The organism is Achromobacter dolens (genome assembly GCF_902859745.1).
Classification (GTDB): domain Bacteria; phylum Pseudomonadota; class Gammaproteobacteria; order Burkholderiales; family Burkholderiaceae_B; genus Achromobacter; species Achromobacter dolens.
In genome coordinates, this window is the sequence record NZ_CADIJW010000011.1 from 1 (window position 1) to 55384 (window position 55384).

Annotated in this window: 56 protein-coding genes, 2 tRNA genes and 1 pseudogene (1 of these 59 cut by a window edge); 29 read left to right on the top strand and 30 right to left on the bottom strand. The window is 66.3% G+C overall.

From position 1 onward, the window contains the following. Positions 1-277 (bottom strand): annotated as a pseudogene (locus tag HV783_RS29450) (hypothetical protein); the annotation flags it as partial. 203 nt (positions 278-480) lie between these two features. Between HV783_RS29450 and HV783_RS29455 the strand changes: the two are divergent. The 5 genes from HV783_RS29455 to HV783_RS10765 all read left to right on the top strand — a co-directional run bounded on the left by HV783_RS29455 (position 481) and on the right by HV783_RS10765 (position 3702). Continuing rightward, a complete protein-coding gene (locus HV783_RS29455) occupies positions 481-741 on the top strand; it encodes a hypothetical protein (protein ID WP_254603867.1) in 261 nt (86 codons plus the stop codon). Between the two features lie 3 nt (positions 742-744). Then, positions 745-1566 (top strand): tRNA pseudouridine(38-40) synthase TruA, encoded by an 822-nt coding sequence (gene truA, locus HV783_RS10750; RefSeq protein ID WP_116793099.1) that lies wholly within the window; start codon positions 745-747, stop codon positions 1564-1566. Positions 1567-1601: 35 nt separating this feature from the next. Then, a complete protein-coding gene (locus HV783_RS10755) occupies positions 1602-2696 on the top strand; it encodes a TRAP transporter substrate-binding protein (RefSeq protein ID WP_064523276.1) in 1095 nt (364 codons plus the stop codon). Between the two features lie 92 nt (positions 2697-2788). After that, positions 2789-3451: a phosphoribosylanthranilate isomerase gene (locus HV783_RS10760; protein WP_175189101.1), complete on the top strand. Its 663-nt coding sequence runs from the start codon at positions 2789-2791 to the stop codon at positions 3449-3451. Between the two features lie 174 nt (positions 3452-3625). After that, positions 3626-3702: transfer RNA gene (locus tag HV783_RS10765), tRNA-Val, on the top strand. A gap of 313 nt (positions 3703-4015) precedes the next feature. Here HV783_RS10765 and HV783_RS10770 read toward each other — a convergent pair. Then, positions 4016-4327: a TM2 domain-containing protein gene (locus tag HV783_RS10770; RefSeq protein WP_231132860.1), complete on the bottom strand. Its 312-nt coding sequence runs from the start codon at positions 4325-4327 to the stop codon at positions 4016-4018. A gap of 194 nt (positions 4328-4521) precedes the next feature. After that, the gene (locus tag HV783_RS10775) at positions 4522-5055 is read right to left on the bottom strand and encodes a phosphonate degradation HD-domain oxygenase (RefSeq protein ID WP_054503881.1); all 534 of its coding nucleotides are present in this window, start codon (positions 5053-5055) and stop codon (positions 4522-4524) included. Positions 5056-5111: 56 nt separating this feature from the next. On the opposite strand from HV783_RS10775, the gene HV783_RS10780 reads away from it, so the two are divergent. The 3 genes from HV783_RS10780 to HV783_RS10790 all read left to right on the top strand — a co-directional run bounded on the left by HV783_RS10780 (position 5112) and on the right by HV783_RS10790 (position 7472). Continuing rightward, positions 5112-5900, top strand: a complete 789-nt coding sequence (locus HV783_RS10780; RefSeq protein ID WP_254603869.1) for a tetratricopeptide repeat protein — start codon at positions 5112-5114, stop codon at positions 5898-5900. Positions 5901-5946: 46 nt separating this feature from the next. Further along, positions 5947-6366: a YbaN family protein gene (locus HV783_RS10785; protein ID WP_196767518.1), complete on the top strand. Its 420-nt coding sequence runs from the start codon at positions 5947-5949 to the stop codon at positions 6364-6366. Between the two features lie 158 nt (positions 6367-6524). Further along, positions 6525-7472: an alpha/beta hydrolase gene (locus HV783_RS10790; RefSeq protein ID WP_144655222.1), complete on the top strand. Its 948-nt coding sequence runs from the start codon at positions 6525-6527 to the stop codon at positions 7470-7472. Positions 7473-7481: 9 nt separating this feature from the next. Here HV783_RS10790 and HV783_RS10795 read toward each other — a convergent pair whose 3' ends face one another. Genes HV783_RS10795 through HV783_RS10810 form a run of 4 tightly spaced genes read right to left on the bottom strand, consistent with a single transcriptional unit; the run spans position 7482 to position 12249 of the window. Continuing rightward, positions 7482-9263, bottom strand: a complete 1782-nt coding sequence (locus HV783_RS10795; RefSeq protein ID WP_054503878.1) for an IlvD/Edd family dehydratase — start codon at positions 9261-9263, stop codon at positions 7482-7484. A 54-nt stretch (positions 9264-9317) separates the two neighbouring features. Further along, positions 9318-10334, bottom strand: a complete 1017-nt coding sequence (locus HV783_RS10800; RefSeq protein WP_116793102.1) for a TRAP transporter substrate-binding protein — start codon at positions 10332-10334, stop codon at positions 9318-9320. A 59-nt stretch (positions 10335-10393) separates the two neighbouring features. After that, positions 10394-11674 (bottom strand): TRAP transporter large permease, encoded by a 1281-nt coding sequence (locus HV783_RS10805; RefSeq protein WP_054503876.1) that lies wholly within the window; start codon positions 11672-11674, stop codon positions 10394-10396. Positions 11675-11706: 32 nt separating this feature from the next. Then, a complete protein-coding gene (locus HV783_RS10810; RefSeq protein WP_116793103.1) occupies positions 11707-12249 on the bottom strand; it encodes a TRAP transporter small permease in 543 nt (180 codons plus the stop codon). Positions 12250-12379: 130 nt separating this feature from the next. On the opposite strand from HV783_RS10810, the gene gntR reads away from it, so the two are divergent. Beyond that, on the top strand, positions 12380-13405 hold the full coding sequence (gene gntR / locus HV783_RS10815) for an HTH-type transcriptional regulator GntR (protein WP_064523292.1): 1026 nt from the start codon (positions 12380-12382) through the stop codon (positions 13403-13405). Positions 13406-13412: 7 nt separating this feature from the next. Here the strand turns inward: gntR and HV783_RS10820 are convergent, their stop codons facing one another. The 11 genes from HV783_RS10820 to HV783_RS10870 form a co-directional block, all read right to left on the bottom strand. Further along, complete coding sequence (locus tag HV783_RS10820; protein WP_054503873.1) at positions 13413-14309, bottom strand: DMT family transporter; 897 nt, start codon at positions 14307-14309, stop codon at positions 13413-13415. 8 nt (positions 14310-14317) lie between these two features. Further along, complete coding sequence (locus HV783_RS10825) at positions 14318-15376, bottom strand: histone deacetylase family protein (RefSeq protein WP_054503872.1); 1059 nt, start codon at positions 15374-15376, stop codon at positions 14318-14320. Positions 15377-15392: 16 nt separating this feature from the next. Then, positions 15393-15713, bottom strand: coding sequence for a cupin domain-containing protein (locus HV783_RS10830; protein WP_054503871.1), 321 nt, complete (start codon positions 15711-15713; stop codon positions 15393-15395). A 27-nt stretch (positions 15714-15740) separates the two neighbouring features. After that, entirely contained in the window at positions 15741-17375 is a 1635-nt protein-coding gene (locus tag HV783_RS10835) for an ABC transporter ATP-binding protein (protein ID WP_054503870.1), read from the bottom strand. A gap of 9 nt (positions 17376-17384) precedes the next feature. Continuing rightward, the gene (locus HV783_RS10840; protein WP_116793106.1) at positions 17385-18224 is read right to left on the bottom strand and encodes an ABC transporter permease; all 840 of its coding nucleotides are present in this window, start codon (positions 18222-18224) and stop codon (positions 17385-17387) included. After that, the gene (locus HV783_RS10845; RefSeq protein WP_006387978.1) at positions 18221-19228 is read right to left on the bottom strand and encodes an ABC transporter permease; all 1008 of its coding nucleotides are present in this window, start codon (positions 19226-19228) and stop codon (positions 18221-18223) included. The genes HV783_RS10840 and HV783_RS10845 overlap by 4 nt, the downstream gene beginning before the upstream one ends. Positions 19229-19321: 93 nt before the next feature. Beyond that, entirely contained in the window at positions 19322-20896 is a 1575-nt protein-coding gene (locus tag HV783_RS10850) for an ABC transporter substrate-binding protein (protein WP_054503869.1), read from the bottom strand. Positions 20897-21091: 195 nt separating this feature from the next. Next, on the bottom strand, positions 21092-22591 hold the full coding sequence (locus HV783_RS10855) for an aldehyde dehydrogenase (RefSeq protein WP_116793108.1): 1500 nt from the start codon (positions 22589-22591) through the stop codon (positions 21092-21094). Between the two features lie 15 nt (positions 22592-22606). Beyond that, positions 22607-23848, bottom strand: coding sequence for a Zn-dependent hydrolase (locus HV783_RS10860; protein WP_116793109.1), 1242 nt, complete (start codon positions 23846-23848; stop codon positions 22607-22609). A 17-nt stretch (positions 23849-23865) separates the two neighbouring features. Beyond that, positions 23866-25581, bottom strand: coding sequence for a thiamine pyrophosphate-binding protein (locus HV783_RS10865; protein WP_175142935.1), 1716 nt, complete (start codon positions 25579-25581; stop codon positions 23866-23868). 96 nt (positions 25582-25677) lie between these two features. Next, a complete protein-coding gene (locus HV783_RS10870; protein WP_175189102.1) occupies positions 25678-26415 on the bottom strand; it encodes a FadR/GntR family transcriptional regulator in 738 nt (245 codons plus the stop codon). A gap of 353 nt (positions 26416-26768) precedes the next feature. Between HV783_RS10870 and HV783_RS10875 the strand changes: the two genes are divergently transcribed. Continuing rightward, a complete protein-coding gene (locus HV783_RS10875) occupies positions 26769-28193 on the top strand; it encodes a glycosyltransferase family 39 protein (protein ID WP_054503864.1) in 1425 nt (474 codons plus the stop codon). Positions 28194-28236: 43 nt separating this feature from the next. Here the strand turns inward: HV783_RS10875 and HV783_RS10880 are convergent, their stop codons facing one another. Further along, positions 28237-28503 (bottom strand): hypothetical protein, encoded by a 267-nt coding sequence (locus HV783_RS10880; RefSeq protein WP_054503863.1) that lies wholly within the window; start codon positions 28501-28503, stop codon positions 28237-28239. A gap of 98 nt (positions 28504-28601) precedes the next feature. Here HV783_RS10880 and hemN point away from each other — a divergent pair, with 98 nt between their 5' ends. Then, entirely contained in the window at positions 28602-30029 is a 1428-nt protein-coding gene (gene hemN / locus HV783_RS10885; RefSeq protein ID WP_175189103.1) for an oxygen-independent coproporphyrinogen III oxidase, read from the top strand. A gap of 53 nt (positions 30030-30082) precedes the next feature. On the opposite strand, the gene HV783_RS10890 is transcribed toward hemN, so the two are convergent. Beyond that, on the bottom strand, positions 30083-30817 hold the full coding sequence (locus tag HV783_RS10890) for a response regulator transcription factor (protein WP_054503862.1): 735 nt from the start codon (positions 30815-30817) through the stop codon (positions 30083-30085). A 290-nt stretch (positions 30818-31107) separates the two neighbouring features. Here HV783_RS10890 and rfbD point away from each other — a divergent pair, with 290 nt between their 5' ends. The 7 genes from rfbD to ptsP all read left to right on the top strand — a co-directional run bounded on the left by rfbD (position 31108) and on the right by ptsP (position 38678). Next, positions 31108-32022, top strand: a complete 915-nt coding sequence (gene rfbD / locus HV783_RS10895; protein ID WP_054503861.1) for a dTDP-4-dehydrorhamnose reductase — start codon at positions 31108-31110, stop codon at positions 32020-32022. Between the two features lie 368 nt (positions 32023-32390). After that, positions 32391-34343 carry a threonine--tRNA ligase gene (gene thrS / locus HV783_RS10900; RefSeq protein WP_063584120.1) on the top strand — a complete coding sequence of 651 codons (1953 nt, stop codon included), beginning with the start codon at positions 32391-32393 and terminating at the stop codon, positions 34341-34343. A gap of 20 nt (positions 34344-34363) precedes the next feature. Continuing rightward, positions 34364-34915 (top strand): translation initiation factor IF-3, encoded by a 552-nt coding sequence (gene infC / locus HV783_RS10905; RefSeq protein ID WP_076410237.1) that lies wholly within the window; start codon positions 34364-34366, stop codon positions 34913-34915. Between the two features lie 164 nt (positions 34916-35079). Further along, positions 35080-36060 carry a glutathione synthase gene (gene gshB / locus HV783_RS10910; protein WP_175189104.1) on the top strand — a complete coding sequence of 327 codons (981 nt, stop codon included), beginning with the start codon at positions 35080-35082 and terminating at the stop codon, positions 36058-36060. A 17-nt stretch (positions 36061-36077) separates the two neighbouring features. Continuing rightward, positions 36078-36479, top strand: a complete 402-nt coding sequence (locus HV783_RS10915; protein ID WP_064526963.1) for a PTS sugar transporter subunit IIA — start codon at positions 36078-36080, stop codon at positions 36477-36479. Positions 36480-36589: 110 nt separating this feature from the next. Continuing rightward, positions 36590-36859, top strand: a complete 270-nt coding sequence (locus HV783_RS10920) for an HPr family phosphocarrier protein (RefSeq protein WP_006387993.1) — start codon at positions 36590-36592, stop codon at positions 36857-36859. Positions 36860-36902: 43 nt separating this feature from the next. Further along, positions 36903-38678, top strand: a complete 1776-nt coding sequence (ptsP, locus tag HV783_RS10925) for a phosphoenolpyruvate--protein phosphotransferase (RefSeq protein ID WP_258955786.1) — start codon at positions 36903-36905, stop codon at positions 38676-38678. 214 nt (positions 38679-38892) lie between these two features. On the opposite strand, the gene amt is transcribed toward ptsP, so the two are convergent. Continuing rightward, positions 38893-40131, bottom strand: coding sequence for an ammonium transporter (gene amt / locus HV783_RS10930; protein ID WP_054503856.1), 1239 nt, complete (start codon positions 40129-40131; stop codon positions 38893-38895). Positions 40132-40162: 31 nt separating this feature from the next. Further along, a complete protein-coding gene (locus HV783_RS10935) occupies positions 40163-40501 on the bottom strand; it encodes a P-II family nitrogen regulator (RefSeq protein WP_006218735.1) in 339 nt (112 codons plus the stop codon). A 546-nt stretch (positions 40502-41047) separates the two neighbouring features. Between HV783_RS10935 and HV783_RS10940 the strand changes: the two genes are divergently transcribed. The 10 genes from HV783_RS10940 (at position 41048) to HV783_RS10985 (ending at position 49051) form a co-directional block, all read left to right on the top strand. Further along, the gene (locus tag HV783_RS10940; RefSeq protein WP_064526960.1) at positions 41048-41485 is read left to right on the top strand and encodes a DUF5339 family protein; all 438 of its coding nucleotides are present in this window, start codon (positions 41048-41050) and stop codon (positions 41483-41485) included. 151 nt (positions 41486-41636) lie between these two features. Continuing rightward, positions 41637-41888 carry an accessory factor UbiK family protein gene (locus tag HV783_RS10945; protein ID WP_006394062.1) on the top strand — a complete coding sequence of 84 codons (252 nt, stop codon included), beginning with the start codon at positions 41637-41639 and terminating at the stop codon, positions 41886-41888. 86 nt (positions 41889-41974) lie between these two features. Next, a complete protein-coding gene (locus HV783_RS10950) occupies positions 41975-43513 on the top strand; it encodes a YifB family Mg chelatase-like AAA ATPase (RefSeq protein ID WP_064526958.1) in 1539 nt (512 codons plus the stop codon). Positions 43514-43859: 346 nt separating this feature from the next. After that, complete coding sequence (gene rpmI / locus HV783_RS10955; protein ID WP_006387997.1) at positions 43860-44057, top strand: 50S ribosomal protein L35; 198 nt, start codon at positions 43860-43862, stop codon at positions 44055-44057. Between the two features lie 17 nt (positions 44058-44074). After that, positions 44075-44434, top strand: a complete 360-nt coding sequence (gene rplT, locus HV783_RS10960) for a 50S ribosomal protein L20 (RefSeq protein ID WP_006387998.1) — start codon at positions 44075-44077, stop codon at positions 44432-44434. A 77-nt stretch (positions 44435-44511) separates the two neighbouring features. Next, on the top strand, positions 44512-45534 hold the full coding sequence (pheS, locus tag HV783_RS10965) for a phenylalanine--tRNA ligase subunit alpha (RefSeq protein ID WP_054503853.1): 1023 nt from the start codon (positions 44512-44514) through the stop codon (positions 45532-45534). 14 nt (positions 45535-45548) lie between these two features. Continuing rightward, positions 45549-47966 carry a phenylalanine--tRNA ligase subunit beta gene (gene pheT, locus HV783_RS10970; RefSeq protein ID WP_175189105.1) on the top strand — a complete coding sequence of 806 codons (2418 nt, stop codon included), beginning with the start codon at positions 45549-45551 and terminating at the stop codon, positions 47964-47966. Positions 47967-47969: 3 nt separating this feature from the next. Further along, positions 47970-48308 (top strand): integration host factor subunit alpha, encoded by a 339-nt coding sequence (locus HV783_RS10975; protein ID WP_006388001.1) that lies wholly within the window; start codon positions 47970-47972, stop codon positions 48306-48308. Between the two features lie 57 nt (positions 48309-48365). Continuing rightward, a complete protein-coding gene (locus HV783_RS10980; RefSeq protein ID WP_054503851.1) occupies positions 48366-48797 on the top strand; it encodes a MerR family transcriptional regulator in 432 nt (143 codons plus the stop codon). Between the two features lie 177 nt (positions 48798-48974). Beyond that, positions 48975-49051 (top strand) — tRNA-Pro (locus HV783_RS10985). A gap of 45 nt (positions 49052-49096) precedes the next feature. On the opposite strand, the gene HV783_RS10990 is transcribed toward HV783_RS10985, so the two are convergent. Then, positions 49097-50275 carry a tyrosine-type recombinase/integrase gene (locus tag HV783_RS10990; RefSeq protein ID WP_175189106.1) on the bottom strand — a complete coding sequence of 393 codons (1179 nt, stop codon included), beginning with the start codon at positions 50273-50275 and terminating at the stop codon, positions 49097-49099. A gap of 428 nt (positions 50276-50703) precedes the next feature. Here HV783_RS10990 and HV783_RS10995 point away from each other — a divergent pair, with 428 nt between their 5' ends. Then, a complete protein-coding gene (locus HV783_RS10995) occupies positions 50704-51132 on the top strand; it encodes a bleomycin resistance protein (protein WP_217484228.1) in 429 nt (142 codons plus the stop codon). A gap of 316 nt (positions 51133-51448) precedes the next feature. Here the strand turns inward: HV783_RS10995 and HV783_RS11000 are convergent, their stop codons facing one another. From HV783_RS11000 to HV783_RS11030, 7 genes are all read right to left on the bottom strand, one after another. Continuing rightward, on the bottom strand, positions 51449-51796 hold the full coding sequence (locus tag HV783_RS11000; protein ID WP_175189107.1) for a hypothetical protein: 348 nt from the start codon (positions 51794-51796) through the stop codon (positions 51449-51451). Further along, positions 51793-52584: a ParB/RepB/Spo0J family partition protein gene (locus HV783_RS11005; protein WP_175189108.1), complete on the bottom strand. Its 792-nt coding sequence runs from the start codon at positions 52582-52584 to the stop codon at positions 51793-51795. Before HV783_RS11005 ends, HV783_RS11000 begins: the two co-directional genes overlap by 4 nt. A 37-nt stretch (positions 52585-52621) precedes the next feature. Then, positions 52622-52963: a hypothetical protein gene (locus tag HV783_RS11010; RefSeq protein WP_223821371.1), complete on the bottom strand. Its 342-nt coding sequence runs from the start codon at positions 52961-52963 to the stop codon at positions 52622-52624. A gap of 117 nt (positions 52964-53080) precedes the next feature. Further along, positions 53081-54103, bottom strand: coding sequence for a recombinase RecT (locus HV783_RS11015; RefSeq protein WP_175189109.1), 1023 nt, complete (start codon positions 54101-54103; stop codon positions 53081-53083). Continuing rightward, the gene (locus HV783_RS11020) at positions 54100-55077 is read right to left on the bottom strand and encodes a YqaJ viral recombinase family nuclease (protein ID WP_175189110.1); all 978 of its coding nucleotides are present in this window, start codon (positions 55075-55077) and stop codon (positions 54100-54102) included. The genes HV783_RS11015 and HV783_RS11020 overlap by 4 nt, the downstream gene beginning before the upstream one ends. Before the next feature lie 2 nt (positions 55078-55079). Then, on the bottom strand, positions 55080-55277 hold the full coding sequence (locus tag HV783_RS11025) for a hypothetical protein (RefSeq protein ID WP_020926945.1): 198 nt from the start codon (positions 55275-55277) through the stop codon (positions 55080-55082). A 94-nt stretch (positions 55278-55371) separates the two neighbouring features. Continuing rightward, positions 55372-55384: the 3' end of a hypothetical protein gene (locus HV783_RS11030; RefSeq protein WP_175189111.1), read on the bottom strand. Its footprint extends 365 nt past the window's final position; 13 of the gene's 378 nt are visible here — the last part of the coding sequence; its start codon lies beyond the right edge, outside the window — the gene reads right to left on this strand; the stop codon is at positions 55372-55374.

A 55384-nucleotide genomic window follows, 5' to 3' on the forward strand; every position in this document is an offset into this window, starting at 1 on the left:
GGCGCTGCGGGGGCCTCGGGAGCAACGGGCGCATCGGGCGCCGCTGGAGCGACTGGCACGCCGGGCGCGACGGGTGCCGCTGGTGCGCCGGGGGCGGCAGGCGCAAGCGGCGCCGCAGGTGCTCCTGGTCCGGCCGGCGCAAGCGGAACAGCAGGCGCTTCGGGCGCGACAGGCGCAAGTGGTGCGGCAGGCGCTTCAGGTTCGGCAGGCGCGGCTGGGACCGCAGGCGCTTCGGGCGCGGCTGGCGCGACTGGCACGACAGGGACTTCGGGCGCATCGGGCGTGACAGGCGCCGCAGGGGCGGCCGGCGCCACGGGAATCGCGGGGGCCGCTGGCGCAACCGGCGCCACGGGCGCGGCAGGCACGCCTGGCGCCTCGGGTGCTCCAGGCGCCGCCGGTACCCCCGGCGCGTCGACGGCCGCCGCGCAACAAGACAAGGCGGCCGCTGATGCGGCGGCCAGCAACACCAAGGATAAGGATTTGACTTCTTCCATGCCGGCCTGGCTGGCCGACAATCTTCTCGTTATCGTCACCGCCGTCCTGGCGCTGATCGCCTTCGCCATCGCCTGGGTGCTGCGGCGCGCGGGTGCGCGGCGCGGCGACGATGACGAGGAAACCTACGCCTACAACGAGCCGGCGCTGGATACGGCGGCGTTGAACCGCAAGCTCGATTCCATCAGCCTCGACCTGGATGAGCCGCCCACGGACGAACCGCGCCCGGTCAGCGGTCCTCGGGTTTGAACGATGTCTAGAGTTGCATTGGGGCTGGCATACGACGGCTCCGCCTGGCAGGGTTGGCAGACCCAGCCGCACCGGCAGACGGTGCAGGACACATTGGAAGCCGCGTTGGCGCAGTTCTGCGGCGTGGCGGAGGCGGTACCCACCATTTGCGCCGGTCGCACCGATACGGGCGTGCATGGCGCGATGCAGGTGGTTCATCTGGACACGCCCCTGCAGCGCCGCATGGAGTCGTGGGTACGTGGCGTCAACGCGTTCCTGCCGCCGACCATTTCCGTACAATGGGCCAAGGCGGTATCGGACGATTTTCACGCTCGCTTCTCCGCCCGTGCCCGCACCTACGTCTACCTGCTCTGGCGCGGGCGCGTGCGTCCGGCGCTGTGGGCCGGCCGCGCCGGCTGGTGCCACCACCCGCTCGATGTCGAGGCGATGCGCGCGGCCGCCGGCGCCTTGCTGGGCGAGCACGATTTTTCCAGTTTCCGTTCGTCGCAGTGCCAGGCCAAGCATCCGGTGCGCGTGATGCACCGGCTCGATATCGAAGAACGCGGACCGTTCCTGGTGTTCACGCTGCGCGCCAATGCGTTCCTGCATCACATGGTGCGCAACATCATGGGCGCGCTGCTGCAGATCGGCCAGGGCCGCGAGTCGGTGGACTGGATGGCGCAGTTGCTGTCGTGGCGCGACCGCCGGCGCGGCGCGCCCACTTTTTCCCCCGATGGCCTGTATCTGTCGGCCATCGAGTATCCGGACGAATTCGGCCTGGATGACCTGGACGGCGGGGCTGTGCTGCTGGCGCCCTTCACGCAGGCGCCGGGCAGCGCGTCCTAGCCGGACGCCGCGGGCGCCCACAGGAGGACTGTCTCATGCAACGCCGTGCGTTTTTGAAGCGAACCGCCCTGGGAGCCGCGAGCGGCGTGGTGATTGCCGCGCCCGTCTACGCGCAGGAAGCGCCTGCCGTCTCGTGGCGGCTGGCCTCCAGCTTTCCGAACGAATCACCGACCCTGTTCGCTGGCGCCGAGGACGTGGCGCGCTACGTCAGCGACGTCACCGATGGCAAGTTCCGCATCGAGATTTTCCCGGCCGGCGACTTGGTCGACGCCGGCCAGGTGCTGGACGCGGTCCAGCATCGCATCGTCGACTGCGGCCACACCGCGTCGACGCGCTTTTTCGACACCGATCCTGCGCTGTGCTTCGATGCCGGCGTGCCGTTCGGCCTGAACACCCGGCAGATGAATGCCTGGATGCTCCAGGGCGAAGGGCTGGCGTTGACGCGGGTACTGTTCGACAAATACGGCATCCTGAACTTTCCCTGCGGATTCACCGGCGCGCAGATGGGAGGCTGGTTCCGGGGCGAGGTCAAGACGCTGGACGACCTGCGCGGCCTGAAGATCAAGGCAGGCGGCTTCGCCCGCCAGGTGCTGGCCCGCATGGGCGCCGAGCCCGTCGACCTGCCCATCGCGGAGACTTACGCGGCGCTGGAGCAGGGCGGCGTCGACGCCGTGGCCTGGATCGGTCCGCACGACGACGAGAGCCTGGCGCTCTACAAGGTCGCTCGGAACTACTATTTTCCCGGCTGGTGGGCGGGCACGTTGCAGTTGTCGCTCTACGTGAACCAGACCGCCCATGACGAGCTGCCCAAGGCCTACCAGGCGGCGCTCGGGTTGGCCTCGCAGATGGCCAGCGCCAACATGATCGCCAAGTACGATGCCGGCAACCCCGATGCGCTGCGCCGATTGGTGCAGCGCGGCGCGCAGCTCAAGGCCTTTCCCAAACCAATGCTGCAGGCCGCGCATGAGGCCGCGCTCAAGCTCTATCAGGAATTGAGCGCCAAGGACCCCATGTTCAAGAAGCTGTACGAGAGCATGACCGCCTTTCGTGACAAGGACATTCCCTGGTTTCGCGTGGCCGAGGGCGGATTCGATTCGCTCATGGCCAACCTGGCGCAGCCGGGAGGGTGAGGCCCGGCGGGTTGCCTTGACCCGGCAGGCGTCGGGGCGCGGGCCGGCTCGCCTTATACTGACCGCATCCGTCGCGCTGGGCGACGCAAGCGATGAACTCCATGCGCACACGCATCAAGATCTGCGGCCTGACCCGCGAAGAAGACATCGACGCTGCTGTCTCAGCCGGCGTCGATGCGATCGGTTTCGTCTTCTATCCCAAGAGCAAGCGCTATGTCACGCCGACCCGCGCCGCGCAACTGCGCCGCGCCGTGCCGGCCTTCGTCGACGTGGTGGCGCTGTTCGTGAATCCCGATCCGGCCGATGTGCAGGCCGTGCTGGACGAGGCCGGTCCGGAACTGCTGCAGTTCCACGGCGATGAGACGCCGCAGCAGTGCGCCCGCTATGGCCGCCGCTATCTGCGCGCGTTTCGCGCGGGCGCGCCGGGCCTGGCGACGCCCGAGGACCTGGCCTCCTATTGCCGCGCCTATGGCGAAGCGGCCGGCTGGTTGTTCGACAGCTACAGCGCGGGTTATGGCGGCAGCGGCCATGGCTTTGACTACAGCCTGCTCGCCGACGTGAAGGCCGATTCCGTGTCCCGTCCGCTCATCCTGTCCGGGGGGCTGAACCCCGACAACGTCGCCGCCGCGGTGCAATCCGTGCGGCCGTGGGCGGTCGATGTGAGCAGTGGCGTCGAAGTCGAGCAAGGAATAAAAAGTTCTGATAGAATCTCGTTCTTCGTTGCTGCGGTGCATGCCGCAGACGCGAAGAGATAGGAAGTTTGTAGTGCTGGCGGGTGCGTTGAAATGCGTTTTCGAGCCCGGCCATTGCGTTTGAAGATAATGCGAGTGAACGCTCGCAACGCTTATGAAACGCAATAAAAACAGCAAAAAATCTGAAAAGACGATTTGCAGAGTTTAAAAAAGCACTATATAATTCTTCTTCTTTGCAGGCGGTTAGCTCAGCTGGTTAGAGCGCCACGTTGACATCGTGGAGGTCGTTGGTTCGATTCCAATACCGCCTACCAAATTCCTGCAAAGTGAGTGCGTGATAGAGCTAGTCATGCACCACCTGAAAAGCCGCGATAGTCTGAGACTTTCGCGGCTTTTTGCTTTTTGCTTTTTGCCTGGATATTTCCCGCCTCGTCCCGCGACGGCGGCAATATCAATCACGTGATTATCGAGCCCGCTTTGTCGAGCCCGCTTTGTCGAGATTTACCGATAAAGAAGGATGGCCGCCGGTCAACAGGGATTTTTCGATGCGCACGGGTCGTGCCGCTGGCAAATGCGCTGTCGACCCAATGCGCTGCCGGCCAAATGCGCTGCCGGCCAAATGCGCTGTCATCGGGGCAACGCTCCGCTCGTGAGTTTCGCCGCAAGTTCCATGTTGATGCTGCGGATCCATCCCGGAATCAGGAAGGCATCCACGATCGCCCAGGCGCTGACGGCGAGCAGCATGATGAAACCCACGCCGAGCACGCTGAGCGCGATGCCCAGCAGTGTGAGGATGACCATGGCGCCAGCGCTGGCGGCCCTGCCGGTATAGAAGCGATGACCGCCAAAGCCGCCCAGGAAGAACCACAGCAGATAGGCCACGCCGACGCTTTTACGATTGGCGTCGTACATCATGGTTTGCAGGGCGGGATTGTTCACGTTATCTCCGGAAAGAACCTGGGCGCGTTTTGAACGGCGCGATTTGAATTGGCGTTTGGTCGGATCAACGCCGCGTCAAATGATTGGTTCTTTCTTCATGGCCTGCCATATAAGGGGACCATATTTCGGACCCGCAGACAGTCCGGGGATAACGTGCGCCAGGGTTGTCATTCAATCCGGCGCGCGTTGGCCGTTCAGCGCGTCCGCAAACAGCGCCCCGCCATTTCCATGTAGTGTCCCAGCCTCGGCGTCGATAAACCGACCACCTTGGCCTGGTCATCGTAGCGACGCAGCCGCACGGCATCCAGGGCGTGCGGCTGGGTGGCGAAGGCTTCGGCCTGGACCGGCGTGAAGACGCCGCCTTGCAGTTCGAGGCTTTGCACGGATGCTGGCGACAATGTATTCAGGTAGGCCGGCTCGATCGCGCCCAGGTAGCGCTTGGCGGCGACGTGCAGGCGCACCGGGGTGGTGACATCGTCGCCGAACAGGGGGGCCAGGGCGTCGGCGGCGATTTCCTGGTGCCGCATGTCGGCGGTGATGCTCTCGGCGAGCATGAGGTGGCCGATGTCATGCAGCAGTGCGGCGACGATCACGGCTTCGGGCTCCCCGGCCTGCTCGGCCAGTTGCGCGCATTGCAGCGCGTGCTCGGTCTGGCTGATGGCCTCGCCGCCGTAGTAAGCGGCGCCGTGGTGGGCGAACAGGTTCTCGATGATGGGCAGGGTGAGCATGGGATGCCTTCGTGGACAGGGAGCGAGCGACGATATCGCTCCCTGGTGACATCTAGATGACTAGAGCGCGCCGGGCGCAATCCAGCCGCGCCGGTTTCGGTGATAGTCTTGGGCCTCACCAGGGGGAATCAATGCGCGTCTTACCGTTCAAGCTTGCCGTCGCGAGCGCCTGCCTGTCGCTGTCGGGATGCGTGGCCACCGCGCCGGTCGCGCAGCAGCCGCGCGCGGACGAGATTCCGATGTATGGCGGTGTCGATCGTTCCGCGCCGGCGGTGAAGGCGGCGGATGACAAGCTGATCGCGGACGCGACGAGCGCCTTCGGCTCGCGCGCCAGCGCGGCGCAGGCGTGGGTGGAGCAGGGCTTCCGGTTCTACCAGGCGGACCAACTGGGCATGGCCACGCGGCGCTTCAATCAGGCCTGGCTGATGAATCCGGACAATCCCGGCGTCTACACGGGATTCGCGGCGGTGCTGCACGACCAGGACAGGTTCTGCGACGCGATGAGAATGATGGAGAAAGCGCTGGTCCTGAAGCCGCCGTCGTTCCGTGGCATCTATGCCGATGCCGGACGCATCGCCGCGCGTTGCGCGGCGCAGGATCCGACCTTGACCGGCCCGGAGCGCGCGGCCATGATCGCGCGTTCGGATGCCCTGTATCGCAATGGCGAGCGGGTGGAGCCGGACAAGGGCTATCTGTACTACTCGTGGGCCACGGCGTACTACTGGAACGGCCAGTACGCGGATGCCTGGACCATGGTCGCCAAGGCGCGGCAGGCGGGCGGGCGCGGCAATCCGCAGTTCCTGGAGATGCTGCGGGCGAAGATGCCGGAGCCCGCGCAGCACTGACGGCGTCGTGGCGCGCGCATGCAACTGCGTTATCCTGCACCTCATCATGATGAGAGCACTGTGGCTGATCCTGGGTTGCGTGATGCTGGCGCTGGGCGTGATTGGCGCGTTCCTGCCGGTGATGCCGACGACGATTTTCCTGATCCTGGCGGTGGGTTGCTTTTCGCGTTCGTCGCCGCGCCTGGAGCGTTGGCTGCTGGACAGTCCGACGTATGGGCCGTCGCTGCGCGCCTGGCGCGAACAGGGCGCGGTGTCGCGCAAGGGCAAATGCTATGCGTCGCTCGGCATGGCGGTGGGTTATGGCCTGTTCTGGTGGGGCGCGAAGCCGTCGCTTTGGCTTGCATCCGGCGTGGGGCTGTTTTTCCTTGCAAGCGCCGCTTATGTGCTGACGCGTCCCCGGCCGCAATCGCTTGATTCCGAAATGAAAACCCGCGTCGATCGGGATGGCCCGGCGGCAGGCGCCTGAGGCCTTATTGAAAGCTGGCGACGCGCGTAACGCGTCGAAACCAACCTGACTTTGCCGCCTGCCTTGGCGGGTGTCTTTCTCTGCTTAAATGGCTTGCAGCGCCGCCGGGCCGGCGGGTGTGTCGCCCGCCCGGCCCTGTGGGCGCGCGAGGAAGATCCATGCATATCAAACGACGAGAACTCCTGTTGGCCGGCCTTTCAAGCGCCGCGTTGGGCATGATGACCGAACCGGCGATGGCCATCGCCGCGCCCAGCGGCCAGCAAAGCATCGACCTGTGGCCGGACAATCGCGCACCTGGCGGACCCGGTCCGCAAGAGGCCGAGAAGGTCAGCGCCAAGGGCTCGGTCACGCGGGTGTCGCGGCCACGGCTGGTGGTGTACCGGCCGGAGCGTCCCAACGGTAGCGCGATGCTGGTGATCGCGGGCGGCGGCTATGCCCACATCGAGCGGGGCACGGAAAGCACACCCGCCAGCCTGTGGCTGCAGTCGCAGGGCGTGACCGCCTTTGAACTGGTGTACCGCCTGCCCGGCGAGCATTGGCCCGCCGTGGCGCCGCTGCAGGACGGCCAGCGCGCGATGCGCGTGATCCGCGCGTCGGCGCAGGCGTTCGGCCTGGATACCGGACATATTGGCGTGCTGGGGTTTTCCGCGGGCGGCCATCTGGCGGGCATGACCGCCGCCACCCCGGGCGTGGCGCGCTACCAGCCGGTCGACGAGGCCGACAAGCTGTCGTCGAGGCCCGACTTTGCCGGGCTGATCTATCCGGTGCTGACGTTCATGCCGCCGTTCGACCATACCCATGCGCGCCGTTCGATCGTCGGCGACCACCCCTCCGCCGAGCAGAGCGCGGCGTTCTCGGTGGACCATCTGGCGACGGCGCTGATGCCGCCGACCTTCCTGGCGCAGGCGCAGGACGATCCGATCGCGCCGGTGGACAACAGCCTGCTGATGTTCGGCGCGTTAAGGCGCCTGGGCGTGCCGGCCGAGATGCATATTTTCGCGGCCGGCAAGCACGGCTGGGGCATGGGCAAGCCGGACTCGCTGGTGCATGCGTGGCCCGCCCTGTTCACGCAATGGGCGGCGTTCAATCAGTTCTTCAAGGCTTGACGCCCGCTGTCAGTGCGAGTGGCGCGGGTCGCCGCGGGTCTCGACCACCTTGAGGTACAGCGTCGCCGGCTCCAGGCAGCCGCCGGTGGACAACTGGCCCACCAGTTGCCGGTAGAGTTCCTGCCACGGCGTCTGCGCCGCTGGCGGCTGATAGGGCGGGTCCTGCCGGCGCCGTTCCATTTCGGCCTCGTCCACCAGCGCGATCACGCTGCGCTGGTTCAGGTCGACGCGGATGCGGTCGCCAGTGCGCAGCAGGGCCAGGCCGCCGCCCACCGCGGCCTCGGGCGACATGTTCAGGATCGACGGGCTGGCCGAGGTGCCGCTCTGGCGGCCATCGCCCAGGCAGGGCAGTGAGTCGATGCCGCGCTTGATCAGGTGCGAGGGCGGCGCCATGTTGACGACTTCGGCGCTGCCGGGGTAGCCAACCGTGCCGGCGCCGCGGATGACCAGAATGCAGTGTTCGTCGATGTTCAGCGCGGGGTCCTCGATGCGCGCGTGGTAATCCTCCGGGCCCTCGAACACGATGGCGCGCGCCTCGAAGGCGTTCTCGTCGCCGGGCGCGGACAGATAGGCACGGCGGAACGCTTCGCCCACCACCGACATCTTGATGACCGCGCTGTCGAAGAAATTGCCGGAAAGCACGATGAAGCCGGCGCGATGCTTGAGGGGCGCGTCGCAGCCACGGATGACGTCCGTGTCGTGCGTCTTGGCGTTGGCCGCGATTTCGCCCATGGTCTTGCCGGACACGGTGGCGCATTCGGCGTGCAGGCGGCCGGCGACCAGCAATTCGTGCATCACGGCGGGGACGCCGCCGGCGCGGTGGAAGCCTTCGCCCAGGTGTTCGCCGGCGGGCACGCAGTTCACCAGGAGTGGCACGTCTTCGCCCAGCCGCTGCCAGTCGTCCAGGCTCAGGTCGATGCCGGCATGGCGCGCCATGGCGATCAGGTGCGGCGGACAGTTGCTGGACGCGCCCAGCGCCGAGGCCACGACAATCGCGTTTTCGAAGGCCTCGCGCGTCAGGATATGGGACGGGCGCAAGTCCTCGCGCACCATGTCGCAGATGCGCAGGCCGGTGGCGTAGGCCATCTGACCGCGTTCGCGATAGGGCGCCGGGATGCTGGCGCAGGTGGGCAGCGACATGCCCAGCGCCTCCGCCAGCGAGTTCATGGACAGCGCAGTGCCCATGGTGTTGCAGTGGCCCACCGACGGCGAAGACGCCGTGGCCAGCGTCATGAAGCCCTCGTAGTCCAGCTTGCCCGCCGCCATCAGGTTGCGGGCGTGCCAGATGACCGTGCCGGAGCCGACCCGTTGGCCGTCGTGCCAGCCGTCCAGCATGGGGCCTCCCGACAGCACGATGGCGGGAATGTCGACGGTGGCCGCCGCCATCAGGCAGGCGGGCGTGGTCTTGTCGCAGCCGGTGGTCAGCACCACGCCGTCCAGCGGATAGCCGTGCAGGATCTCGACCAGGCCCAGGTAGGCCAGGTTGCGATCCAGCGCCGCGGTCGGGCGGCGGCCCTGTTCGGCCAGCGGATGCACCGGGAACTCCATCGGGATGCCGCCGGCATCGCGGATGCCGGCCTTGACGCGCTCGGCCAGCGCCAGGTGGTGGCGGTTGCAGGGCGCCAGGTCGCTGCCGGTCTGGGCGATGCCGATGATGGGGCGGCCCGATTGCAGTTCCTGGCGCGTCAGGCCGTAGTTCAGGTAGCGCTCGACGTAGATCGCCGTCATGTCGGCGTGGGCGGGATCGTCGAACCATTTCTGGCTGCGCAGCTTGCGGGGAGTGTCGGTCATGGGTGCCTCGTGTGCTTCGGTGATGCGTGGCGCGCCGGAGGGCGCGCCGGGGACCTAATTGCGTGCCTTGCTGATCTCGGTGTTCAGTTGCCGGACCAGGTCCGGGCCGAGTTCCTGGGTGTACTTGTCGACCACGGGCTGCACCTTCTCGCGCATCCGCGCCACCTCCTCGGGCGACACGGTGTTGATCTTCATGCCCGCCTTTTCCAGCGTGCCCATCGCCTTGAGCGAATCGGCGCGGCTGTCCTTGCGTTCGAAGTCGCGCGAGGCCTCGGCGGCCTGGCGCACCAGCTTTTGTTCGTCGGGCGACAGCTTGTCCCACCATTTCTTGGATGCCATCACCACCCAGGGCGTGTAGACGTGGCGGGTGATGGTCAGATAGGGCTGCACCTCGTAGAACTTGCTGCTCTGGATGGTGGTGATGGGGTTTTCCTGGCCATCGACCGTGCGCGTTTCCAATGCCGTGAACAATTCCGAGAACGGCATCGGCACGGCATTCGCGCCCAGGGTGTTGAAGACGCCCAGCGCGATCTGGTTCTGCATCACGCGCAGTTTGATGCCTTGCATGTCCTCGGCGCGCACGATGGGGTGCTTGGAGTTGGTCATGTTGCGAAAGCCGTTTTCCCAATACACCAGCCCCACCAGGCCCTTGGCTTCCAGCTTCTTGAGCAGGTCCTGCCCAAGCTGCCCATCGAGCACCGCATCGGCTTCCTTTTCGCTGTTGAACAGGAACGGCAGGTCGAACACGCCAAATTCCTTGACCATGCCGGCCAGCGGCGCGGTGGAGCCGACCATCATTTCCTGCGCGCCGCCGACCAGCGCGCCCTGCATCTGTTCGTCCGAGCCGAGGTTGGCCGAGCCGAAGGTCTTCATCTTGAGCTTGCCGCCGCTGATCTTCTCCAGCTCCTGCGCCAGATGGCGCGCGGCGCGGCCCTGCACGCTGTCCTCGTTCAGGCCGTAGCCGAAGCGGATCAGGCGCGGCTTGACGTCGGCGGCCGCGGCGGCCCCGGCGAAGGCGCAGGACAGCGCCGTGGCCAGCACGATGAGGCGGGTCTTGAAACGGATGTTCATGGTTGTTCCTCCTTGGCTTCTTCTGAATGGCGCCGGGTCGGCGCCTCTGTGTACGGGCCTCAGTGCATCCAGCTCGCGGGGACGGTGATCAGTTCGGGGAAGATCACCAGCAGTACCAGCAGCAGCGTGTAGGCCACGACGTAGCGCCACACGCCCCTGCAGATGGTTTCCATGTTGATGCGGGCGACGCCGCAGACCACGTTGAGCACCGTGCCGACCGGCGGCGTGAGCAGGCCGACGCAGCCCACCATGACGAACATGACGCCGAAATACACCGGGTCGATGCCGGCCTGGGTGACGACCGGCATGAGCACCGGCGCCAGGATCAGGATGGTGGGCGTCAGGTCCATGACCGTGCCGACCAGTGTCAGCAGCACCAACAGCGCGAACATCAGCAGCTTGGGATGGTCCAGCACCGGTTCCAGCAGCGCGATCAGGTCCTGCGGCATGTCGGCCAGGGTGATCATGTAGGACGACACCATGGCGGCGGCCACCAGGAACATGACCACGGCGGTGGTGCGGGCGGCGTTGATGAACAGCGGCAGCAGGTGGCGCAGGCCGATCTCGCGGTAGACGAACAGGCTGATCAGCAGCGCGTAGACGGCGGCCACCACCGCCGCTTCGGTGGGGGTGAAGATGCCGCCGCGCAGGCCGCCGATGATGATGACGGGCAGCAGCAGCGCCCAGGCCGATTCGCGCAGCGCCCGCAGCCGGGCGCTCCAGGGCTGGCGCGGCGCGGGCTTGATGGCGCCGTGCTTGCGCGCCACCCAGGTCCACACCGCCACCAATGTCATGCCCATCATCAGGCCGGGGGCGATGCCGGCGAAGAACAGCTTGGTGATGGAGACGTTGGTGGCGACGCCGAAGATGATGAACGAGATCGACGGCGGGATGATCGGCGCGATGATGCCGCCTGCGGCAATCAGCCCCGAGGCCTGGCCGGCGTCGTAGCCTTTCTCGCGCAGCATCGGGATCAGCAGCGATCCGAGCGCGGCGGCGTCGGCCACGGCCGAGCCGGAAAGCGCCGCCAGCAGCACGCTGGCGAAGATCGCGACGTAGCCCAGCCCGCCCTGGATATGGCCGACGAACATGCTGGCCAGGTTGACGATGCGGCGCGAGATGCCGCCGGCGTTCATCAGTTCGCCGGCCAGCATGAACAGCGGCACCGCCATCAGCGTGAAGCTGTTGGCGCCCGACAGCATGTTCTGCGCCAGGATCTGGGTGTCGAAGAAATCGAGTTGGAACATCATGGCGATCGCGCTCAATAGCAGCGCGAACGCGATCGGCATGCCCAGGGCGATGAAGCCGAGCAGCACCAGCAGGAAGACGGTCAGGATCATGTGGGCGGGTCCGAGCGAGGGGCGGGGAAGGGTCAGACCAGCGGGTCTTCGGGGCTGGATTCGGCGGGCAACGGGCCCCCGGCCAGCACGCGGATCAGGTCGACCAGGGTCAACAGCCCCATCGCGACGGCTGCATAGAGCGCGGCGGCGTTGAATACCGCCAGCGGCATCCCGGTCACCGGCAGGCGGGTGTCCAGGCCGATCACGGTCTGTGCCCAGCCGCCATCGGCCAGCAGCCACAGCATCCACAGCACCAGCAATTGGCAGACGACGTGCGAGACACGGCGGGCGGCGGGGCCGAAGCGGTCCACCAGCATCGTGACGCCGATGTGCTGGTGGTCGCGCAACGCCAGCACCGAACCCAGGAAGATCATCCAGACGAAGGCCAGGCGGGAGATTTCGTCGGACACGTTGATGCCGGAATTGAACAGGTAGCGCATGGCGACATTGCCGAACAGCAACACCACCATGACCACCAGGCAGGCGGCCATCAGCCAGGTCTGCAACCTGGCGCACCAGTCGGCCGCGCGCGCCAACGGGGCGACGCCGGGCCGCCCCTTGGGGGAACCATGCATGCTTGTCTCCTCTCCGTTTTCCGGAATTCTTATGGATATCGCGAGGCTGATGTTAGCGCTAACATTTTTGGTTTGGCAAGCCCCGATCTTTAGGTCAGACTACGTGCTCGCCAACCGCTCAGAACGGCCGATGTCCATCCGAAAGCCCCGCAGCACCCGCGCCGGGCGCGTGACCATGCAAGAGGTCGCGCGCCGTGCCGGGGTCAGCGCGATCACCGTGTCGCGCGCCTTGCGTACCCCCGACAAAGTGGCCGAGGCCGTGCGCCAGCGCATCGCCGAGGTCTGCCAGGAACTCGGTTACGTGCCCAACCACGCGGCCAGTGCGCTGGCGTCGGCGCGCTCGCAGACCATCGTGGTGCTGATCCCGTCATTGAGCAACGTGGTGTTCGTCGACATCATCAGCGGCATCAAGGAAGTGCTGGACGAGCAGGGCTACCACCTGCTGATCGGCGTCACCGGGTATTCGCCCGATGCCGAGGAGGTGTTGCTGCGCAAGTACCTGCAGCACCTGCCCGATGGCCTGATCCTGACCGGCATCGACCACAACCCGGGGGTCTGGGAACTGCTGCGGGCGCAGGGCATGCCCACGGTCCACACCATCGAGACGCTCGAAGGCAGCGACGGCATGAGCGTCGGGTTTTCTCAGTTCGAGTCTGGCTACGCCGCCGGCCGTCACCTGGTCGAACGCGGCCGCAAGCGCATCGGCATCGTTGGCGCCCAGCTCGATCCGCGCTCGCTGCGGCGCTGCGAAGGCTGCCGGCAGGCGTTGCGCGACGCCGGCCTGTACGATCCGGCGCTGGAGATCATGACGCCCGAGAAGTCGTCGATCGCGCTGGGGGCGGCGCTGCTGGAAACGCTGCTGGCCGGACATCCCGATTGCGACGCGGTGTTTTTCTGCAATGACGACCTGGCGCAGGGCGCGGTGTTCCAGTGCGGCCGCCTGGGCGTGAGCGTGCCGGACCAGATGGCGCTGGTCGGCTTCCACGATTTCGCGGGCACGGCCTGGACCACGCCGCCGCTGTCGACCATCGCCACGCCGCGCTACGAGATCGGCCGCGAGGCGGCGCTCTTGCTGATGCGCCACCTGGCCGGCCAGCCCATCGAGCAACGCCACATCGACCTGGGCTTCACGCTGGTGCGGCGCGAAACCACCTGATTCCGCCTCAGCCGGCGCGGCGCAGCGCCAGGAACACGCCGGACGCCATGATCATGGCGATGCCGGTCAGCGCCAGCGCGTCGGGCGGACGCTGGAACCAGAAGGTGCTGAAGGCCACCGCCAGCAGCAATTGGAAGTAGTTCAGCGGCGCCAGCGTGGCCGCCGCGACGCGTTGGAACGCGGCAATGAGCAGGATCTGCGCCAGTCCGCTGCAGGCGCCCAGGCCCACGATCAAGGCCATGTCCGTCAGGTCGGGCCAGGGATCCGGCAGGAAGAACGGCGCGGGCAGGGCGGTGACAATCAGGCAGATGAAGGCGGTGTAGGCGTATTGCACCGGTCCGGCCACCTTGCCAGACAGCTTGCGGGTCAGCACCTGGAAGATGGCGTAGCTGATCGCCGAGACCGCCATCAGCAGCGTGCCCAGCGCAGGCAGATCGGCGCCCGGCCGCACGATCAGCAGCATGCCGGCGAAGCCGGCCGCCACCGCCATCCATTGCACCGGCCGCACCCGTTCGCCCAGCAGCCAGGGCGACAGCGCGACCATGATGAGGGGCGAGGTGAAGTAGATCGCCGTGGCCTCGGACAGCGGCATCCAGATCAGCGCCGTCATGAAGCAGGTGCCGACGGTGGCCAGCATCAGGCCGCGCAGGATCAGCAGGGGCTTTTGCGGCGCGGCGCGCAGGTCGGGCCAGCCATGGCGCCACAGCAGCCCCAGCGCCAGCGTCGCCACGGCGAGATAGCGCATGATGTTCAGGAACGGCGCCGGGTAGCGCATCAGCATCTGCTTGGAGCCGGCGTCGAAAGTGGCGAAGGCCACCAGCGCCGCGAAGAACAGCAGGATGCCGGCCCGCCGTGAACCGGCGGCCGGGATGGCGCCGGGCGCCGTGGCGGAGGTGATGGCCATGGCGGGGTTCAGGCGCGGGCCAGGCCTTGCAGGAATGCGTCCAGCGCCGGGCCGATGGCCTGCACCATGTAGCCGCCTTCCTGCACCACCACCGTGGGCACGCCCAGGCTGGCCACGCGCGCGCCGATGTCGCGGTAGGCGTCGATGTCCAGTTTCAGGACGCTGATGGGATCGTCCTTGTAAGTGTCGAACCCCAGCGCCAGCACCAGCGCCTGCGGCCCGTAGCCGGCCAGCGCCGCCAGCGCCGTGTCCAGCGCCCGCAGGAACGGGTCGTTGCCGGCGCCGTGAGGCAGCGGCAGGTTGAGATTGCAGCCTTCGCCGGCGCCGTGGCCGCGTTCGTGCGCATAGCCGGTGTAGAACGGGTAGTAGCCGGCGGGATCGGCATGCAGCGACACCGTCATGACGTCGGCGCGCTGGTAGAAGATGTTCTGGGTGCCGTCGCCATGGTGCGCGTCGACGTCCAGCACCGCCACTTTGGACCAGCTCTGCAACAGCCGGGCGGCGGCGGCCGCGCTGCTGTTCAGGTAGCAGAAGCCGCCGGCGCGGTCGCGATGGGCGTGATGGCCCGATGGCCGGCACAGGGCATAGGCCGCGCCGCCGCTGGCGGCCACGTGCTCGGCCGCGGCCACCGCGCTGTGGGTGGAGCGCAGCGCCGAGCGCCAGGTGTGCGGGCCGATGGGGCAGGACAGGTCGCTCAGGTAGTAGCCGGTCTGCGCCACGATCGACGGCGACGGGCAGGGGCCGCGCCCGGCCGCTTCGACGCGGCCGCTGTAGTAGGGCGACAGGTTCGGCAGCACTTCGGGGCCGGGGTCGACGCCCGGGGCCTTGAGCGCCTGCCAGCGGGCGAAGGCGGTTTCCAGGTAGTCCAGGTAGTCCGCGCTGTGGATGGCCTCGAGCGGCTGGCGGCCGTAGTCGGGCGGCGTCTCGACCGCGATGCCGCGGGCGGCCAGCGCGCCTTGCAGGCTGTGGGCGCGAGAGGGCAGGTCGGTGGGGGCGCTGATGCGGCCCAGCCGCATGAACTGCTGGGGGGTGTGCAGCAGTTGTTCTTCCGAGAAAAACGCCTTCATGGTGTTCCTTTGCGCCTCAGTGCGAGCAGCCGCCGGCCGCGGCCTGCCCCGGCTGCTTGATCTCGATCTCGACGAACACGAATTCGGTGTCGCCCGGGTTGATGACGTTGTGTTCCACGCCCACCGGCCGGTAGTAGGACACGCCGGTGGTGAGCTGGCTGGTGACCTGGCCGTTGGGCGTGTCCAGCAGCAGCGGACCGGTGGTCTGCGGCACCACCACGTAGTTCATGCCGTGACGGTGCCAGCCGGTTTCACCGCCGGGCGGAAAGCGCCATTCGGTGACGGTGACCTGGTCGTTGTCGATCTGGACGGTGGGCACGGCGGGCGGGCGTTGCATGCGAGTCTCCTGGTTGTGATGGCCGCTTCAGGCCGCGGCCTGCGCCTGGGTCGGATCCCAGTGCTGGCCGGGCACGGCGGCGATGAGTTGTTGCGTGTAGGCGTGCTGCGGGTTGTCGAAAATCTGGCTGGGCGATCCGTATTCCACCACTTTGCCCCGGTGCATGACCAGCACCGAATTGCAGATCTGGGCGGCCACGCGCAGGTCGTGGGTGATGAACACCAGCGCGATCTTCAGCCGCTGCTGCAGGTCGTGCAGCAGTTGCAGCACCTGCGCCTGCACCGACACGTCCAGCGCCGATACCGATTCGTCGGCCACCAGCACTTTGGGCTCCAGCGCCAGGGCGCGGGCGATGCCGATGCGCTGGCGCTGACCGCCGGAGAACTGGTTGGGGTAGCGGTCGAACGCCGACGGGTCCAGACCCACCAGCGACAGCAGCTCGCGCACGCGAGCCTCGGCCTGGGCGCGCGGCACGCCGTTGGCGACCGGGCCGTCGCTGATGATGCGGCCCACGGTATGGCGCGGGTTGAGCGACGCGAAGGGATCCTGGAAGATCATCTGGATGTCCTTTCGCAGCGGCCGGAAGCGCGACTCCGGCATGGCGGCGATGTCCTGGCCATTGAAGATCAATTGGCCGCCGTTGATGCCGACCAGCTTGAGCAGGCACTTGCCGATGGTCGACTTGCCCGAGCCGGACTCGCCGACGATGCCCAGCGTCTCGCCGCGCCGCACGCTGAAGCTGACGCCGTCGACCGCATGCACCTCGCGCTTGCCGCCCAGCCAGCCATGGCCGACGACGTAGGTCTTTCTCAGGTCCTTGACCTCCAGCACCGGTTGTTCCGGCGTGGCGGCGGCGCGTTCCTCGCCGCGCCGGTGCGGCACCGCCGCGATCAGGCGCTGGGTGTAGGGATGGCGCGGGCGGTTCAGCACCTCCTCGGCCGGGCCCTGTTCGACCAGCACGCCTTTTTCCATCACCGCCACCCGGTGCGCGATCTCGGCCACCACGCCGAAATCATGGGTGACGAACATCACGCCCATGCCCTTTTCCTTCTGGATGCGGGCGATCAGCGCCAGGATCTGGGCCTGGGTGGTGACGTCCAGCGCAGTGGTCGGCTCGTCGGCGATCAGCAGCGCCGGTTCCAGCGCCAGCGCCATGGCGATCATGACGCGCTGGCGCTGGCCGCCCGACAGGCGGAAGGGGTACACGTGGTAGAGCGTGGCCGGATCCGGCAGGCCGACGAAGGCCAGCAGTTCCAGCGTGCGCCGCATGCGTTCCGGACCGGGGTAGGCGTTGTGGACGCGCATGACCTCGTTGATCTGTTCGCCCACCGTCATCAGCGGATTCAGCGCCGACAGCGGTTCCTGGAAGATCATGGCCATGTCCTTGCCGCGCATGCCTTGCAGGGTGGCTTCGTCCTGGCGCAGCAGGTCGGTGCCGCGCAGCAGGATGCGGCCCTGTTGCGGCGTCAGGTAGTCGGGCAGCAGGCCCATGATGGCGTTGGCGCTCATGGACTTGCCCGAGCCGGACTCGCCGACGATGCAGAGGATCTCGCCGGCGTGGATGTCGTATGACACGTCCTGCACCGCGAACGGGCGGTCGCCGCCGCGGGGCAGGGCGATGCTGAGGTGCTGGATGGACAGCAGGGGCGGGGAAGCGTTCATGCCGGTCTCCTATTCGCCGCGCTTGCGCAGTTGCGGGTTGAGGGCGTCGTTCATGCCTTCGCCGATCAGGTTGATGGCCAGCACGGTCAGCAGGATGGCCACGCCCGGCCATACGCTCATCCACCAGGCTTCGCGGATCATGGTGCGGGCCGCGCCGATCATGAAGCCCCAGCTCATCTCGTTGCGGTCGCCCAGCCCCAGGAAGGACAGCGACGATTCGGTCAGGATGGCGGTGGCCACCATGAACGAGGCCGAGACGATGATGGGCGACATGGCGTTCGGCAGGATCTGCGTGCCGACGATGCGCGCCGGCGTCTGGCCGATGACGATGGCGGCCTGCACGAATTCGCGCTGCTTGAGCGTCATGAACTCGGATCGAACCAGCCGCGCCGCCGGCGGCCAGGACACCACCGCGATCGCGCCCATGATGGAATACATCGAGGGCCCGAGGATCGCCACCAGCACCACCGCCATCGCCAGTTGCGGGATGGTCTGGAAGAACTCGGTGAAGCGCATCAGCGCGTCGTCGACGCGGCCGCCGCAGTAGCCGGCGATGGCGCCCACGACGATGCCGAACACCAGGGCCACGGCGGTCGACAGCAGGCCCACCATCAGCGAGACCCGCGCGCCCCACACCAGGCCGGCGGTGATGTCGCGGCCCAGCATGTCGGTGCCGAAGGGGTAGGCCGCGTCGGTGAAGGGCGGAATCAGCGGATCGGCCACCATCATCCAGGGCGAATCCTCGTACAGCAGCGGCGCGGCCAGCGCCACGATCACCACGGCCAGCACGATGGCCAGTCCGGCCACCGCGCCGTAGTTGCGCATATAGCGTCGGGCGAATTGCTTCATGCCGCGGCTCCTTGCTGCGCGCCCGCGCTGATGCGCGGATCGATCAGGCGATACAGCACGTCGGTCAACAGGTTGAACACCACCACCATGATCGAGGTCACCAGGAAAATGCCCAGCAGTAGCTGGTAGTCGCGTTGCAGTAGCGCGTCGAACATCAGTCGGCCGATGCCGGGCCAGGCGAACACGGTCTCGGTCAGCACCGCGCCGCCGGCCATCTGGCCCAGCTGGATGCCAGCGAAGGTGATCACCGGCAGCAGCGCGTTGCGCAGCACGTGGGCGCGGATCACGCGGCCGGGGCTGACGCCCTTGGCGCGCGCGGTCTTGACGAAGTCCATGCCGATCACCTCCAGCATCGAGGCGCGCGTCAGGCGCACGTACACCGCCATGAAGAAGCAGCCCAGCGTCACCGTCGGCAGGATCAGGTGCTGCGCGATGTCGGCCGCGCGTGCCCAGCCGGTCAGGCCGGCGCCCACGGTTTCCATGCCGAAGGCCGGCAGCCAGCCCAGCACCACCGAGAACAGCAGGATGCCCATCAACGACAGCCAGAACAGCGGCGTGGCATACAGCAGCAGCGCGCCCGTCATGACCGAGCTGTCGATCCAGCGGCGCTTGTTGCGGTAGCGCGCCTTGGCCGCGACCACGCCCAGCAGCACGCCCAGCACGATCGAGAAGACGAAGGCGCACGACATCAGCAGAAAGGTGGCGGGCAGGCGTTCGACGATCAGGTCCAGCACCGGCACGTGGTTGCGGTAGGAAAAGCCCAGGTCGAGCTGGACCACGCCCTTCAGGTACAGGAACAACTGCGTCAGCACCGGCTTGTCCAGTCCGAACGCGACGCGCAGTTGCTCGACGTAGGCGGCATCGCCCGCGCCGGCCTGGCCCGCCAGCACGGCGGCGGGGTCGCCGGGCGCCAGGCGGATCAGGAAGAAATTGATGATGACCACGCCCAGCACGACCACCAGGGCCTTGCCGATGCGTGAAACCAGGAAAGACAGGAATTTCATGCTCAGGGTCCTCCGTGGACGGGCGCGGACGTCCGTCGCGCGGCCGGGCGCCGCAAGCGAGCCGGGGTTGGCTGCGCTTGCGGCTTGCGGCGCTTACTTCTCGATGTAGACGTCGTCGAACGATTCGTTCAGGCCGATGGCCGTCTTGACCAGGTTCTTGACGTTGGCGCGATACAGCGTGGGGAACTCCATGTCCACCAGGAAGCCGTTGGCGACTTCATTGACCAGCGTGGTCTGCAGTTGCGTGTAGAGCGCCTGGCGTTTGGCCGGGTCGACCTCGGACGCGGCGGCTTCCCACTGCTTGTCGGTCTCGGGGTTGCTGTAGCCCTGCACGTTGGCGAACGGCGATCCCTTGACGATGTTGGACGAGATGTACAGGCGCTGCACGCCCAGCGCCGGATCGCCGTACTGGTAGGTGAAGTTGGTGGTCAGGTCGAAGTCCCAGTTGCCGGTGCGGCTGGCCCAGCCGCCGGCATCGGTCGATTCCAGGTTGACCTTGAAGCCCAGTTGTTCCAGCGCCTGCTTGGTGTATTCGCCCAGGCGGTCCCAGGTCGAGCCGTACGGGAAGCTCAACTGGCGGATGGTGTAGTCGCCAGGCTTGATGCCCGATTCCTTGATCAGTGCGCGCGCCTTCTTCATGTCGAAGGGCATCGGCGGCATGTTCTTGTCGTAGAACATCTCGGTGGTCACGAACGGGCTGGTCGAGACCTTGCCCAGGCCGAAGAAGATGTTGTTGACCACCATGTTGCGGTTGATCGCGGCCATCACCGCCTGGCGCACCTTCAGGTTGTCGAAGGGCGGCTTGCGCATGTTGAAGATCAGGTAGGCCTGGGGCGAGAACATCTCCCAGCCGGCCGTCGTGTACTCGACCTTGGGCAGGGCGCGCAGGCGCTTGATGTCGACGTTGTCGACGTCGCCGCCGCGCAGTACGTCGACGCTGCCGCGTTCGAACGCCACCGCGCGCGAGGCCGCGTCGGGGATCACGTTGAACACCAGCTCATCCAGGTAGGGCTTGCCGGGTTTCCAGTAATCGGGGTTGCGCGCCAGCTTGATGTATTCGCCGCGCTTCCATTCCTTGAACATGAACGGGCCCGTGCCGATCGGTTTCTGGTTGGCCGGGTTGGTCATGTAGTCGGTGCCGGCGTAGATGTGCTTGGGCATCATCGGCGCGAAGCCCGGCTCGAACATCAGCATGAAGGCCGGGAACGGCGACTTCAGCTTGATGACCACGGTCTTCGGATCGGTGGCCTGCACCGAGTCGACGAACTTGTTCAGGATCACGCGGGCCCGCGCATGGGTCTTGGGCAGCATGTCCGACAGGGTGAAGACCACGTCGTCGGCGGTGAACGGTTTGCCGTCGTGCCACTTGACGTTGTCCTGCAGGTGGAAGGTGTAGGTCAGGCCGTCGCTCGAGGCCTCCCACGACTTGGCCAGGCCCGGTTGCGGCTTGAGGTCGGTGGTGTAGGTCAGCAGGCTTTCATAGATCTTGCCGGCGACGAACTGCGTCGGACCCTGCTGGTTGATGGCCGTGACGATCACGGGCGGCTCGGGCTGGACGATCATGTTGAGCGTGCCGCCCTTGGTCTGGGCCAGCGCCTGCGTGGCGGGCAAGGCGGCCGCCAGGATCAGGGCGCCGATGCTGAGGGAGAACCAAGTCTTCGATTTCACTGCGAGCCTCCGGGCTGGAAGAGGGTTGTCAGGTGGCCGCGCGTCACGCGGCGTGTGCCGGCTATGACAAGCAAACCTCGTGCCACCTGTTTCTCGGGGAACTGCGGGGTGGAGCTGCTACAACAATGCTGCGTATGAGTGCAGAGACGGCGCCGCGCACCAATGCGGCGATAGACGAGGTGCACGGCGGCCGCGCTATTGGGTGATGTCGATCCAGGTGGTTTTCAGGTCGCTGTACTTGTCCAGCGCGTGCAGCGATTTGTCGCGGCCGAAGCCCGACTGCTTGACGCCGCCGAACGGGACCGTGATGTCGCCGTCGGCATAGCAATTGACCCACACCAGGCCGGCGCGCAGGCGGCGCGACAGGCGATGCGCGCGGCCCAGGTTGGCGGTCCACAGGCCGGCGCCCAGGCCGTACGAGGAATCGTTGGCCAATGCGATGGCTTCGTCTTCCGTACGGAAGCGCTGCGCCGCCAGCACCGGGCCGAAGATCTCCTCGCGGATCAACGCGCTGGAGGCGTCGGCGCAATCGAAGATGGTGGGCTCGATGTAGAAGCCGCCGCTGTCGGTGTGCAACTGGCGTCCGCCGATGCGCAGCGTCGCGCCCTCGGCCTGGCCGGCCGCGATGCGCGCCATGACCGAGCGCGTCTGGCGTTCGTCGACCATGGCGCCCAGCGCCGTGGCCGGATCCAGCGGATTGCCCGGCCGCATCTCGGCGGCATGCCTGGCCACCTTCTCCATGAAGGTGTCGTAGATGGCGTCGTGCACGTAGAGGCGCGAGCCGGCGATACAGACTTCGCCCTGGTTCGAGAAGATCGCCAGCGCGGCGATCAGCGCGGCGCGATCCAGGTCGGGGCAGTCCTCGAAGACGATATGGGGCGACTTGCCGCCGCATTCGAGCCACACGCGCTTCAGGTTCGATTCGCCCGAGTAGCTCATGAAGCGCTTGCCGGTCGCGGTGGAGCCGGTGAAGGCCACACAGTCCACGTCCGGATGCAGGCCCAGCGCGCTGCCGGCGACCGGACCGGTGCCGGGCACCACGTTGAACACGCCGGCGGGAATGCCGGCCTGCTCGGCCAGCGCCGCCAGCCGCAATGCGCTCAACGACGACTGCTCGGCCGGCTTGAGGATCACGCTGTTGCCCGCGGCCAGTGCCGGCGCGACCTTCCAGGCCGCCATCAGCAGCGGATAGTTCCAGGGAACCACGGCGGCCACCACGCCGAGCGGTTCGCGCGTGACCGTGGCCAGGGCATTGCCGCCCGTCGGCGCGATCTCGTCGTAGCGCTTGTCGATGGCCTCGCCATACCAGGCGTAGCAATGCGCGGTTTCGGGCAGGTCGAAGGCCAGCGCATCGCGGATCGGCTTGCCCATGTCCAGGGTCTCGATCAGCGCCAGCTCCTCGCTGTGTTCCGTGATGAGCTGCGCCAGTCGCACCAGGCGCGTCTTGCGCTCGCGCGGCGCCAGGCCGGACCAGACGCCGGCCTCGAAGGCGCGGCGGGCGGCCGCCACGGCGCGGTCGACATCGGCCTTGCCGCAGGCGGCCACATCGGCCAGCTTGCGGCCGTCGATCGGGCTGGTGGCCGCGAAGGTGGCGCCGTCGGCGGCGTCGGCGTAGGCGCCGTCGATGTAGGCCTGGCCGCGCAGCGTCAGCGCAGCGGCGCGGGCTTGCCAGTAGTCGAGGGTATGCAGGGTCATGACGAGGTCCTCGGTTCAGCGCGCGGCGTTGGCGCGGGCCACCATGGCGTCCAGCAGCACGTTGCAGCCGGCTTCCAGGTGCGCGGGCTGCGCGTCTTCGATTTCGTTGTGGCTGATGCCGTCCTTGCACGGCACGAAGATCATGGCGGTGGGCGCCACCGCCGCCATGTAGACGGCGTCGTGGCCCGCGCCGGTGACGATGTCCATGGCCGGCAGGCCGCGACGCGCGGCGCCCTGGCGCACCTTCTCCACCAGATCGGGATCGAACGGGGTGGGGCGGAAGTACTGCACGTCCTTCACGTCCACCTGCACGCCGTGCTTCTCGGCGACTTCGCGGCAGGCGTCGCGCCATTGCTGGTCCATGCGCGTGAGCGTGGCCTCGTCCTCATGGCGCAGGTCGGTGGTGAAGCGCACCTGGCCCGGGATCACGTTGCGCGAGCCGGGGTGGGCATGGATCTCGCCCACGGTGCCGCGCCCGTGTGGCTGGTGCGCGTTGGCGATGTTGACCACGGCCTGCAGCAGATAGCTGGCGGCGAACAGCGCGTCGCGGCGGATGCCCATGGGCGTGGGGCCCGCGTGCATTTCCATGCCGGTCACGGTCACGTCGTACCAGCGCAGGCCGAGCGAACCGGTCACCGCGCCGATCACTTTTTCTTCGTGCTCCAGGATCGGACCCTGCTCGATGTGAGCCTCGAAATAGGCATCCACCGGGCGGCCGCCGACCGGTTCCGTGCCCGCGTAGCCGATGGCCCGCAGCTCGTCGCGCACCGCCAGTCCCTTGGCGTCGCGCGCGCTCAGCGCCGTCTCCAGCGAGAACTTGCCGGCGAACACGCCCGACCCCATCATCACCGGCACGAAGCGCGAGCCTTCCTCGTTGGTCCAGATGGCCAGCTCCAGCGGCGCCTCCGTCTGCACGCCGGCATCGTTCAGCGTGCGCATCACTTCCAGGCCGGCCAGCACGCCGAAGCAGCCGTCGAACTTGCCGCCGGTGGGCTGCGTGTCGATGTGGCTGCCGGTCATCACCGGGGGCAGCGCGTCGTTGCGGCCGGCGCGGCGCGCGAAGATATTGCCCACCTGGTCCACGCGGATCGTCAGGCCGGCGTCGCGCATCCAGCCGGTGACCAGATCGCGGCCCTGGCCGTCGAGCGCGGTCAGGGCCAGGCGGCAGTTGCCGCCCTTGGGCGTGGCGCCGATCTCGGCCAGATCCATCAGGGATTGCCAGAGCCGGTTGCCGTTGACGGACAGGGATGAAGTCATGGGGAGCCTCGTTCGGGTCAGTGGGTGGATGCGGCGGCCTGGCGCGCCAGCGCGGCCTCGCGGATGGCGGTGAGCGTCTGGCCGGGGGCGATGCCATCGGCGTCGTAGCGGATTTCCAGCAGCGCGGGCCGGCGTTCGCGCTCGGCGTACGCCAGCGCACGGTCGAAAGCCGCGGCGAAGTCCTCGGTGCGTTCGACCGCCTCGCCGTAGCCGCCATAGCCGCGCACGATCTGGGTGAAATCGGGATTGTCGAAATCCAGCGCGATCGGACGGCCCGGGAATTCGCGCTCCTGATGCGCGCGGATCGTGCCCCACATGCCGTTGTTGAACACCAGCACCACGATGCCCAGCCGGTACTGCTGGGCCACGCCCAGTTCCTGCAGGTTCATCTGGAAGCACCCGTCGCCGGCGTAGCAGACCACGGTCTTGTCCGGGTGCTCCAGCTTGGCGGACACGGCCGCCGGCAGTCCGTAGCCCATCGAACCGACAGTGGGCGCCAGGCTGGTGCCCGGGCCGGTGAACTGGCGATAGCGGTGCGGATACAGCGCGTAGTTGCCCGCGCCCACCGTGACGCAGGCGTCCGGCGCCAGGCGTTGGTTGACCAGCGCGGCCACGGCGTCCAGGCCCAGCGGGCCGGGTGACGGCAACGGTTCGAGCGAATCCAGGTATTCGGCGTGGGCCGCGCGCACCGCGGCGCCGCGCGGCATGGCGTGGGCCGGTTGCAGCGTGGCCAGCGCCTGCGCGAAGCCGGCGACGCTGGCGACGATCGCCTGCGTCGGCGCGTAGACGCGGCCCAGCTCTTGCGGGTCCGGATAGACATGGATCAGCGCCTGGCGCGGCAAGGGACTCTCGACGAGTTGATAGCCCTCGGTGGTGGCTTCGCCCAGGCGCGTGCCGACCGCCAGGATCAGGTCGGCCATCTTGATGCGGGCGCGCAGCGCGTCGGTCATGCCCCAGCCCATCTGGCCAGCGGCGTTGGGATGGCGTTGGTCAAAGCACTCGAGCCGGCGCCAGGCGGTCGCCACGGGCAATTCGAAGCGTTTGGCGAAAGCGGCGACCTGCTGGATCGCGTCGGCGTTCCAGCCGCTGCCGCCCAGCACCATGACGGGCCGTTCAGCCTGGTCCAGCAGTTGGCGCATGCGGTCCAGGTCGGGTTTGCCAGGGCCGGCGGCGACGCGGTGGTAGCGCGGCATGTCGGCCACCGCCGCCGTGCCCCACAGCGTGTCTTCCGGCAGCGCCAGCACCACCGGGCCGGGGCGGCCGCTGGTGGCGGTGGCGTAGGCGCGCGCCACGAATTCCGGGATGCGGTCGGTGCGATCGATCTGCGCCACCCACTTGGCCATCTGGCCGAACATGCGGCGATAGTCGATCTCCTGGAAGGCTTCGCGTTCGTAGAAGTCGTTGCCGACCTGGCCGACGAACAGGATCATCGGCGTCGAATCCTGGAAAGCGGTATGCACGCCGATGCTGGCATTGGTGGCGCCCGGGCCACGGGTCACGAAGCACACGCCGGGCTCGCCGGTGAGCTTGCCGTAGGCCTCGGCCATGTAGGCAGCGCCGCTTTCCTGGCGGCACACCACCGGCTCGATGGCGCCGCGGTGCTCGTTCAGCGCATCGATGCAGGGCAGGTAGCTCTCGCCTGGAATCATGAAGATGCGGCGCGTGCCGTGGATGCGCAGTTGCTGCATCAGGATCTGTCCGCCGTTGCGCGGCAGGGGGGATACAACCGTCATGCAAACACTCCCGGGAGGGGGCTGCCCGCGCCGGGCGCGGGTTTGGGTTTCGTGGCAGGGGGCGGACGGCGCCGCCGGCGGGTCGCGGTGTTGAGCCTAGATATCGGGCCGGATGCTCCCGTCGTCGTCGCCGAAGTCTTCCCGCAGACGGGCGAGGATGCCGATGAGGTGCGCATGCATGGCATGGCGCGCGCGGATCGGATCGCGCGCCAGGATGGCGGTCAGGATGCGCTGGTGCTCGGCGTGGGCAACGGCCCACACCTTGGTGTTGACGAAGTAGTCCTGCATGCGGCTGAACACCGGGCTGGCCAGGCTCAGGTTCCACAGGTGGGCCACCGACGCCGCCAGCGCCGCATTGCCGCAGGCGGCGGCGATGGCGCCGTGGAACTCGCGGTCATGCCAGCCCGGGGCATCCGTCAGCGACATGGCCTCATGGGCGCCGCGGATGGCGGCGAGCTGGGCGGCCGACCCCTGCTGCGCCGCCAGCGCCGCGCATTCGGGTTCGATCAGCATGCGCGCTTCCAGCAGGTCGAAGGGGCCGATGTCGTCCTGCTGCGTCGCGGCCTGGCCGGCCATGGCGGGCAGGGCGGCGCTTTCACGGGTGGCGGTGACGAACACGCCGGTGCCGACGCGCACCTCGACATAGCCTTCGATTTCCAAGGCGATCAGCGCCTCGCGGATAGAGGCGCGGCTGACCTGCAATTGCTCGGCCAGCTCGCGCTCCGACGGCAGCCGGCCCCCGCGCGGAAAATCGCCCGCGCGGATCCGTCCGGCGATCTGGTCGGCGATCATGCGATAGAGCCGGGTGACGGCAACGGCTTGGAAGGTGTTCATCGTGGTGATGCGGTACGAATGGTCTGGTGGTCAGGCCACCAATATAGGCATCGTGTCCTTGAAATAAAAGTAAAAATCGCTTTATTGAGGGAAAACGATCAGAGGGATTCCCCCTCTTCCTATCCAGTGGTCAGGCCAGTTAGGCGATGGGGTTCCGGCCCCGCGCTTTACAGTTTTCGAACAATTGCCGGACAAATCGTCAACGTCGTGACGTGGTCCGGATCCGATAATCCCTGCGTTCCGGAAACCGGGGCGAGGCGGCGGGGCTTTGCGGACGCCATGACGGGGAGTGTGGCGTGCGACGGAATGGCGAAGAGGCCTGGAAGCCGAATCCTTGGCGGGTCGGAATCGGCATGCTGGTGTTCGCGGGTGCCTGGCTTTGGCTGCTGGACCGGGCCGTGCTGGCCCCGCCAACGGACAACATCGAGCAACTCATCTGGGTGCGCAGCCTGGAGTGGGGTTACTACAAGCATCCGCCGCTGCCGACCTGGCTGTTGTGGCCGGTGGTGCAACTGCTGGGTGGGACCGCCTGGGCCACGTATGTCATGGGCGCGGCCTGTGCGCTGGGCGCGTTCGCGCTGATGTGGCGCCTGTTGCGCGACATGCGCGGCGAGGCCCATGCCGCCACCGCCGCGCTGGCGGGCCTGTGCGTCACCTTCTACAACGGCCGGCTGTACTTCTACAACCACGAGATCGTCCTGATCCCGCTGGTGGCCGGTTGTGCGCTGGCCTGCTGGAAGGCCTACACGACTCGCAAGATCGGCTGGTGGCTCGCGCTGGGCGCCTGCCTGGGGCTGGGCGCGCTGGCCAAGTACCAGATCGCGGTCGCCGGACTGGCGGTGCTGGTGTTCTGGTGCATCCGCAAGGCGTGGCGCGATCCCATGCACGTCTTCGGCCTGCAGGTGGCGGGCCTGACCGCTTTGGCGGTGTTCGCGCCGCATCTGATCTGGCTGATCCATCATGACTTCGAGCCGTTGAACTACGCCATGTCATCGTCGCTGGCGGCTGGCCTGCCGTGGCTCGCCCGAGGGCAGGAGGTCGCCAAGTGGTGGGGTGATCAACTGCTGAACCGGGCCCTGCCGGCCTGGCTGTTCCTGGGAGTGCTGTGGCTGGCGGGCAGCCGCGAGCGACGACGCCATGCCGCGCCGCCGGACGCCGTCGCGGGCGATCCGGGGCGCGCCCTGCTGCTGTCGTTCGGTTTGACCCCGCTGGTGTTTGTCAGCGTCATGGCCCTGATCTCGGGATCGCACATCCAGTTGCATTGGGGCACGCCGTTCCTGCTCTTCATTGTGCCGGCCGCGATGGAATGGGCGCGCCCGGCCTGGCGCGGGCCCTTCCGGCCGTACCGCGTGGCGCTGGTGTTCAGCGTCATCCAGTTGCTGCTGATGCTGCGGGTGGAACTGACGGCGCCCAATGGCGCGGGCCTGCTGCGGCGCCCGACGGATTGGCGCTACTTCGATGCGCAGGCGTTGGCGGACGCGCTGCATGACCGCGCCGTGAGCGCGCTGGGCGGGCCGGTCCGGGTCATTTCCGGTCCCTGGGAAGAATCGGGCGCGTTGTCGCTGCGGCTGCCCGAAAGGCCGCTGGTGCTGATCAACGGGCAACTGCGATTCAGTCCGTGGGTCGGCGCCCACCTGGTGGCTGACTGCGGCGCGCTGGAGTTGAGCAAGGCGCGGGTGTCGCCCGAGGGGTTCGAGCCGGTCGGGGGCGGGTTCCCCAATCTGCATTGGCGCGTCAAGCCGCCTGCCGCGGCTTGCGGCGCCGGCCCCGAGCGCTAGCCGCGGGGCGAGGTGGCGCGGAAAGGGTCAGGCGGAGGGGGCCTTACGCGCCGTCGCTGTCCGGTTCGGGCGTCTGCGTGAAGGCCCGCACCAGGCGCGCGATGCCTTCCAGTTCGTCGTGCGCGCCGAGCACCCATTCGGGTTGCTCGAAAGGGCTGTCCGACGGCGCGTTGTCCAGGTTCGTCTTCAGGTCGCCCAGCAGTTCCAGCGCCATGTCGGTGGCCTGGGGGCTGCCGCGGGTGGAGAGGGCGATGGCGATCGCCATCGCCTGCCGCAGGGCGAGCAGGCGGCCGTCAAGTTCGGTTTCCACGAGGATGTCCTTGTAATGAAGAATCCCGCCATTCTACGGGGCGGCGCGTTTGCGCAAGATCAAGGCGGGTGGGGCGGCACAAGCGAATAATTCGAGGTATGCAAGCCGCCCTACGCCCAGCCTTCGCCGATCCTGCGGCCGCCGCCGCCGAACCTTTCTTTCCGCCCCAGTTGCTGGCGCGCCTGGACAAGAACGGACCCCGCTACACCTCCTATCCCACGGCGGATCGCTACCGCGGCGATTTCGGCGTCGAGCAGTACCGCCAGGCCCTGCGCCAGCGCCGCGATTCCTGTACGACCGAGCCGCTGTCGCTCTACGTGCACATCCCGTTCTGCGACTCGGTCTGCTACTACTGTGCCTGTAACAAGGTCGTGACCCGCCATCACGACCGTGCCGCCCGCTACCTGGACGCGCTGGCGCGGGAAATCGCGCTGCACGTGGCCGAGCTGGGTCCCGGCGTGCCGGTATCGCAACTGCATTTCGGCGGGGGCACGCCCACCTTCCTGTCCGACGAAGAGCTCGATCGCCTGATGGCGGACCTGCGCGGCGCCTTCCGCTTCGAGCTCGATGCCGAAATCTCCATCGAGGTGGATCCCCGCACCGCCACGCCCCAGCGGCTGGAGCGGCTGCGCAAGCTGGGTTTCAACCGGCTCAGTTTCGGCGTGCAGGATTTCGATGCCAAGGTGCAGGTGGCGGTCCATCGCGTGCAGTCGTTCGAGGACGTGCGCGACCTGATGCACAGCGCCCGCACGCTGGGCTATGCCTCGGTCAACGTCGACCTGATCTATGGCCTGCCGCTGCAGACCACCGAATCGTTCGCCCGAACCATCGCGCAGGTCAGCGCGCTGCGGCCTGACCGCATCGCGCTCTACGCCTACGCCCACCTGCCCGAACGCTTCAAGCCGCAGCGCCGCATCAATCCGCTGGACCTGCCCGACCGCGCCACGCGCGTCGGCCTCTTGAGCGCCGCCATCGAAGGCTTCCTCAAGCAGGGCTACACCTACATCGGCATGGATCATTTCGCGCTCAACACCGACGCCTTGGCCATCGCCAAGCAGCGCGGCGAGCTGCACCGAAACTTCCAGGGCTACAGCACCCAGCCCGACCGCGACCTGGTCGCGTTGGGCGTATCGGCCATCGGCCGCATTGGCAACACCTACAGCCAGAACGCCAAGGACCTGGACGGCTATTACGCCGCGATCGAGTCCGGCCGCTTCGCCATCGAGAGGGGCCTGGCGCTCAGCGCCGACGACCTCGCGCGACGTGAAGTCATCATGGACATCATGTGCCAGGGGCGGGTGGATTTCGCCCGCGTCGAGGCGCGCCATGGCCTGCGGTTCGGCGACTACTTCGGGCCGGAGCTGTCACAGGTGGCCAACCTGGCCGAGCTCGGCCTGGTCAACCTGCGGGCCGGCGAACTGCGCGTGACCGGCCTGGGCTGGTACTTCGTCAGGGCCGTGGCCATGGCGTTCGACGGCTATCTGCGCACGGTCAGCACCAGCGCCAGCTATTCGCGCATCATCTGAGACGCCTGGCGCCTCGCCATGAAACGGTGGCCGACCTCGCGTCGGCCACGTTGCTATTCGGCGAACTTTTCCCGCAGGTACAGGGCCAGCGCCAGGTCGTCCGATAGCTGCAGCTTGCGCATGGCGCGGCGCTTATGGGTGCTGACGGTCTTCTTGCTGCGCTTCAGGCGCATCGCGATCTGCGTGACCGACATGCCCTGGCTGATGTGACGCAGCACTTCAACTTCCGACGTCGTCAGCAAGGCGTGCGGCGGCCGCGGCGACACTGGCCGGATCTTGCCCTCGTGCACCGACAGGAACGGGTTCTTCTTGCTGAGGACGCCGTGGATCATCTCGGGCAGCAGCAGCATGCCCCATTGCTTGGCCAGGTAGCCGTTGGCCCCGGCACGGAAGGCGGCGTACTGGGTTTCCTGGCGGTTACCGGCCGAGAAAGTGATGATCGCCAGATTCGGATGGTAGCGCCGCAGCCGGCGCAGGTAGTTGACGCCGTCCCACGGTTCCTGCGGCAGGTAGAAGTCGATCAGGGCGATGTCGCATGGCGTGGTCGCCAGCTTGTCGAGCAGCCGGCGGGCGGAGGTTTCCTGGTGGATGACGCGGAAGCCGGGGCGGGCGTCGAGGTAGGCGCCCAGGCCCAGCGCCACGACGGGGTGGTCGTCCAGGATCGCCACCCGGATGACGGGGGGCGGGCGTGACAGCAGCAGGTGCTTGCGGGAATTGGGGCGGTCAACCGCATCGGGGGATCGCGGCTCGGACGAGACGGCGTTGTCCGGCGCTGAGGGAGTATTCATCTAGGCTCCACAGAATGGAAAGGCACACATCGGTGCGCAGAGGGGGCGCCCAAGAGGCGGGGCCGCGCACACGCCGTAACCAGTCCGAAATTCGAGTGCGAAGCTTATGGTCTTACGGCGCCATACAGACGAAAACTAAGAGAGAATCAGACTAAGCGATGCAAGAGGTCGCGATGCGCGACGTTAAATCGGCCTCGCGAGGGCTTGCCCGCAAGGCATAAAATCGCAGCATTTCCGGGCCGGCCTGTTGCCAGCCCGTGGCGCAGGACTGGCGAGGCGGCGGACGGCGGATGCCCAGTAAAATTCTCGTGATCGGCAGGGACGGCCAGCTCGGCTTCGAGCTGCGGCGCAGCCTCGCTCCGCTGGGCGTGGTGACGGCGGTCGGGCGGACCGACTGCGACCTGACCTATCCCCTGCAGATCGCGCGCCTGGTGCGGCGCGAGAAGCCTGACGTCATCGTCAACGCGGCCGCCTATACCGCGGTCGAGCGCGCCGAGGAAGACGCGGCACGCGCCATGCGCGTGAACGCCGAGGCCGCGGGCGAACTGGCCGCGCTGGCGGCCGACCGCGGCGCCCTCATCGTCCACTATTCTTCCGACTACGTGTTCGACGGCGCCAAGGCGGGCGTCTACGACGAGCGGGACGAACCCGCGCCGTTGAACGTCTATGGCCGCAGCAAGCTTGCCGGCGAGCAGGCGGTGCGGGCGCTGAACCCGGCCCACCTGGTGTTGCGCACGTCGTGGGTCTACGGCGTGTACGGCAAGAGCTTCCTGAAGACCATGCTGATGGCGCTGCGCCAGCCGGAAGCGCTGCGCGTCGTGAGCGACCAGCGCGGCGCGCCCACCGGCGCCGCGTACATCGCGGATGCCACCGCGCAGGTCGTGGCGCGCTATCTGGCGCGGCCGGCCGGGGGAGAGTTTCCCTTCGGCCTGTACCACATGGCGGCCACCGGCGACGCCAGTTGGCACGAATACGCCTGTTTCATCGCGCAGCAGGCCCGGCGCGCCGGTCTGGCGGTGACGCTGACGCCGGGCGATATCCAGGCGGTGTCGTCCGACCAATATCCCACCTCGGCGCGTCGGCCCCTGAATTCCCGGTTGGACTGCCGCCTGCTGGAGCGCACCTTCGGGCTGCGCGCGCCGCACTGGGAAGAGGGCGTGCTGCATGCGCTGGCCGCCATCGCCGACAGCCGCAACCTGGCCTGAGGGGCTCGGTTGCTCCCTCCTGCGCTCGCCGACGGGCCATGTTCGCGCCATCAGCCGCCCCTTTTGTCGCGCAAATGTCACGAAATAGGCCCAAAGGGTGCTACAATCGGCAACGATAAGCACGCCATTTATCCCGGCGCTGCGCACCGCAAGTCAATTCCGAAGGCCCGAGCATCATGTTTTTCCCGCTGGCACGAACTACGACCCGGAACTTTCGCCCTATGTCGCGTTAGTTTTTCGTGCGTCGGGTTTCACCGTGTCAGGTCAGCGGTAAGACTCAGCAAGACAACCAAATGAACGCGGCTACCAGCCGCGTTTGTCGTTTCTGAATTTCGTATTTTTCCCAAGAACCCCAGGAAGCACTCCCGATGGTACAGATCACATTGCCCGATGGTTCGCAGCGCCAATACCCGGGACCGGTCACGGTCGCCGAAGTGGCGCAATCGATCGGCGCGGGATTGGCCAAAGCCGCCTTGGGCGGCCGCGTGACCTTTGAAGGCGCCGATTCCACGCTGGTCGACACCAGCTACCGCATCGAGGGCGACGCCCGCCTGGCCATCGTGACCGCCAAGGACGCCGACGGCCTGGACATGATCCGCCATTCCACGGCCCACTTGCTGGCCTACGCCGTCAAGGAGCTGTTCCCGGACGCGCAGGTCACCATCGGCCCCGTGATCGACAACGGCTTCTACTACGACTTCTCGTACAAGCGCCCGTTCACGCCCGAAGACCTGACGGCCATCGAGAAGAAGATGGCCGAACTGGCCAAGAAGGACGAAATCGTCACGCGCGAAGTCTGGTCGCGCGACGACGCCGTCGAGTTCTTCAAGGGCATCGGTGAAAAGTACAAGGCCGAGATCATCGCCTCGATCCCGTCGAACGAGCCGCTCAGCCTGTATCGCGAAGGCGACTTCATCGACCTGTGCCGCGGCCCGCACGTGCCGTCCACCGGCAAGCTCAAGGTCTTCAAGCTGATGAAGGTGGCCGGCGCCTACTGGCGCGGCGACAGCAAGAACGAGATGCTCCAGCGCATCTACGGCACGGCCTGGGCCACCAAGGAAGAACAGGAAGCCTACCTGCACATGCTGGAAGAGGCCGAGCGCCGCGATCACCGCAAGATCGGCCGCGAACTCGACCTGTTCCACTTCCAGGACGAAGCGCCGGGTCTGATTTTCTGGCACCCCAAGGGCTGGGCCCTGTGGCAGCAGGTGGAGCAGTACATGCGCTCCGTCTACCGCGACAACGGCTACCAGGAAGTGAAGGCGCCGCAGATCCTCGACATCTCGCTCTGGAAGAAGACGGGCCACTGGGACAACTACCGTGAAAACATGTTCACGACGGAGTCCGAGAACCGCGTCTATGGCCTCAAGCCCATGAACTGCCCGGGCCACGTGCAGATCTTCAACGCCGGCCTGCACTCGTACCGCGAGCTGCCGTTGCGCTACGGCGAATTCGGCCAGTGCCACCGCAACGAACCGTCCGGCTCGCTGCACGGCATGATGCGCGTGCGCGGTTTCACGCAGGACGACGGCCACATCTTCTGTACCGAAGACCAGCTCCAGGACGAATGCGCCGATTTCACGGCCCTGCTGCAGAAGGTCTACCGCGACTTCGGCTTCACCGAAGTGCTGTACAAGGTCGCCACGCGTCCGGAAAAGCGCATCGGCTCGGACGAGGTCTGGGACACGGCCGAACAGGCCCTGATGGAAAGCCTGCGCCGCACCGGCTGCGAATTCGAGATCTCCCCGGGGGAGGGCGCGTTCTACGGCCCCAAGGTTGAATACACGCTGAAGGACGCCATCGGCCGCCACTGGCAGTGCGGCACGATCCAGGTCGACTTCTCCATGCCCGTGCGCCTGGGCGCCGAGTACGTGGACCAGAACGACCAGCGCCGTCCGCCCGTGATGCTGCACCGCGCCATCCTGGGTTCGCTCGAGCGTTTCATCGGCATGCTGATCGAAAACCACGCCGGCGCGATGCCGCCCTGGCTGGCGCCGGTGCAGGCCGTGGTGTGCTGCATTTCCGAACCTTCGGCCGATTATGCGGCTGAAATCACGCAAAGCCTGAAAAAACAAGGCTTTAGAGTAGAGTCCGATTTGCGCGGTGAAAAAATCACTCGTAAAATTCGGGAGCACAGCCTGCAGAAGGTGCCGTACATCCTCGTCGTCGGCGACAAGGAGAAGCAAAACGGTACCGTCGCCGTACGCGGATTGGGCGGTCTGGACCTCGGCGCCATCGCGTTCGACGACTTCGTCGCCCGCCTGTCCGAAGACGTATCCACCCGCCGCGACGTCAATCAACCCGATGGCAGCGCTGCTTAACATTTCTAGGAGCTTTCAACATCGCCACTGAAAAAGCCAATCGCATCAACGGTGAAATCCGCGTCCCCGAGGTGCGCCTGATAGGTCTGGACGGAGAACAGCTGGGCATCGTCAAGATTGCCGACGCGTTCCGTCTTTCCGAGCAAAACGACGTGGATCTGGTGGAAATCGCGCCGAACGCCGAGCCGCCGGTCTGCCGTTTGATGGACTACGGTAAGTTCAAGTACCAAGAGCAGAAGCGTCAGGCCGAAGCTCGTTCGAAGCAGAAGGTCATCCAGGTCAAGGAAGTCAAATTCCGTCCGGCCACCGACGAGGGCGACTACCAGGTCAAGCTGCGCAACCTGCGCCGCTTCCTCGAGGAAGGCGACAAGGCCAAGGTGACGCTGCGGTTCCGTGGCCGTGAAATGGCTCACCAGGAACTGGGCATGCGGGTACTTGAGCGTGTGCGCGACGATCTGCTGGAATTGGCCCAGGTCGAAGCCATGCCGAAGCTCGAAGGCCGTCAGATGGTCATGGTGCTGGCGCCCAAGAAGAAGGCTGCCCCCGCGGGCAAGCCGGAATCGGCGGCATAAGGCTCCTGCCGGCCTTCCCGTCCGGGAAGGCCTGGCCGCTCTTGCCCCGCGACCCGCCGTCCAGCCCATGTTCGGCGGGTTCGCTTATTGGGCGGCTCTGCGCTACGATGTCATAGATAGCCGCCTTCCCGAAAGGGAAGGCGGCGTACGTTCGGGGTGTCGCGATGCATGTTTTGTTCGTTTTGGATCCCTTGCCGCTCTTGAAGGCGTACAAGGACAGTTCTGTCGCCATGATGCGTGCCCTGGTGGCGCGCGGCCATACGCTCAGCGTGGCCATGCAGGGCGACCTGTACATCGAGACCGGCACGGTCAAGGCCGTCACCACGCCCATCGAGCTGGTGGCAGACGCCGACCTGCACGGCCATGACTGGTGGCGCGAATCGGCGTCCCAGGATCTGCCGCTGGCCGATTTCGGCGCGGTGGTGATGCGCAAAGACCCGCCTTTCGACATGGAATACGTGTATTCCACCCATCTGCTCGAATACGCCCAGGCGCAAGGCGCCAAGGTGTTCAACAGCGGCGCGGCGATCCGCAACCATCCCGAGAAGCTGGCCATCACCGAGATCAGCGAGTTCACCGCGCCGACGCTGGTGACGCGCAACATGGCGCGCCTGAAGGCCTTCCACGACACGCACCACGACGTCATCGTCAAGCCGCTGGACGGCATGGGCGGCACCGGGGTGTTCCGCCTGCAGCCCAAGGACCCCAACCTCAACGCCATCCTGGAAACGCTGACCGACAACGGCGCGCGCACCATCATGGCGCAGCGTTACATTCCCGAGATCGTCAAGGGCGACAAGCGCATCCTGCTGATCGGCGGCGAACCGGTGCCGTATTCGCTGGCGCGCATCCCGCTGGCCGGCGAGACCCGCGGCAACCTGGCCGCTGGCGGCCGGGGCGTGGCGCAGCCGCTGTCGCCGCGCGACCGCGAGATCGCCGAGGCCGTCGCGCCCAAGCTGGCCGCGCGCGGCCTGCTGCTGGTCGGCCTGGACGTCATCGGTGACTACGTCACCGAGGTCAATGTCACCAGCCCCACCTGTTTCGTGGAAATCGCCGAACAGACCGGTTTCGACGTCGCGGGCATGTTCGTCCAGGCGCTCGAAAAAGCGGTGGCGGCCGGCGCCTCGGTTCCGGCCGCGGCCTGACCTTCCTGGAACCTGTCATGACCACGGGTATTGTCATTGTCGTGCACGCGCCCCTGGGCGCGGCCATGCGCGAATGCGCCAGCCACGTCATGGGCAACCTCGACGGCATGTTGGCGATCCACGACATCCAGCCCGAGGACCGGCCGGACGACCTGGCGCCGGCGGTGCTCAAGGACATCCTCGAGCAGGATCACGGCGCTGGCGTGCTGGTGCTGACCGACCTGATCGGCGCGACGCCCGCCAATATCTCGAAGCGGGCGGTGGCCGACGCCCAGGCACAGGGTATCCAGTGCTGTGTGCTGGCGGGCCTGAATACCCCCATGTTGCTGCGCGCGCTGACCTACCGGAATCTCTCGCTGGCCGAGACCCGTGAGAAGGCGCTGGCGGGCGGGGTGCAAGGGGTCTTGCGGGTAGACTGACGGGCAGGAACTTGTCCTATTATTTCGGCTAATATTTCAAGCCGAAGAGCGCTTGGACAATTTGCTGCAATCACCAACTGCGGTGTGATGCCGCGGTCACCATAAATCCTATGCCTAATACAGACATTGTCATCAGCAATAAACTGGGTTTGCATGCGCGGGCGGCCGCCAAACTGACGCAACTGGCCAGCAAGTTTTCCAGCGAGATCTTCATCTCGCGCGGCGCGCAGCGCGTGAATGCCAAGAGCATCATGGGGGTCATGATGCTGGCCGCCGGCCTGGGCGTGACGGTCAAGCTGGAGGCCTCGGGCAGCGATGCCGAGCAGGCGCTCTCCGAAATTGAAACTCTGTTCGATAGCAAATTCGGTGAACAGGAATAGCGGCGCTTCCGAATCCGCCGGCCCTGACAATGTCGGGGCCGGCATGTCCGCGGCCGGCGCCGCGGTCGACAAGCACGACGGGGCTGGCTCTGCCAGCCCCGTTATTTGTTTGTACGGCAAAGGCGTGGCCCGCGGTTACGCCATCGGCCGCGCGGTGGTCATGGGCGCGGCGGCGCTGGAAGTGGCGCACTACCGCATCGCGCCCGAGGACGTGCCGGCCGAGAGCAGCCGCCTGACCGAGGCGCTGGCCTCGGCCCAGCAGGAATTGCGGCAACTGGCCGACACCCTGCCGGCCGATGCGCCGCGCGAGCTGGGCGCGATGCTCAATGTGCACAGTCTGTTGCTGGGCGATCCGCTGCTGGCCGAGCAGACTTTGGCGCTGATCGCCGAGCGGCACTACAACGCCGAATGGGCGCTGACCACGCAGGGCCAGATCCTGGGCCAGCAGTTCGACGCGATGGAAGACGAATACCTGCGCGAACGCGGCGCGGACGTGCGCCAGGTGATCGAGCGGGTGCTGCACGTGCTGTCCGGCACCTCGGCCATCCTGCCGGACATGTCGCACATGGGCGGCGACGAGGCGCTGGTGGTGGTGGCGCACGACATCTCGCCGGCCGACATGTTGCGCCTGCGCGGCGGGCGCTTCGCCGCTTTCGTCACCGACCTGGGCGGGCCGACCTCGCACACCGCCATCGTGGCGCGCAGCATGGGCGTGCCGGCCGTGGTGGCCATGGGCAACGTGCGCGAGCTGGTGCGCGACGGCGACATGCTGATCATCGACGGCGCCGCCGGCGCCGTGGTGGTCAATCCGTCGGAGCGCATCCTGCAGGAATACCGCCGCCGCCAGGCCGCCTACGCCGATGAGCGCGCCGAACTCAGCTTGCTGCGCGATGAGCCGTCCGTCACCCTCGATGGCATCGATATCGTGTTGCACGCCAACATCGAGCTGCCGGAAGAGGCCGCGCTGGCGTTGGCTGCCGGAGCGCACGGCATCGGCCTGTTCCGCAGCGAATTCCTGTTCATGGGGCGTCCGGATCTGCCGGGCGAGGAAGAGCAGTACGAGGCTTACTCGTCCGTCGTGAAGGTCATGGCCGGCCGTCCCGTTACCATCCGCACGCTCGACATCGGCTCGGACAAGACGCTGGACGGCGAGGCCACGGTGGCCACCAATCCGGCGCTGGGGCAGCGCGCGATCCGCTACTGCCTGGCGCGGCCCGAGATGTTCGCGACGCAGTTGCGCGCCATTCTGCGGGCCTCGGCCCACGGGCCGGTGCGCCTGCTGATCCCGATGATCGCCCACATGCACGAGGTGGTGGCGACGCGTGCCGCCATCGAATCGGCGCGGCGCGAGCTGGATGCGCGCGGCCAGCCCTACGCGGCGCACATGGAAGTGGGCGCCATGGTCGAGGTGCCGGCCATCGCCATCGCCATCGAACCCTTCGCGCAGGCGCTGGATTTCCTGTCGATCGGCACCAACGACCTGATCCAGTACACGCTGGCCATCGACCGCGGCGATCACGACGTGGCGTCCCTTTACGATCCGCTGCATCCCGCGGTGCTGCGGCTGGTGGCCCACACCATCAATGCTGGCGAGCGAGCCGGCAAGCCGGTTGCGGTATGCGGCGAAATGGCCGGCGATTCGCGCATGACGCGGTTGCTGCTGGGGCTCGGCCTGACCGAGTTTTCTATGCATCCACAGCAACTGCTGGACGTGAAACGGGAAGTGCGCCGGGCGCACACCAATGCGCTGCGCGTGAAGGTGGCCAGCGCCTTGAACCGGGCCTTGCCGGTGGATCTGGATACGCTCGATCTGGCCTGAGGGCCACTGACGCCGGGGCATTGCCCCAACGAACGGAAAGCCCGGCGCATGCGCCGGGCTTTTTTTTGCGCCGGCGGGCGCGGTGGGGGCACCTTGGAGGTGCAGGCCGCTTGCGTCTGGTCCGGCCTTAAACGGCATTGCCCGGACGAAAAAAAGCCCCCTGCAAAGAGGGGGCTTCCCATGGCCCCGCCCGGCAGCGGGCGGGAGGTGACGATCAGCTGTGGTAGGCCGATTCGCCGTGGCTGGTGACGTCCAGCCCTTCGCGTTCCTGGTCTTCCGGCACGCGCAGGCCGCACAGGGCGTTGGCGATCTTGTAGGCGATCCAGGCGACCACGCCGGACCAGACGATGGTCAGCAGCACGCCTTCGAGCTGCACCCACAGTTGGCCCAGGATCATGCCGGGTTCCGCCAGGCCGGGGCCGCCCAGGACCTGGGCGTTGAAGATGCCGGTCAGCAGGGCGCCGACGATGCCGCCCACGCCGTGCACGCCAAACACATCGAGCGCGTCATCGGCGCGCAGCAGGCGCTTCAGGCCATTGACGCCCCAGACGCAGACGATGCCGGCGATCACGCCGATGATCAGCGCGCCCACCGGGCCGACCAGGCCGGCCGCCGGGGTGATGCCCACCAGGCCGGCGATGGCGCCGGAGGCGGCGCCCAGCATCGAGGGCTTGCCCTTGATGGCCCATTCGGTGAACAGCCAGGCCAGCACGGCGCCGGCGGTGGCGATCATGGTGTTGAAGAAGGCCAGGGTGGCGTTCTCGTTGGCGGCCAGGGCGGAACCGGCATTGAAGCCGAACCAGCCCACCCACAGCAGGGCGGCGCCGACGAACGTCATCGGCAGGTTGTGCGGCTGCATGGCTTCACGGCCATAACCGACGCGCTTGCCGACCACATAGGCGCCCACCAGGCCGGCCACGCCAGCGTTGATGTGCACCACGGTGCCGCCGGCGAAGTCCAGCGCGCCCTTGGCGTTGAGCAGGCCCGGCGCCGTTTCGGACGCGAACCAGACCATGTGCGCGATGGGAATATAGGCGAAGGTGAACCAGATCACCGTGAACACCAGCACCGCCGAAAAGCGGGCGCGTTCGGCGAAGCTGCCGACGATCAGTGCGCAGGTGATGCCGGCGAACGTGGCCTGGAACGAGGCGAACAGCAGTTCGGTCAGCGAGTTCGACATGGCGTACTTGCCGTCCGCCGGGTTGAACATGCCCGAGAAGAAGGCGCGCGAGAGGCCGCCGAAGAACGCATTGCCTTCGGTGAAGGCAAGGGAATAACCGTAGATGAACCAGAGGACCAGGCCCAGCACGAACGTGCACAACACTTGCAGCAGTACCGACAGCACGTTCTTGCTGCGTACCAGGCCGCCATAGAACATCGCCAGACCGGGTACGGCCATCATCAATACGAGGAGGGTAGAGACGAGCAACCAGGAGATATCTGCTTTATCCATTTTCAGGCTCCAATGAGTCTTTCTTATTTGTCTACAGCGCAGCTTCGCCGGCTTCGCCCGTGCGGATACGGATCACTTGTTCAAGGGGGGCGGCGAAGATCTTGCCGTCGCCGATCTTGCCGGTGCGGGCGGCTTGTTCGATGGCTTCGATGACCTGGTCGACCAGATGGTCGGGCACGGCGGCCTCGACACGCAGTTTGGGCAGGAAGTCGACGGCGTATTCCGCGCCGCGATACAGCTCGGTGTGGCCCTTCTGGCGCCCGAACCCTTTCACTTCGGTAACGGTGAGGCCCTGGACGCCGATTCCGGATAGAGCCACCCGCACTTCGTCGAGCTTGAAGGGCTTGATGATGGCGATGATGAGTTTCATGGCATTTCCTCTCATGGTTGCACGTTGGCATCGTCAATCAAGCAAATTCCATGCCATGCGGCCCGGTGCCCGGAAAGCGGAAAGGCAGGCGCATTTGTTGTGCCTGATTGCACCAATATAGTGCTTCATGCACTCGACATCAGCCTCAAGTTGGTGCACGGCCGGGCAAAGTGAGGAATGCAACGGAATATGTTTTGCCGCCGCCATTTGTTGCGAGTTGATGCCGGCGCGGTAGTCCTTTGTCGCGTTTGCCGGATGCGTGGCAACCGTGGCCGCGGTCTGCCCCGACAGGCCGCTGAACGTTGCTGGCCGGGCTTCGGGCGGCGCATGGCGCAGATGTCAGGCGTTTGAAAGCGGTTCGGACGCACCGTCAAAACGGGGGCGGGGCGTGATACGAGGGTTTACACGCATAAGCTTGTTGCCAAAGGTAGGCTGAAGAAGAATCAAGTCCAGCTCATGGCGGTATCTGGGCCTGATCGGCCGCGGCAAAAGACACCGGCGTCGCGGCTCTCTGAACAAAGACGAAAAGCAAGAAAGGAAAGAGGAATGATGACGATCCAACGCAAGACCTTTGCCGTGTTGGCGCTGACCGCCGCGCTGGCCGCCCTGGCCGGCTGCAACAAGAGCGATGAAAAGGCCGCGCCGCCCGCGGCATCGACCACGCCGGCGCCGTCGACCACGACGCCGGGCACGCCGCCCGCGGCCGCCACGCCGCCGGCCTCCACGCCCGCGCCGTCCAGTTCGGCCCCGGCCGCCAGTTCCACCGCCGGCCTGCCCGCCGAATGCGACGCCTACCTGACCAAAGTCAGCGCGTGCATGGACAAGCTGGGCGCGTCCAACCCCGCGGCGGCCAGCTTCAAGCAGCAGCTCGACGCGGCCAAGACGCAGTGGGCCACGATCAGCGACAAGACGCAGTTGGCGTCCCAGTGCAAGCAATCGGCCGACCTGTTCGCGCAGTCGGCCAAGCAGATGGGCTGCGAGTAACGATGTTGGTAGGGGGCTGCCCCCAAGGCGGCCCGGTTTTCTCCTGTGCTTTGATGGGCGGTCACCGCATGCGGCCCGCCCTTTTTTTTGCCCGCTGCCCGGCTTGTGGAAAGCACTACACTTGAGGCACCAAGAACATCGTGAGGCCGCTATGAACAATCGCACCCAGTGGATGGAAGACATCCAGAAGAACATTTCCGACCTGATCGCCCGCAGCCCGGCCGCGGATGTCGAGCGCAACGTCCGCGCCATGATGACGCAGGCATTCTCGAAGCTCGATCTGGTCACTCGCGAGGAATTCGATGTGCAGGCCGATCTGCTGGCGCGCACGCGTGCCCGCGTTGATCAACTGGCTGCCACCGTCGAGCAACTGGAGTCGCGCCTGTCTGCCCTGGACAAGTGATCCGCGCGGGACACTTTTGCCACGGCCGCCTGCGCGGCCGTTTTTGTTTTCGCCATACTCGTCTTCGACTGCCATCGGAGACTGCCTTGACCCTAGCCGTAATCGCCAGCCGCACCCTCAGCGGCCTGCACGCCCACGCGGTGCGGGTCGAAACCCACCTGGGGCCGGGACTGCCCAGCTTCAACGTGGTCGGCCTGCCCGACACCGAGGTGCGCGAAAGCCGCGAGCGGGTGCGCGCGGCCATCATCAACAGCGGCTTCAATTTTCCCGCGGGCCGCATCACGGTCAACCTGTCCCCCGCCGACATCCCCAAGGAATCGGGCCGTTTCGACCTGCCCATCGCCGTCGGCCTGTTGCTGGCCGCGGGGCAACTGGCGCCGCCGGGCGAGGGGGCGGCAACCGAGGCCGCCAACATGCCGGCGCCGGATCCACTGTTGGCCGGTCTGGTGCTCGCCGGGGAGCTGTCCCTGACCGGCGCGCTGGTGCCGGTCGCGGCGGCCCTGGTGATCGCATTGAGCGTGGCGCGGGAATCCCCCGGCGCCACCTTGATCCTGCCCGCCGGCAGCGCCGGACAGGCGGCCTGGGTCGAGGGCCTGCGCGTGCTGTCGGCGCGCAGTCTGGCGGACGTGGCGGCACACGTGGCGGGTCATTGCCGCCTGCCGGACGCCTTGCCCGACACCTGGCCCGAGGCGCCGCCGATGCCCTGCCTGGCGGACGTGCGCGGGCAGCCCGGGGCGCGGCGCGCGCTGGAAGTCGCGGCGGCGGGCGGCCATAGCCTGTTGATGATAGGGCCGCCCGGGGCCGGCAAAAGCATGCTGGCTGCGCGCCTGCCGGGCCTGCTGCCGCCGCTGGCGCGCGCGCAGGCGCTCGAGGTCGCGGCCCTGGCCGCGCTGGCGGGCGCGCCACCGGTCAGGATGGGCACGCCGCCGTTCCGCGCGCCGCACCACTCGGCGTCCGCCATCGCCCTGGTGGGCGGTGGCGGGCGGCCCCGGCCGGGGGAGATCAGTCTGGCCCATCATGGGGTGCTGTTTCTCGACGAACTGCCGGAATTCAGCCGCCGCACACTGGAGGCGCTGCGCGAGCCGCTGGAGACGGGCAGGGTGGTCATCGCCCGGGCGCTGCAGACGGCGCAGTTTCCCGCCCGCTTCCAACTGGTGGCCGCGATGAATCCATGCCCCTGCGGCTGGCGCGGCCATCCGCGCCGGGCCTGCCAGTGCACGCCCGACCAGGTCGCGCGTTACGCCGGTAAGGTCTCAGGCCCGCTGCTCGACCGGATCGATCTGCATGTGGCGTTGCCGCCGGCCGACCTGGAAAGCCTGCAGGGGCCGCCCGGCGAGGCGTCCGAGCCGGTCAGGGCGCGCGTGGCGCGTTGCCGCGAGCGCCAGATGGCGCGTCAGGGCAAGCCGAATGCGGCGTTGGCCGGCGCGGAACTGGAGCGCCACTGCCCGCTGGAGCCGCCGGCCCGCGACCTGTTGCTGCAGGCCATGCGTCGGCTGGCGGGCTCTGGCCGCGCCATGCATCGCGCCTTGCGTGTCGCCCGGACCATCGCCGATCTCGAGGCCGCCGACGAACTGGCGACGCACCATGTCGCGCAGGCGGTGCAATACCGGCGCCCGGGGGCATGATGCGCAGGGCAGGCCATTGCCGTCGGCAGGGAGGATGGGTTCCGTCCCGGAATGTTTCCGTGCGCCTGCCCGCCAGACCCGATCCGGCTCGACAAAACCAGGGAAATCACCATATAATCAAAGGCTTTCCCGGATCCAGGCAATTTTTTTCGCCCGGGCCATCGGGGAAAGTTGCAGTACCTCAGCAGTGGAAGTACCCCCAGAAGTGGCAAGAGGTCATCAAGTTTTGCCGCAATGGTGTAGGTCGAACGTGCTCGCCTTGATGGTCGAGCGCGGCGCCAACCGCCTTGCGACAAGCACCTCGCGTCATGTAAATCAACAATAGTGTTCAGTTTAGGGAATCATCATGCCCAAGATGAAAACCAAGAAAAGCGCCGCAAAGCGCTTTCAGGTTCGCGGCAGCGGATCCATCAAGCGTGGTCAGGCGTTCAAGCGTCACATCCTGACCAAGAAGACCACCAAGAACAAGCGCCAACTGCGCGGTTCGGCGGCGGTTCACGAGACCAACGTGGCTTCCGTGAAAGCCATGATGCCTTTCGCTTGATATAAGGGAGATCTACTATGCCTCGCGTCAAACGCGGCGTTACCGCCCGCGCACGTCACAAGAAAGTCATTTCCGCCGCCAAGGGTTACCGTGGCCGCCGCGGTAATGTGTTCCGTATCGCCAAGCAAGCGGTCATGCGCGCTGGCCAATACGCCTACCGCGACCGCCGCAACAAGAAGCGCACGTTCCGCGCGCTGTGGATCACGCGTATCAACGCCGCCGTCCGCGAACACGGCGTCAGCTACAGCGTGTTCATCGCCGGCCTGAAGAAGGCTGCGATCGAACTCGACCGCAAGGTCCTGGCCGATCTGGCCGTGCGCGACAAGGCCGGCTTTGCCGCCATCGTGCAGCAAGCCAAGGCTGCCTTGGCTGCCTGATCGCGCGCTTTAACTCATCGCGCATCGCTGCAAACGGGGCTGTAATGGCCCCGTTTGCGTTTTGAAGGCTGGATTTCATGACTCAATCGGTTGACGACCTGGTTTCCCAGGCGCAGGAACTGTTCGCCGCGGCCAACAATGCCGCCGCGCTCGAAAACGCAAAGGCCCGCTTCCTGGGCAAGGACGGCGCGCTGACGGTCCTGCTCAAGGGCCTGGGCAAGCTCGATCCCGAGCAGAAGCGCGACATGGGCGCCCGCATCAATCAGGCCAAGCAGAAGGTCGAAGAGCTCCTGAACCTGCGCCGCGCGGCCCTGGTGCAAGCAGAACTGGATGCCCGACTGGCGTCCGAAACCATTGACGTATCGTTGCCGGGCCGTGGCCGCGTGCCGGGCGGCATCCATCCGGTCATCCGCACCTGGGAGCGTGTCGAAGAGATCTTCCGCTCCATCGGCTTTGACGTGGCCGACGGCCCCGAAGTCGAGAACGACTGGACCAATTTCACCGCGCTCAACAACCCGCTGGACCATCCGGCGCGTTCCATGCAGGACACGTTCTACGTCGACATGAAAGACGCCGACGGCCTGCCGCTGCTGCTGCGCACGCACACCAGCCCCATGCAGGTGCGTTACGCCCGCATGCACAAGCCGCCCATCAAGGTCATCGCGCCGGGGCGCACCTACCGCGTCGACAGCGACGCCACGCACTCGCCCATGTTCCACCAGGTGGAAGGGCTCTGGATCGCCGAGGACATCTCGTTCGCCGACCTGAAGGGCGTGTACACCGATTTCCTGCGTTGCTTCTTCGAAAGCGACGATCTCGTCGTGCGTTTCCGCCCGTCGTTCTTCCCGTTCACCGAGCCGTCGGCCGAAATCGACATGATGTTCACCTCGGGCCCGAACCGCGGCCGCTGGCTGGAGATCTCCGGCTCGGGCCAGGTGCACCCGCAGGTGGTGCGCAACTTCGGCCTGGACCCCGAGCGTTACATCGGCTTTGCCTTCGGTTCCGGCCTGGAGCGCCTGACGATGCTGCGCTACGGCGTCAACGACCTGCGCCAGTTCTACGAAGGCGATTTGCGCTTCCTGCGCCAGTTCAACGAATAACAGACGGCTAGATCATGCAATTTCCCGAATCCTGGCTGCGTACGCTGGTCAATCCTCCGATCGCAACCGATGAACTCGCGCACCGGCTCACCATGGCCGGCCTGGAAGTCGAAGACACCGTGCCGGCCGCGCCCGCGTTCACGGGCGTGGTGGTCGCGCACATCGTCGAGATCGCCCCGCACCCCGATGCCGACAAGCTGCGCGTCTGCCAAGTCGATGACGGCTCCGGCGCGCTGCTGCAGATCGTCTGCGGCGCGCCCAACGCGGCCGCCGGCCTGAAGGTGCCGCTGGCCCGCGTCGGCGCGGAACTGCCCGGCGGCATGAAGATCGGCGTGGCCAAGATGCGCGGCGTGCAATCGTCGGGCATGCTGTGCTCGGCGCGCGAACTGGGCCTGTCGCAGGACCATGCCGGCCTGCTGGAGCTGCCGGCCGATATGGCGCCGGGCCAGTCGATCCGCGAAGCGCTGGACCTGGACGACACGCTCTTCACGCTGAAGATGACGCCCAACCGCGCCGATTGCCTGTCGATCCTGGGCGTGGCGCGCGAAGTCGCCGCGCTGACCGGCGCGCCGCTGTCGGTGCCGACCGCCAAGGCCGTGCCCGTGACGCTGGACGAGCTGCGTCCGGTCAGGATCGAGGCGCCCGACCTGTGTGGACGCTTTGGCGGCCGCGTGATCCGCGGCGTGAACGCCCGCGCGCAGACCCCCGCGTGGATGAAGACGCGCCTGGAGCGTGCCGGCCAGCGTTCGGTGTCGGCGCTGGTGGACATCTCCAACTACGTCATGCTGGAACTGGGCCGTCCCTCGCACGTGTTCGACCTGGACAAGATCCATGGCGACCTGTCGGTGCGCTGGGCGCGCGAAGGCGAGACGCTCGAGCTGCTGAACGGCCAGACCGTCACGCTGGATTCGAAGGTCGGCGTGGTGGTGGCCGGCGATCAGGTCGAAAGCCTGGCCGGCATCATGGGCGGCCAGGCCACGGCGGTCACGCTCGACACGCAGAACATCTACCTGGAAGCCGCGTTCTGGTGGCCGCAATCGCTGGCCGGCCGCGCGCGCCGCTTCAAGTTCAGTTCCGAGGCCAGCCACCGCGGCGAGCGCGGCGTGGACTTCGCCACGATCCCGCAGCACATCGAATTCATCACGCGCCTGATCGTCGACATCTGCGGCGGGCAGGCCGGTCCGCTGGACGACCAGATCGTCAACCTGCCCAAGCGCGAGCCGGTTCGCATGCGCCTGGCGCGCTGCCACCGCCTGCTGGGCGTGCCCGTCACGCAGGCCGAAGTCGCCAAGATCTTCGGCAGCCTGGGGCTGGAATTCACGCTCGATGGCGATGACTTCATCGTCACTCCGCCGTCGTATCGCTTCGACCTCGAGATCGAGGAAGACCTGATCGAAGAAGTGGCCCGCATCTACGGCTTCGAGAACATTCCCACGGTGCCGCCGCTGGCGCGCGCCAAGATGTTCTCGCAACCCGAAGTGCGCCGTGGTCCGCACGCGCTGCGCCGCCTGGCCGCCGCGCAGGACTACCAGGAAGTCGTCAACTACAGCTTCGTCGAAGCCGAGTGGGAACGCGACTACGCGGGCAACGACACGCCGGTCAAGCTGGTCAACCCGATCGCCAGCCACCTGTCGGTGATGCGTTCGAGCCTGATCGCCGGCCTGGTGGCCAACATCCGCCACAACGCCAACCGCAAGCAGACGCGCGTGCGCCTGTTCGAGCTTGGCCGCGTCTTCGCGCGCGATGACGCGGCGCAGGACGGTCCGCTGGAAGTGGCCGGCGTGCGCCAGCCGCTCAAGCTGGCGGGCGCCGCGTGGGGCCCGTCGGTGGAAGAGCAGTGGGGCGTACCCACCCGACAGGTCGATTTCTTCGACGTGAAGATGGACGTCCAGGCGTTGTTCGGCGCCCGCGGCGCGCGCCTGCGCTTCGAAGCGGCGGCGCATCCCGCGCTGCATCCGGGCCGCAGCGCCCGCGTCACGCTGGATGGCAAGCAGGTCGGCTGGATCGGTGAGCTGCATCCGCGTTGGGCGCAGCAGGCAGACCTGGCACACGCGCCGGTGGTGTTCGAGCTGGACGTGGATGCCCTGTCCGAAGGCGAACTGCCGCAGGTGCGCGAATTGTCGCGCCAGCCGGTGGTGGTGCGCGACCTGGCCCTCTGGGTCGACGCGCCCGTGACCGTTCAGTCCATGCTGGACACGGTGACGGCGACGGTCAAGGCCGATCCGCAACTGGCCGTGGTGCAGGACGTGCGCCTGTTCGACGTCTGGCGCGAAAAGGCCCAGGGCGAACAGCCCGTGGCCGAGAAAAGCCTTGCGTTCCGTTTCTGGCTACAGGACACTGAGGTCACACTGGACGAAGCCCGAGTGGCCGATTGCCTGGCGCGCATCAAAGACGCTTTGGTCAGTGCCCACGGCGCGCGCCAGCGCGCTTGAACCATGGGGAACAGTATGCTTGCCGAGCCGCGTACCCTGACCAAGGCCGAGCTGGCCGAACTGCTCTTTGAGCGGGTCGGCCTGAATAAGCGCGAGGCCAAGGACATCGTCGACACCTTCTTCGAGGAAATCCGCGACGCCTTGGCGCGCGGAGATTCCGTCAAGCTTTCGGGCTTCGGAAATTTCCAGGTGCGCGACAAGCCGCCCCGCCCGGGGCGCAATCCCAAGACCGGCGAGACCATCCCTATCGCCGCACGCCGCGTGGTCACGTTCCACGCAAGTCAGAAACTCAAGAGCGTGGTGGAGCAGGCCACTCCCGCAGCGCCAGATGCCGAGGAGTGATACGCTTTGTCGGTAATTGTTATCGGCACTCGACGCATCGCGGCATAGAATTCTCTTATGACACGTACCGAATCCACCGTTACCTTACCGCCCATTCCCGCCAAGCGTTACTTCACCATCGGTGAGGTCAGCGACCTGTGCGGCGTCAAGCCGCATGTGCTGCGGTATTGGGAGCAGGAGTTCACGCAGCTCAAGCCGGTCAAGCGGCGCGGCAACCGCCGCTACTACCAGCATCACGAAGTGCTGCTGATCCGTCGTATTCGTTCCTTGCTGTACGAGCAGGGCTTCACCATCAGCGGCGCGCGCAACCGCCTGGGCGATGCGCGCGACACGCCGCACGATCAGGACGCCGCGGTGCGTCTGACTGGCGCCGAGATGCAGGCCCTGCGCAACGAGTTGGGCGATGTGTCGGCGATGCTGGCCGAGGCCCTGGGTTCGGCCGCGACGGCTTCGAACGACAATGCGGTGAGCGTCAACGCCACGGCCTGAGCATGGCGGTGCATTGCACCGTCGTCTATCCGAGTTGATGGCCCCGCGCCATGCGCGAGCCTTGCCTGTGAGTGTTGCCGGCATCGCGTAAGGCACGCAAATTTTTTTGAGTATTCGGCACTTTTTTTGCACCAATGCGTGCAAACAATTTTTAGGTCTGCTATACTCTTTTTCTTTCGGGGCGTAGCGCAGCCTGGTAGCGCACTTGCATGGGGTGCAAGGGGTCGCGAGTTCGAATCCCGCCGTCCCGACCAGCAATACCCTAGGGGGTTAGTGATAGTAATCACTAACCCCCTTTCTCATTCTGGGGACTTTTGTGGGGACTTCCCGGTTACCGCCCCTCGCTTGAGCACCGTCAACGCCGGACTGCGCGTGTCGGTTGCCGCGATGCGATTTGCATACTCGACCAGCTTGGTCAGCTCGGCCGCCGAGTAGTGCGAAGTGATACTTCCATCGGTGTGGCCCAGTAGTGCCTTGCGATCCTCTTCCGGCACGTCAGCCGCGCGCAAGCGACGACCGAAAGTGTGTTTCAGATCATGCACGCGGACACGTCCAAAGCCTGGATGCGCTGGGACGCCGTGCGACGTCTTCCAGTTTTCCGCAGCGCGCTTGCGCGCACTGCGCCAGGCGGTGTCGTTCATCCTGTGCAGCGCGCGGCCCTCGTAGGGAAACACCCATTCGGGATCCAGGCCGCGCTGCTTGCGAATGATTGACCTGGCCACGTCGTTCAGCACCACCAGGCGTTCCTCGCCGTTCTTGACGCCCGAATCTTCAAACCGTCCACCAAAATCAGCGGGGATCAGAAAGACGCTGGTTTCCAGCTCGGGCACCTGGATTTCCCACTCCCATCGCAGTTTGCAGACCTCCTGCTCGCGGCACCCGGTATTCACCTTGTACAAGGCCATGGCCTGAAGGTGGTCGGGTAGCTCCTTGAACAGCATGGCCTGTTCCTCCCAAGACAAGGGGTAGGGCTGCCGGCGCGATTTTTCACCGAGCATTTCGATCATGGGTACAACCGATAGCCAGGGTCTGCGGTCCTCGTCGCGCCATTTTCTGGCGCAGACGTTGAGCACCCTCACGACGCGCTGCAGCGCGATATTGATCGTCCGCGGTGCGCGGCCCAATTCCAGCCGGTCCTCGATATAGGGCTGCAGGGCTTCATCGTCCACTTCATCCAGGTACAGCTCGCCGATGTAAGAATCGAGCTGCTTGAGATAGATGCCGGTATGCCAAATTGATGGCTGCTGCGCATATTCCTTCAAATAGCGGGTCGCGGCTTCACGGAAGGTGCGGCGGCCGTGGCGTTTCGCGGCTTGGGCCGCCTGGGCTTCGGCGATGCGCGAGAGGAGGAATTGCTCCGCGTCTGCGCGCGTGCTTGTGCCAGTGCTGCCTCGAATTCGGCCAACCCCGCGGACGACTTTGTCGATGTGCCAGAGGCCGTCTTTGAGCGTGAGGCCGGTGATTGTTTTTTGCCCCATAAGCTTGATGCTCCATTGCTATGGCGGCGCTCGCTGCGAGGGCTATCGTTGCCCGCAGGTGCTGCCTTGTCAATCGCCATGCGCTCGGCATACTCGTCGGCGAAGCGATCGAGTTCTACGCGGTCGAAGGCGATTCCTTGTTTTCCGATGGTGATTTCACGCAGAAAAGGGCGTGCGTCCTGGTTGAACACCCTGCGGCACATACCGAGGTAGGCGGGCGCTTTTCCCATTCGTATGAATCGCGGTTGTACGTCCGACACTTATCGGGTCCTCCTAAATTCCATTACCCACCACCAGGGATAGCATCTGAGGCGCCGGCGCCGTTGTTCTGCCTGGACTCTCGTGTTCGAGCCGGTCATTTCATCGCCCTGTCGATCGCGCGGGTATGATGCGAGCAGATATCTCAACTGCTTTCGAAGGGGCTGAACTTGGAATTTCGTCGTGCGAAGCTTGTGCCGGAATTGATCATCAGCAACATGGCGGCGAGTAAAAGGTTTTGGGTAGATCTCTGCGGCTTTTCCATTGCCTATAGTCGAGATGAAGAGGGCTTCGTATATTTGGACCTCAATGGCTCCCAGGTCATGCTTGAAGAGCTCGGAGATGGCAGGAAGTGGATCACCGCGCCGCTCGAGGCACCTTTGGGTAGAGGGGTGAATTTCGAGATTGAGGTGGCTGAGTTGAGCCCGCTTCTTGAGAAGCTGGCTCAAGTCGGATGGCCGCTCTTCATGCAACCTGAAGAAAAGTGGTATCGCCGGGATGCTGTTGAAGTCGGGGTTCGCCAGTTCTTGGTTCAAGATCCGGATGGGTATTTGCTTCGCTTCCAATCCAGTCTTGGCGAACGGCCGTTCGCTGGGTAGCGCGGCCGTCAGGGTGGTGTTGGTTGGGGTGGTCATGCTGACGCTCCAATAGGCGCGGGTTAAGCTTCGGCAAGAACAGGGAGGGTCATATGGACTCGCAGGCTCAATGGGAACCTATCGAAGTGGTCCAAAAGGAGGACGGCACATTCGTGTGGGTCGTTTCGTACAACAAGCGAATCAGCCCTATTGATGTGTCGTTTATCCAAATGAAAGGGAAGACATCTTTTGCAAGCCGGAAGGAAGCGATCGCAGATGGAGAGCGATACATTGCCGAGCAAAAAGCGAAAGGCAATTAGCGCTGTCAGTCTCTTAGCCATCACGGTTCAGCCCGGCGTTGTGAGTCAATGACTGCGTCGATAGTCATGCCGGTGGCGCCCGACGGGGGATGTTTGGTGGCTAGTTCCACATGCGCAGCCCACCACTTGGCGCACTTCCCGGATGCTTTGTTGCACACCACAATTCGCACTCCGCGCGCATCCCAACCGGTGACTACGCCGAGGAATGAGCCGCGGTGATGGACGACACGCACTTCGGCATCTAGGGGATAGGAACGTTTAAGGGATTCCAGCAATGCCGCCTCGGCTGCGCGGAATGCGATAAAGGCTCTCTCGACTGCGAGGCTGTAGCCGGGGGCATGGCCGCTCCAATACGATTGAGTGGTCATGCCGCTTCCCCTTCCTCGCCCAAAACCCAGCGCAGGGCGGTGGCATAGTCGCCCTGGGCGGTTTCCAAGGCGGCCATGATCTGCTTCCGAGATTTCACGCGGGGCCGCTCGCCCATCACCGCAGCTTGCTTGAGGCTTCGCTGGTGGGGCGTGGCGTTCTTACCGGCCGCGATCAGCTCGGCCACCTTGGCGCGCTGTTCATCGGGTTTGAGCTTCACCAGTGCCTTGGCATGGGTGAGGGTGATCTGACCTGCCTCGACGGCGTTCTGCACGGCCTTAGGGCTATCCAGCAGCGCCAGCGTGTCGCGGACCGTGGTAACCGTGCAGTTGTAGATGACCGCAATCTGATCTTCACCCTTGCCCAAGGCCAGGTGCTGGCGCATCTTCTCGGCGCGCCCCAGCGGCGTATCAGCGGTACGGGCTTCGTTCTCGCTAACGATCGCGTCCAGGGCGTTCTCGCGTTTGCCCGTGTAGACGATGCCGGGAATCAGTCGCTCTGACACGCCGCGTTCTCGGCGCCACTGGTTGGCGAGCACGGCGGCTTTCACTCGCTGCCGGCCGAACACGACCTCTGTGTCGCCCGTCTCTGGGTTCTTGGAAACCGCCACGGGCTCAAGCACGCCCTGGTAGTCGATGTTTCGCGCCAGCGCCTCGTTCACGGGCAGATGTACGCGCTTGTCATAGAGTGGGCTGGATTCGTCGGTGACGAGAGTCAGCTTGGCGGGATCGAAAGTGAGCAGATTGCTCTGGCCGTCCGCGCCGTACACGTCTTTGGATTTCTTGGCCATGTAGGCTCCGATAGGGATAGGTGATACGTCGTGTGCGCTATCGCGGATAGGGAACCCAGGTGATCATCGGGCGCTTGGTGGCCTTGCTGATACGGGGCGCTCCGTGCTTGTCGAGCTTCGGGCCGCGCTGCATGATGCACAGCCGGGAGGTCCGGCCGGTGGCCGCGGCGAGTTTGATGAACTCGCGGGCGAACTGTGGCGCATCGAACGGTGCCGATAGCTGCACAGGATTGCCCTTGGCCAGGTGGTACTCCGTCTTGACCTTGATCCAGTCGGCCTGGTCGGATGGCCGCAGGCATGCGCGAACATCCGCGGTCATGGATTCCTTATATTTTTGCCAAGCCCGCTCGGCGGCTTTCTTCGCGAGCTGCTCGGTCATTCCGTATACGCAAAATGCTCCCATGTGTTCACCTATGGGTTTTGATATCGCTGGGTAATGGGGCGGACGGCGCCAGGGGTTGCCTCCATTTGGTGAGGCGCCGCCCAGGGAGAACGGTTAAGCGGCCGAATCCAGCGCCGCTCGGCGGGCGTCGTAGGCCTTCTTGAGCGCGTCGTAGTGCTCGTCCGGTGCGTCGCGGAAGCCGTCGGCGACCAGGTCCAGGGCGTCGATGTTTGTGGCGCTCGTGATCTGCGCCAGCACAGGCGCCGGGTCATAGGCAACCTGTTGCGGCGCGCCGGCACCTTCCTCTGCCTGGTCGGCCCCAGGCTCGGGCTGGGCGAAGATGAAATCGCCGTCGAGCGTGTTGTCGTCCAGGTGCTGGTCGCGGCCGCTGCTGGCCATCTCGTCGAGGGCCGTCGCCTTCTGGAATTCGATGGACAGCGGCAGGTACTTGGCCAGCCGGCGAATCACGGTCTTGCGGCCCATCTCCACGAAGTTGTCTTTCCAGGGGCCGTAGGCGCCCTTGCTTTGCGTTGCCGCCTTGATCTGGTCGATCTGGTACAGGCTCATGAATTCGAAGGCATGGCCGCCGCCTACGAGCTTCGCCACGGCATAGAAACCGGTGACGGCGCCACGTTCGCCCATGGCCGGCCGGTGTTCCAGCTTCTCGTCCAGGCCGTACACCAGGTCAAAGGTGTCGTTCTCGCAGACCTCGTGGGCGGCAATGCTCACGATCTGTCCGGAGCGGCGGGCCAGGTCGATCAGGCCCTTGTAGCCAACGATCACCTGCACCGACTTCACCCAGCGCTCATTGCCGCCGGCGTCCTTGCGCTTGGTGTTGAAGGGAACGAGGTAGGCATGGCCCAGAACGGTGTTCGGCTCCAACCCCATCTGCGCGCACTGACCGATGGCGCCCACCAGCGACGGGATGTCGCATTCAGCCAGAGCCGGCGTGGTGGTGGCGGCGATCTGCGCGACTTTGAGCAGGCGGTCGGCGGAAAGGTGCTTGGGCAGCATCTTCTGGATCTCGCCCTTGCGCTTTTCCAGCAGGTGGGCGATCTGGTCCTTCGGCTTCATGCTGGCCAGCTGCTGGGACTGTGCCTGGCCGGTGGCCACGGCTTTCAATTTGGATGCGCTCATTTCTTCGCTCCTTTCAGGCGGAAGACTCGGGTTTCGGAAGTGGTGCGGTAGGCGGCGGCGATATCGGGGTGAGCCAGCGCGAGGGCCTTGCCGTCCAGGCGGCTGGCGGACTGGCTTTTCCAGGTGGCGACTGGCTCGCCCTTGGCCGTCAGAATGGCGTTGGGCTCCATGAACGTCTGGATGCCGAACTTGAGCTCGTCGCGGCGTTCCTCGATGCGTTTGGCCTGGTCGCCGAGCTCGCGAAACTCGGCGAGCTGGGCCAGGATCTCGTCGGTTGCCTCGATCGCTTGGCCGTTGTCGCGGGCGTAGAGAAACTTCAGGTCGTCGAACGTTTCGGGATCGGGCGGGATGTCGGTCAGGACGTGGTTGGTCCAGAAGTCCACGGCCTTGGCGACCATCGCGTCGATCGTCTCCTGATCGCGGCGCACTGCGTAGAAGGTCAGGTCATCCACGCCTACCAGCGTGGCGTAGAGGCACGCCTCGCGGCCGGTGACGGCCAGTCCGGTCATGGACTGCGCCGCATAGTGAATCGGCACGTCGTCGGTTCCCATGTCGCCCCACTCGTGGGCGACGAACGGATGCACGGTCTTGACCTCGCCGTTCTGGATCGAGCCCAGCTCGAGCGGCGCGAGCCAGGGGAATGCCGCCAGGGCCTGCTCGGTGACGCGCCACTCGAAGTCGATCTCGACCGACAGGAAGCTGTGGTCGGGGTGCGTGTAGCGTTCGTTCACGGCGACAACGTCCAGGCCGTAGTCCTCGCGCAGCATGGCCACCACGACTGGCTCAAGGCGTTTGCCACGGTTGAGCACCTTCGTCTTGGCGGGGTCGTCTTCGCGATAGGCGTCACGGCGGGTCTTTTCGGCCCACACCTGCAGGGGCGTCTTCCACTTGCTGACGCCGTACAGCGCGGCCATGTCGGTGCCGCCGAGGAAGCGGGTGCGGTCCAGGGCGATAGGTTCAGAAATAGCGTTCACGATCAGTCCTTCGCGGCGTATGCCGTCGGGCGCCCGTCTTGGGCGGTGGGAGTGGGGGAGTGGGCATCCCGCGTCGGGCCGACCATGCCGCTGGCCAGCAGCACCACCGCGCCGGCGAAGATCGCGGCGACGCCGGCGAAGTCCAGGTCACGGCCGGAAAGGCGGGCGCGGTGCCAGAGGTTGCGCAGCCGACGGATCATGCAGACCTCCGCCGGTAGGCCATCCAGGCATCCCCCAGCAGGCCCAGGGGATAGGCGGCGCATAGGCCGCCCAGGATGAAGAGGAGTAGGGCGGTCATTGGCGGGCC

Coding starts and splice junctions, on each gene's coding strand:
- hemN (WP_175189103.1), top strand. CDS start 28,602: ATGCAAGCCGCCCTACGCCCAGCCTTCGCCGATCCTGCGGCCGCCGCC.
- HV783_RS10990 (WP_175189106.1), bottom strand. CDS start 50,275: ATGGGGCAAAAAACAATCACCGGCCTCACGCTCAAAGACGGCCTCTGG.
- pheT (WP_175189105.1), top strand. CDS start 45,549: ATGCAATTTCCCGAATCCTGGCTGCGTACGCTGGTCAATCCTCCGATC.
- amt (WP_054503856.1), bottom strand. CDS start 40,131: ATGGATAAAGCAGATATCTCCTGGTTGCTCGTCTCTACCCTCCTCGTA.
- HV783_RS11010 (WP_223821371.1), bottom strand. CDS start 52,963: ATGACCGAGCAGCTCGCGAAGAAAGCCGCCGAGCGGGCTTGGCAAAAA.
- HV783_RS11025 (WP_020926945.1), bottom strand. CDS start 55,277: ATGATCCGTCGGCTGCGCAACCTCTGGCACCGCGCCCGCCTTTCCGGC.
- HV783_RS11005 (WP_175189108.1), bottom strand. CDS start 52,584: ATGGCCAAGAAATCCAAAGACGTGTACGGCGCGGACGGCCAGAGCAAT.
- HV783_RS10915 (WP_064526963.1), top strand. CDS start 36,078: ATGACCACGGGTATTGTCATTGTCGTGCACGCGCCCCTGGGCGCGGCC.
- HV783_RS10775 (WP_054503881.1), bottom strand. CDS start 5,055: ATGCTCACCCTGCCCATCATCGAGAACCTGTTCGCCCACCACGGCGCC.
- pheS (WP_054503853.1), top strand. CDS start 44,512: ATGACTCAATCGGTTGACGACCTGGTTTCCCAGGCGCAGGAACTGTTC.
- HV783_RS10980 (WP_054503851.1), top strand. CDS start 48,366: ATGACACGTACCGAATCCACCGTTACCTTACCGCCCATTCCCGCCAAG.
- HV783_RS10855 (WP_116793108.1), bottom strand. CDS start 22,591: ATGACCCTGCATACCCTCGACTACTGGCAAGCCCGCGCCGCTGCGCTG.
- HV783_RS10840 (WP_116793106.1), bottom strand. CDS start 18,224: ATGAAGCAATTCGCCCGACGCTATATGCGCAACTACGGCGCGGTGGCC.
- HV783_RS10945 (WP_006394062.1), top strand. CDS start 41,637: ATGAACAATCGCACCCAGTGGATGGAAGACATCCAGAAGAACATTTCC.
- HV783_RS10835 (WP_054503870.1), bottom strand. CDS start 17,375: ATGAACGCTTCCCCGCCCCTGCTGTCCATCCAGCACCTCAGCATCGCC.
- gshB (WP_175189104.1), top strand. CDS start 35,080: ATGCATGTTTTGTTCGTTTTGGATCCCTTGCCGCTCTTGAAGGCGTAC.
- HV783_RS10940 (WP_064526960.1), top strand. CDS start 41,048: ATGATGACGATCCAACGCAAGACCTTTGCCGTGTTGGCGCTGACCGCC.
- HV783_RS10825 (WP_054503872.1), bottom strand. CDS start 15,376: ATGAAGGCGTTTTTCTCGGAAGAACAACTGCTGCACACCCCCCAGCAG.
- HV783_RS10790 (WP_144655222.1), top strand. CDS start 6,525: ATGCATATCAAACGACGAGAACTCCTGTTGGCCGGCCTTTCAAGCGCC.
- HV783_RS10755 (WP_064523276.1), top strand. CDS start 1,602: ATGCAACGCCGTGCGTTTTTGAAGCGAACCGCCCTGGGAGCCGCGAGC.
- thrS (WP_063584120.1), top strand. CDS start 32,391: ATGGTACAGATCACATTGCCCGATGGTTCGCAGCGCCAATACCCGGGA.
- HV783_RS10875 (WP_054503864.1), top strand. CDS start 26,769: ATGCTGGTGTTCGCGGGTGCCTGGCTTTGGCTGCTGGACCGGGCCGTG.
- HV783_RS10845 (WP_006387978.1), bottom strand. CDS start 19,228: ATGAAATTCCTGTCTTTCCTGGTTTCACGCATCGGCAAGGCCCTGGTG.
- HV783_RS10780 (WP_254603869.1), top strand. CDS start 5,112: ATGACTAGAGCGCGCCGGGCGCAATCCAGCCGCGCCGGTTTCGGTGAT.
- HV783_RS10975 (WP_006388001.1), top strand. CDS start 47,970: ATGGGGAACAGTATGCTTGCCGAGCCGCGTACCCTGACCAAGGCCGAG.
- HV783_RS11015 (WP_175189109.1), bottom strand. CDS start 54,103: ATGAGCGCATCCAAATTGAAAGCCGTGGCCACCGGCCAGGCACAGTCC.
- rfbD (WP_054503861.1), top strand. CDS start 31,108: ATGCCCAGTAAAATTCTCGTGATCGGCAGGGACGGCCAGCTCGGCTTC.
- HV783_RS10800 (WP_116793102.1), bottom strand. CDS start 10,334: ATGAACATCCGTTTCAAGACCCGCCTCATCGTGCTGGCCACGGCGCTG.
- HV783_RS10820 (WP_054503873.1), bottom strand. CDS start 14,309: ATGGCCATCACCTCCGCCACGGCGCCCGGCGCCATCCCGGCCGCCGGT.
- rpmI (WP_006387997.1), top strand. CDS start 43,860: ATGCCCAAGATGAAAACCAAGAAAAGCGCCGCAAAGCGCTTTCAGGTT.
- HV783_RS10795 (WP_054503878.1), bottom strand. CDS start 9,263: ATGACCGACACTCCCCGCAAGCTGCGCAGCCAGAAATGGTTCGACGAT.
- HV783_RS10785 (WP_196767518.1), top strand. CDS start 5,947: ATGATGAGAGCACTGTGGCTGATCCTGGGTTGCGTGATGCTGGCGCTG.
- HV783_RS10810 (WP_116793103.1), bottom strand. CDS start 12,249: ATGCATGGTTCCCCCAAGGGGCGGCCCGGCGTCGCCCCGTTGGCGCGC.
- HV783_RS10830 (WP_054503871.1), bottom strand. CDS start 15,713: ATGCAACGCCCGCCCGCCGTGCCCACCGTCCAGATCGACAACGACCAG.
- HV783_RS10870 (WP_175189102.1), bottom strand. CDS start 26,415: ATGAACACCTTCCAAGCCGTTGCCGTCACCCGGCTCTATCGCATGATC.
- HV783_RS11000 (WP_175189107.1), bottom strand. CDS start 51,796: ATGACCACTCAATCGTATTGGAGCGGCCATGCCCCCGGCTACAGCCTC.
- gntR (WP_064523292.1), top strand. CDS start 12,380: ATGTCCATCCGAAAGCCCCGCAGCACCCGCGCCGGGCGCGTGACCATG.
- ptsP (WP_258955786.1), top strand. CDS start 36,903: ATGTCCGCGGCCGGCGCCGCGGTCGACAAGCACGACGGGGCTGGCTCT.
- truA (WP_116793099.1), top strand. CDS start 745: ATGTCTAGAGTTGCATTGGGGCTGGCATACGACGGCTCCGCCTGGCAG.
- HV783_RS10860 (WP_116793109.1), bottom strand. CDS start 23,848: ATGACTTCATCCCTGTCCGTCAACGGCAACCGGCTCTGGCAATCCCTG.
- HV783_RS10805 (WP_054503876.1), bottom strand. CDS start 11,674: ATGATCCTGACCGTCTTCCTGCTGGTGCTGCTCGGCTTCATCGCCCTG.
- HV783_RS10890 (WP_054503862.1), bottom strand. CDS start 30,817: ATGAATACTCCCTCAGCGCCGGACAACGCCGTCTCGTCCGAGCCGCGA.
- HV783_RS10920 (WP_006387993.1), top strand. CDS start 36,590: ATGCCTAATACAGACATTGTCATCAGCAATAAACTGGGTTTGCATGCG.
- HV783_RS10935 (WP_006218735.1), bottom strand. CDS start 40,501: ATGAAACTCATCATCGCCATCATCAAGCCCTTCAAGCTCGACGAAGTG.
- rplT (WP_006387998.1), top strand. CDS start 44,075: ATGCCTCGCGTCAAACGCGGCGTTACCGCCCGCGCACGTCACAAGAAA.
- HV783_RS10760 (WP_175189101.1), top strand. CDS start 2,789: ATGAACTCCATGCGCACACGCATCAAGATCTGCGGCCTGACCCGCGAA.
- HV783_RS10865 (WP_175142935.1), bottom strand. CDS start 25,581: ATGACGGTTGTATCCCCCCTGCCGCGCAACGGCGGACAGATCCTGATG.